Consider the following 57,671-nt stretch of genomic DNA (forward strand, 5'->3'; position numbering starts at 1 on the left):
TTAGTGTCTCCCCACTCGAAGATTTCATCGATTTCTTTGCTTTCATTGAGCGAAATGAAAATTGTGGAGTAGGATTTGGCGTGAACACTTTCCATAAAGAGGATATTGTTCAAGACTGCTTCTTCGTGCTGGGTCCGAACGTGGTCACGCATCACGTTAGCCCCTTCTTCAGATTGTAGAGTATCCAACATGGTTAAGCCGACAAAAGCCTTGTTAACCACGTCGCGTTCTTCTGGACTTAACTGCCGCCAGTCCTTCAAGTCGTTGGATACTGGAATCCGGGTGTCTAGCCAAAATTGGCTGGTCAGTTTTTCCCAAGTTTGTTTGTCGATGGCATCTTCCACTCGGTTCCAATCCACCGCCTTGTAATAGCCGACTTCTTTGTCAGTTGCTTCGCCGTGTAAAATTTGATTGAAATAATCTTTCTCAGTCATAGTAACCTCCTTCTAATCTTCACTCTCTATTCTAACATACTTCTAACAAAGGGTTTGTCTTTCTCAATTTCCTATCAACTAATACACAAGCAAAAAGGCGAAAGCTTGCCAAAATAACTGACCATTTCACAAAGAAATTTTTCATTATGAATTCCATTCTTCGACAAAATTATTGCAGGGTAAAACTTCTCCTTGTGTGTAGAAATGCTCTGTTGAACCTAACCTTTTTCAGGAAATTTTCCTGGGTAAATTAATTTCTGTTAACAAAAACATTCAACCGTTATTCGTTGTCGACTGTTGCGAAGTCTTCGCTAGTGTCTTGGTAGTTACTATATTCCACGGAGTCGAAGGTTTTCTGGATAAAAGCTTGTAAGGATTCAGGAGTGAGGACTTCGTCGCTGTCACAAGCAATAAAGTAAAGGTTCATGGGTTCCTTAATCACCACATGGTCCCTGACTGAGCCGTCACCTTGCTGCAAACTTAACTGCCAGCAGTCCAGATCACGATAATGCATAAAATAAGCATAATTTTTGCCCTGAATATAGCCAGAGCCTTGCATCCATTCTTCAACATCAAAGGAATAAGTGATTTGTTTAATGTATTTGATTCGCATGCCTTCTCCTCACTTTCTAAGCTTTACCCTCAATATACCATATTCAAACACTGAGAAATGTGAAATTTATGTAAAGCTTCCCAAGCTGATTAATGGACTTTCTCTCACTGCCCGAGCCTTTTTAGATATAAAAAAAGGAATAAGCAATAGGGGATCCCTAGTGATTATTCCTTAACATGCGATTATAAGTATGCTGGGTTTAGACGCGTTGTACCTTACCAGACTTAAGAGCCCGAGCTGAAACCCAAACACGTTTTGGTTTACCGTCAACCATGATACGCACTTTTTGTAAGTTAGCGCCGAAAGTACGTTTTGTTGCTTTCACTGAGTGTGAACGGTTGTTACCACTTTTTGCTTTACGTCCTGTGAAGTAGCATTGTTTAGCCATGTGTTTAACCTCCTCTTTAAAATTCATATACTAAATTAGTTTATCAGAACTTGCGCCTTGAGACAAGCTTTTTTTAATCTTTTGCTTGAATTACGGCTAGAATCCCCTCTTTGAATGAACCTGACATCTGTTCTTGGTCAGGAAGAAATTCGTTGGAAATTAAGGCTAGAGGATAATCCATATTCATACCATCTAGGGTGTAGACCACATGTTTCAATTTCAACTTCCGCACCGGTGTCATCGCCACGAAAGAAAGATACTTCATTCCTGCCAGCTGGTCGACAGTAAATTTACCTGGTCGCAGGAATGTCACTTGATTTTTGGGATTGACCAAGTGGATACGATCAAGGATATCTTGGTATTGCGGTTTGTAAGCAATCCACAAATTGGAAAGGGAGTGGTCTACCCGACCTCCCAAGGCCCCAAAAATATGGATATCTGCTTCAATCCCTTGGTCCAAGATATGATTTAGGGCCGCCTCCATATCCGTTTCGTCCTTCATCGGATTAAGCCGTGTCACTTGGTTGGTAGCTTGGACAATCTTGGCGTACACAGCAGCTGACACGGAGTCAAAATCACCAATCGCAAAGGTCATAGGAATGCCCATTTCCAAGAAGCGCTCTGCTCCTAAATCGACCCCCACGTAGGCAACATTGGCATCACTGGCCACATGGTGTTGGACATAGTCACGGAAGAAATCCGGGTCAAAGGGACCTGACCCAATCATAAATAATTGCATAAGTCCTCCTAACGCGCTTGGCGACGCATGGCTTGCATGGCTTGTTGCATATTATCCGCACCATAGAGATAGGAACCGGCCACAAAGACATCCACTCCTTGGTCAAGACATGCTTTGGTCGTTTCCTGCTTGATGCCACCATCGACTTCAATTTTAAACGCTAAATTATGGCTTTGGCGCCACTGATCTAGTTCAGCCATTTTATCTAGAGTGGATTCAATAAAACTTTGGCCGCCAAAACCAGGGTTAACGGTCATAACAAGGACCAGGTCAACATCAGCTAATAGCGGGCTAATTGCTGAAACAGGGGTGCCCGGATTGATGGCAAGACCCGCTTGCATTCCAGCAGCTTTAATGGATTGAATCAGACCATGGCTATGTTGGCTTGCCTCGGCATGGAAGGTCATGATATCTGCTCCTGCTTGGGCTAAGCTATTTACATAGTCTTCAGGATTAGCTACCATGAGATGGCAGTCTAGGCACAGTTTCGTATGAGGACGGATCGCATCCACCACATTGGCGCCAAAGGTAAGATTGGGTACAAAATGACCATCCATAATATCCACATGCAGCCAGTCTGCCCCGGCTGACTCGGCCTTATGGACCTCTGCTTTCAAGTTAGCCATGTCTGCTGATAGGATTGATGGGGCAATAATCATAGTTTCCCTACTTTCTCTTGTTATATTGAGGTTTAGCACTAGCGATTTCTTGATACATTTGCACATAGGAGTCATAACGTTGCTGGCTGATCTGACCTGCTGCTAAGGCAGCTTTCACCGCACATTTAGGTTCGTGCTGGTGGGTGCATTCTCTAAATTTGCATTGACCTTTAAGGGCAAAAAATTCAGGCAGATAATTATCCAAATCTTCCTTGGGAATGTAATCAATCGAAATATTGGAAAAGCCTGGGGTATCTGCAAATTTACCTCCGAATACATCATGGAGTTCAGAATGTCGGGTGGTATGACGTCCCCGACCTAAACGCTTAGATATCTCAGCGGTTGCAATATCGCCAACAGGTAAAATTTCATTGAGAAAGGTGGACTTGCCCACACCCGACTGCCCTACTGCCACCACAACCTTGTCTTGAACTAGATCTTTGAGGGTTTGGCTTTGGCTCAGATCTTGCTCACTGGTAAAGACAGCATAACCAATCTCTTGGTAAAGGGCAATCAACTGATCGACGTCTTGAACTTGATTTTCAGTAAGCAAATCCAATTTGGACAAATAGAGAACGGGTTGGATGCCCAAGCTTTCAATGTAAACCAGGTAACGGTCAATAAGCTTAGGCGAAATGGTAGGATCAGTCACTGAGGCCACCAAAAAGGCTAAATCGACATTAGCCACAGGTGGTCGAATCATGGCGTTCTTGCGCTCAGCAATAGCTGTCACCAAGCCTTCTTGGTCATTGTCTGCGACAAATTCTACCCAGTCCCCAACCAAAGGCGACTGATCTTTTTGCCGGAAGTTCCCCCGCCCTCGGGTTTGATAGATCTGGCCAGTTTGATTTTCTTCTATATAATAGAAACCTGATAAGGCCTTGATAATCTGGCCTCGGTAGTGTTTTTGCTTGTCATTTTGCTTTTGTCCGTTGTTTTCAAGCATTATTCACTCACCTGGGTTTCTTGGATGACTTCGCCATCACGAACAATCTTATAGCGAGCGGAGTCGCCTTTACGCACCGTGAAATTCAAGGTGTACTTGCGGTCTTTAGAAATAGTAAAGGTGTCCACTGGTGTCGAATAGTCGTTGACCTCGTCTTGGATATAGACTTCGATTTCATTAGGCGTTTGCCGTGACCGTGACGATTCTCGTGAGGAAGAGGAGTCTTCATCACTGTTCTCATCCCCATCTCCCTCATCACTGGATGACGATGAGGCTTCCGATTTATTTTCCTCATAAGGAATGGTGATTTCCTTATCAAAACTTGTCGTCGCTGGTCCGGTTGACATCACCACTGATAGGCTATCGCCCATAACAAAGCTATCCCCCGGAGCAATGCTTTGGCTAATAGCAGTGCCAGCAGGTGCGGAATCAGAGGATTCTTCGCTAAAGCTGACTTGAACGCCATAAGAGTCAGCCCATTGTTGGACCCCTGACCGGTTCATCCCTCGTAAGTCAGGCATAGTAAACTGTTGGACGCCTTCGCTCACTGTCAAAGTAATAGTCGTATCCTTAGCCACCACTTCTTCACCGGCAGCAATGTCCTGGCTAATAATATGACCAGCAGCAATGTTATCCGAGTAATCTCTGCTTTGTTCCACGGTAAAACCTGCATCCCGTAAGCTTTTCTCTACATCAGCATAGGCCTGATTGGTATAGTCTTCCACCTTGAAGAGTTCAGGTCCCTTGGATACTTCTAAATCAATTTTAGATTCTTTGCGAACAGAGTGGTTGGCTTCCGGATTAGTTCCCACCACGAAACCAGCACCCACGTCTTCAGAGAAGACCTCTTCCACTTCACCTAGGGTCAAATCTTCTTCTTGGAGGACACGTTCTGCTTCTTTGACTGTCATGCCAGCCAAATCAGGCACGTCAATTTGTTGGCCACGTCCGAAAACAACAGCTGAAACAATGGCCAACAATAAAAATATTGGCAATAAAATCATCAATAAACGTTTCCGGCGTTGTTTCTTTTGAGCGGCAGTTGGCCCTACCTTAACGCCCTTGTGACTGGCTTGTTCAACCTTATCTTCAGGACTTTGGTCATTGTCAGCAGCCGCCACAACTGGGATTGGAGTGGTTTGAGTGGCCACTGAATCGGCATCCTCTAGATTGTCACTAAGGTCATCATCCTTACCTGCTGCCATTGCCTGGTGTTCGTCAGTGTAACGCATCTTCTGTTCAATTTGGTCTTTGGCGACAACAATGGTATCAGATTGGGCCCCCATTGGAACAAAGTCTGGTTCACTTTGCCGGTCTTCAGCAAAAATCGTCGCCAAGTCATCGTACATTTCTTGACAGGATTCATAACGGTCGCTGGCTTCCTTGGCGGTCGCTCTTTTGACGACGTTCATTAAGGGTTGGTTGACATCTTCTCGGTATTGTTCCATATCGGGTAAAGGATCTTGGAAATGCTTCAGAGCAATAGATACCGCTGATTCCGCATCGAATGGTACCCGGCCAGTAATCATTTCAAAGAGCACAATCCCTAGCGAATAAATATCTGATTGACTGGTTGCTAAACTCCCCCGAGCTTGTTCAGGAGATAGATAATGGACACTTCCAATAATCGTATTGGTTTGGGTGATGGAGGTTTCAGTCGATACCACTGCAATCCCAAAATCCATGATAATTACTGTGCCATCATCCTTGATCATAATATTCTGCGGTTTCAAGTCCCGGTGAATAATATTTAATTCATGGGCCGACTGCATACCGGAGACGATTTGCAGCATGATGTTTTGGATTTTATGAAGGGGAATAGGATGATTTTCGCGGATGTATTCCTTTAAATCGACCCCATCCACATATTCCATCACGATAAATTTGCCGTGAGTATCTTCTCCAATATCATAAACTGCTACAATATTGGGATCATTCAACTCAGAAATCGATAGGGCTTCACGTTCGAAACGACGTACGGCATCCGATTGGTTGTTGTCTCCTAAGCGTAAAAACTTAATGGCCACATCCCGTTCCAAAATTGGGTCATAAGCCAGATAAACATTGGCCATCCCACCAGAACCAATTAAACGGATAATTTCATAACGCTCGTCTATAATTTGTCCTGATTTCACGGCATGTCACCTCCCTCGATTCGAGCTAAGATCACAGAAATATTGTCCTTGCCTCCAGAGGCATTAGCCGATTCCACCAAGGCTTGCGCCGCTTGATCGATTGAAGTATCTTGACTTAAAATTTCAATCACTTGAGCTTGAGTCAGCATATCAGACAAGCCATCTGAGCAAAGCAGTAAAATATCATCCGCCGCTAAGTCGATTACTTGAACATCAACAGTCAAATCTGCTTCGGTCCCAATGGCTCGAGTAACGATATTTCTCTGAGGATGGGTAGCTGCTTCTTCTTCCGAAATCACGGCATTATCCACTAATTCTTGGACAAAGGAATGGTCCTTGGTGACTTGGTTAATTGTATCCTGGTTAAAACGGTAGACCCGAGAATCCCCCACATGGGCAATAATGGCTTGTCCTTGATAAATAGTCAGGGCTATTAGGGTCGTCCCCATGCCTTCTAAGCCCATAAATTGTTGAGCCTTCTCACGGACACGGTTGTTGGCTTCTTTGATAGCAGTATCGAGCCAAGTTTTGATTTGGTCTTGGCTTTGGATACTTCCCTCTTCTTCCCATTGGTGGCCCACTTGAAAAAGAGCCATTTCTGAAGCCACATCGCCTGCATTATGGCCACCCATGCCATCGCAAAGGAGTAGCAATTTTTGGCCAGTTTGGTTGGCGAAGATTCCCACTTGATCTTGGTTACTTTGTCGTTTCAAACCGACATCGGTTATTTGTGCCAATTCCATCTTGTCACTTCCTAACTTTCTTTGTGTAAACGGGCAATGAAGAACCCATCTGATGCAAATGCATCCGGTAAAATTTCAATACTGCCTTGGTCTGTGATAGCAGTTTCTAAACCATTAGTCGTCTTATGCTGGTTGTTGTCCATACCTGGTTTGCTTGAATCTTTTTGATTACTTAGCACCTGCTCAGCATTTTGATCGTCTTGTTCGCTAACTGAAAAATCAGCGACTGATAAGGGACGAATGCTCATGTCAGGGTGGTCAGCTAGAAATTGCATCACCACTTGAGTATTTTCTTCATTAGTAATGGTACAAGTAGAGTATACCAGTTCTCCACCCTTTTTCAGAACCTTATAGGCGGAATTTAAAATTTCCAATTGAATGTTTTGTAAGGCCGCTAGATCTTGTAAGGACTTGTGGTATTTGGTATCCGGTTTGCGACGAAAAAGTCCCAATCCCGAACATGGGGCATCCACTAAAATCCGGTCAAAAGATTCCAAGTCATACTTAGCCTCCAAAGCACTAGCATCATGTTGATTAACTGTAACCTGTGAGGCGACTCCCATCCGATCAAGGTTGGCCTGAATCTTAGGAAGCTTATTGGCTTGCAGGTCTCCTGCCACCACTTGTCCTTGGGGACCGACCATTTCAGCAAGTTGGACTGTCTTGCCACCAGGCGCGGCGCAGGCATCTAAGACCTTGTCGCCAGCTTGCACACCTAGAGCCCAAGCTGCTAGTTGAGCCGAGGCATCTTGGATAGTGATATCGCCTTGCAAGAAGGCTTGGCTACGAGCAGGACTGCCCTTACTTAATTGGTAGGCATAAGGCGTAATAGGTGAAGGGGTCAGCTGTAAACCATGGTTCTCTAAATTATTGACAATATCCAGTTGACGCTCAGCAGCGAGTGGACTAATACGAATCGTGATGGGTGCTTTTTCCAATAATGAAGCGGCAATCTGTTCCGTGCGGTCTAAACCAAAACGTTGACTTAGATAGTCGACCCATACTTGAGGCAAGGAATAAGTGAGCGCCAATTTTTCCTGGGCACTGACAAATTGTTGTTGGTCTAGAAAAGCACTGATAGAAGACTCTTGACGGAAAATATTACGTAAAACTCCGTTAGCAAAGCGACCCAAAGCAGGGTTGCCCCGCTTCTTAGCCACTCGCACCGCCTCGTCTACCAAGGCATAATCCGGAATAGAATCTAAATAATAATGTTGGTAGAGTGAAATTAATAGCAAAGCCCGCAACCATTTTTTGACACGGTTAACTTTTTTAACATAGACAGCCAACAAGCTTTCTAAGGTTAAGGCATGTTGGATGGTGCCATAAACCAACTCGGTAAACAAATGACGATCAGCTGGCTCCCAATTCGATTGATCGAGACTTTGACTCACCAAGTCATGGCTAAAGGCTTGGTCGTAGAGAACCTTTTCCACTACATCCATGGCCTGCCAACGTGGACTAGCTTTTAAAGGGGCATTGTTTTGGCCATGATTGGAAGTTTTAGATTGACCTGTTAACTGGTCTCGCTTAGTCGATTTATTTTGACGCGCTGACTGGCTTTGTTTACTGGCTTTGTTTAGGGGGGCGGATTTACTCTGTTTAGCTTTTTTTCTTTGACCTACTGGCTGGCCTTGCTTAGTTGTTGTCTGGGATTTAGTTTTTGACTGAGCTTTTATTTGGCCCTTTTTAGTCTGACTGGTCTTAGTCTGCTTGGAATTGGTCGCCGACATCTAATCCCCCACTTCCTCCATTAATAAAACTGGCAATAGGCATCCGCTTTTTGCCAGCGGGTTGAATTTCTTCAAGGGCCAGGACAGTGTCCTCGCCAGCAGCCACCCAAAATTGTGCGGGTTTCTTTTGAATTTTGATAATAGTGCCTGGTGCTTGGTCAGTGCTCTGGTCAGCGGGAACACTGGATTTCCATAGTTTCCACCGCTGCCCTCCCATCAAAGTATGCGCAACTGGCCAAGAATTCATGGCCCGAATTTGGTTGTGAATGGCTTGAGCAGTTTGCTCCCACTCTACCCTTTCTTGGTCACGAGTAATATTAGGCGAATAGCTAGCCTTGGCTTCATCTTGGGGCACTTCTTCTAAGTCGCCAGTCCAAAATGCTGGTAAAGTTGCTATTAATAGGTCGCGACCTAATAGGCTAAGCGTATTGAAGAGTTCTTCCACGGTGTCATCCGGTCCGATGGCTTGCGTGGCTTGAGCCAAGACAGGGCCTGCATCCATGGCTTTAACCATGCGCATGATCGATACCCCTGTTTCAGTCTCACCTTGCCATATTGCATAATGCACTGGCGCCCCTCCACGATATTTAGGTAAGGCACTAGCATGGACGTTAAGTGCGCCTAATTTAGGCAAGTCTAATAATTTGGTAGGAAGAAATTGCCCATAAGCCGCTGTAATAATGACATCGATGTCAGCAGCCAACAAGTCATAAACCTTTTGATCACTAGCGATGCGTTCCGGTTGATAAACTGGCAAATCAGCTTCCAAGGCCGCTTGCTTGACGGGACTGGCTTGGAGTTTCTTCTTCCGTCCTACTGGTCGATCTGGCTGGGTCACAACGCCTACCACTTCATAGTCTGCTTCCTCATTTAGCGCTTGCAAAATTGGCACCGAAAATTCAGGTGTTCCCATAAATACTATTCGCTTCAACTGGCATGCTCCTTTTTCTTGCTTGTCACTTGTTTCAATTTTCGTTGCATTCACTGAGACTCGGCTAGTAACCGAGTATATACTTACTTCTATTATAACCTTTATTCCTCTAAGTTTCCCTTAAGTTGGTTAAGTTTAAGAGGAAATCTAGCTAACAATTACATTTGTTGGTCCTCTTGTCGGTAAAGATATAACGTGTGTAGCGCTTTTGCTATTCTTATCGCCACTGATATGACGCGTATTGCTCTCTTACTCTTCTTATCGCTACAAATATGACGCGTAAAGCTACCTTGCTATTCATATCACTACCGATATGACGCGTATACTGCTCTTACTCTTCTTATCGCCACTGATATGACGCGTATAACCACTTTACTCTTCTTATCGCTACAAATATAACGCGTATAGCCACTTTTCTCTTCTTATCGCCACAAATATAACGCGTAAATCTACCTTTCTCTTCTTATCCTCACAAATATGACACGAAAGCCTAATCCCTAACTCTTACTTCATTCAACAAAATTAACTAACTGTATGCATTTTTGCCAACCCCCACCAAGTTCCTTTAAATAAAGGTCATTGGATCTAAATCGATGCCTACGTGGATATGGTCCCGGTCCCATTCTTGGGCACGGTCTTTGATCTGGTCAAAGACTGGTTGAATACTTTGCCAGTCGCGGTATTGGTAAAGTATTTGGAAGTAGTAATTATTTTTCAACCGCGTCAGTGCAGACTGGCTAGGTCCGATAATACGTGTACCAGGCACTTGGGCTTGGTCGAGTTGTTGACGAATCTCATTAGCTACCCGCAAGGCAGTCTTTTCGTCGAAGTTAGCAACCGTGATGCGCACACTATAGTAATAAGGAGAGTAGTGGTTGACTTTTCGATAAGTCATTTCCCAGCGATAAAAACCTTCGTAATCATGGTTTTGGGCGAATTGCAAAGCATAATGATCTGGATTAAAAGTTTGGATAATTACCTGGCCGGTTAAGTCACCACGCCCCGCACGTCCAGCCACCTGGGTCAGGAGTTGGAAGGTACGCTCAGAAGCGCGAAAGTCGGGCAGGTACAATGAAGTATCAGCGTTGATAACCCCTACTAGGGTGATATTGGGAAAATCCAAGCCCTTAGCAATCATTTGTGTACCCAACAAAATGTCGGCTTCTTGGTTAGCGACTTGATCAAGAATTTTTTGGTGGCTCCCTTTGCGCCGGGTGGTATCATTATCCATCCGTACCAAGGTGCGCCCAGGAAAGAGGTCATAAATTTCCTGTTCGACCTTTTCCGTACCAGACCCAAAAGATCGTAAATGCTTACCCCGACACTTGGGACAGCTTTGTGGGAGGGACTGGCTATAAGAACAGTAGTGGCATTGTAGACTTTGGCTATCATAATGGTGGGTTAGGGATACGTCACAATTAGGGCATTGGAAAACGTGTCCACAATCTTGGCATTGCATATAATTGGCAAAGCCACGCCGATTCAGCATAAGTGCCACCTGTTCACCCCGATCTAAAGTCGCATTGATGGCATCACGGAGTTGGCGGGAAAATTGATAATAATTTTTATGCTGAAATTCTTCACGCATATCCACGATATCAATTTGAGGGAGGCTTTGTTGGTTGGTCCGCTCTGGCATAAGTAAACGTTGGTAGAGACCATTTTGTGCCCGGGCCCGGCTTTCCAAGGAAGGGGTGGCAGAACCCAAAACAACAGGGCAATTATGATAAGCCCCACGCCACTTCGCCACCTGACGGGCATGGTAGCGTGGATTGGTATTTTGTTTATAGGTGGTTTCGTGCTCCTCATCCAAGATAATCACACCCAATTTATCTAAGGGGGCAAAAATCGAAGAGCGCGCTCCCACAGCAATCTTAGCCTGGCCTTTTTTCAGCTTGGTCCATTCATCAAAGTGCTCTCCCCGACTGAGTTGACTATGGAGAACTGCCACTTGATCAGCAAAGCGCCCCTTTAATTGCGTCACCATTTGTGGGGTTAAGGCAATTTCAGGAACCAAGAGGATGGCTGTTTTGCCTTGGTCTAAGGCATGTTGAATCAACTGTAGGTAAACTTCCGTCTTTCCAGAGCCTGTCACTCCTTGCAAAAGCAAGGTTTGGGCTTGTTGGGCATCCATGGCCTGGGCCACAGCTTGGTAGGCCGCTTCTTGCTGCGGATAAAGAGATTTAGCCTGGCTTTTTTCCGTCTCTAAGTCAGCATAAGGATTACGATCAATCTCTTGTTCAAAAACAGTCAACCAGCCCTTCTTTTCCCCGGCACGAATCGTCGGCATTTTTAAATCAAATTCCTGTCGCAAATAAGAGCAAGCAATGGCCTGACCATCTAAGTCCATTAAAACTGCCAAGAGATCTTGTTGCTTGGGAGCATGGCGAGTCATGTCACGACTAATTTGTGCTAAAACATCATAATCTAGTAAAGGTTGTAACCACTTTTCTGTTTTTCTCTGTTTACGGTCAGCCATCCGATAGTCGACCCAAACTTGGTCGTCCTTCTGCAAAGCAATTAAATCAGACAAACTGCCTTGTTTCTCGGCTTCCTGCCAAGCAATTTCATGTTCATCAGCAAAGTAATTTTGGCGATTTTCAAAAGTTAGGCTAGCAGTGGGCAAAAAATATTTGGCATAGTCGACTTTAAGCAAACTAGGTAGCATAGCTTGATAGCACAAGACTTGGAAGGTGAAAAGACGCCGAGACATGTCATTACCCAAAGCAATCAGCTCTGGTGTTAAAACCGGGGCCTCATCCATCAACTTAGCTAAGGGCTTTACTTCACCAGCAAAATCGGTCTGATCACTGAAGCCAACCACATAAGCTAAGACCTGACGCACACCAAAAGGCACTTGGACACGCATACCTACAGTAATAATGTCTTGCCACTCCTTTGGCACTGCATAGTCAAAATGATGGTTGACCTGCAATGATGGGACATCGACAATGACTTGTGCATATTTTTTGCTTGCATCCATCCTTTCGCCCTCCTTTTTTCTGTAACTATTTTATTAAACTTTTTCCGGGATGTAAATTATTGGCAGTTTTCTGGCCAAAAGTTATTATTAAGGCAACGTTCAAGACAATAAATGGGACCCCACTAGTAGATAAGTAGTAGGATCCCATAGTTATGATATTTTATAAAGAGGTAAGTGAGCCTTACCCACCATCGTTAACAAGCTCTAATCCTTGAAGCGTTCGATAGGGACGCCCTCTTCATTATAAGTAAAGGAACGTGCCAATTGAATGTCTCCCATGGCTCGAATCAAACGATCACGGTAGGGTTCCCCTAACTCATCGAATAGGTAAGAATGATCATCCAGATTAAGCTGGGCACGTTGACTCTCCACCTCACCTGGTTTTTTCAAACGATAAGTCTTCTTGGGGAGAGGCTGGTCCGTTTCATGACTTTCAATCCGATAGAAATAATTATCATCAATATAGGCAATTTCTAAAGCACCTGTGTTCGTCCGATAGATGTCTGTCTTATAAGACTCGCCTTTTAACTCCCACCATACTTTGATGGCCTCTAAAGCATCCTCTTCGCTAGCGTAAGTCCCATGTTCTTTGCGGACACCATCACGCTTGCTAATCCAGTAGTTGGTGTAGACAGTTTGTGTCATTTTATCGCCACCTTTCTTATCCTCTAGTATACCTTGAATAAGAAACCCTTTTCAAATTTTTGCCCTTATCAATTTAAAAGTAGACTTAGAAAAATAATCATAGGCTAAATCAAGCTTTATGCTACTAATAAAAACTTATTAACTAAGCTTATAAAGATGCCTCCTAATCCTTTTTTCAGTAATGAAAAAAACCTGCACCAGCAGGTTTTTCGTCTTAATGATTATGTTAGTGATTCAGGGTCGATGACTAGGTCGCTTGAGGCGATTTCTTCTAAGGCTTTACCAACTTCTTTTGGTGAGTGGTAGTCAGACAGGATGTAGTTGTCTTCTTCACGCATTTCTTTGGCACGTTTGGCTGAGATGGTGCACAAAGAATATTTAGAGTCGACTTTTTCTAATAACTTGTCAATTGATGGGTAGATAATCATAAATTAATCTTCTCCTTCTTGTAAATAGCTCTCTACTATATTATCAATAAATCGATCTGTTTTCAGGTGTTCTGCATTTAAAATTGTTTGAATGCGTTTAACTGCCTTTTCAACACTATCATTTTCTACAACATAGTCATACTGGGTCATGAGCTGCAATTCTTCGCGGGCTTGTTGCATGCGTTTGGCAATCACTTCTTCAGAATCAGTTCCACGGTTGACGATGCGTGACTCGAGTTCACTAAGGTTAGGTGGAGCCAAGAAGATGAATACACCATCTGGCATACGTCGTTTCACTTGGAGTGCGCCTTGAACTTCAATCTCTAAGAAAACATCCTTACCTTTTTCCGTCATTTCTTCAACGTATTCAAGGGGTGTTCCATAATAGTTACCAACGTATTCAGCATATTCAAGGAGTTTTTCATCTTCAATCATTTGTTCAAACTGCGACCGTTTAACAAAGAAATAATCTTTTCCGTCGACTTCACCAGGCCGAGGTTGGCGAGTGGTGGCGGAAACAGAATATAAGAATTGATTTTTATCGTGGTCAGTGGCAAATAAAGCCTGACGAACTGTTCCTTTTCCAACGCCGGATGGGCCGGATAGAACCACTAGTAATCCTTTCGATTTCATAGAACACCTTTCATCCTTCATAAATTTATAGCTATTATAGTACCATAAAAAACCATTAAATGGGGGCAAAAGTCGGGGTAATTTTTATTAAAATTTTATGAGTAAATGCTTAAAAAATATTATTCGAAAAACTAGAACAAATGTTCGCAAAACACTTGCTTTTCGAACGCGCGTTCGCTATAATAAAAACATAAAGACGAACACTTGTTTGAGGCAACAGGTGCTCATCAATAAGGAGGTCAAAGACATGCAAAATCCCATCTCGTTTCATTCCATCCGTAGTTTATTTACACCCCAAGAAGTATCTTATACTAGTCAACCACGTCCCATGCGTGTTGTGGCAGATAAACCACGGAAGTTTAACGTCTTGGCTACCATCATGCCCCTAGAGCAGGTTGGTCGTGACGTTGACTATTCTTATTATGAGCAAACACCTATCTACCTCACCGTTGCCAGACAGAATGCCAATTTGAACACTAAGGATGTTCTATTTGGAATCTTTCAAGGCCCTTTTGCTGATAATAAGCGACTCGTTTTTAAAGATGTCACTAATGATATCGTGCGTCTCCTTGATGCAGATGAAATATTAGCTACTCGTCTCCCTGAATTAAACAAGTAGTTAGCATGAAAACGCGACTGGAATTCATCCAATCGCGTTTTTTTGTTTCTAAAAATCAGTACTGACATACCTTTCCCTAAATCCTACAATATCTTAGCGATAACTTCAGATTTTGGTCCAAGACTTCAGCATTAAACAATTTTTGTCATTCCCTCTTTTGATTACAAGATAGGAGACAATAATCGAGAAAAAGCTTGGCGGAATTTCTTCCAGCGACTTTGATTGGCAAAGTATTCCTCGTCTACTTGGGTTGATTCAGCAATATCATCATAGAAGGCTGTCTCTAGGTCGGCAACTATCGTACGATCGTATAGGAAGGCATTAACCTCAAAGTTGAGGGCAAAACTTCGCATATCCATATTAGCTGTCCCTACACTTGCAAACTTTCCATCAACCATAACCGTTTTAGCATGAAGAAAACCTTTATCATAAGTATAGATTTTGGCTCCGGCAGCCAAGATTTCCTTGGCATAATATTCTGTGGCACGGTAAACAAAAGGATGGTCAGGTTTACAAGGGATCATAATACGAACATCTACCCCTGATAAGGCAGCAATTTCAATCGTTTCAAAAACGGATTCATCAGGAATAAAATAAGGGCTTTGGATGTAGACATGGTCTTGAGCGAGAGAAATCATCTTAATATAACCCATCTTGATTTGGTCCATATCTTCATCAGGACCACTAGAAACAATTTGCATGGCTGTGTCACCTTTGACTTTAGGCTCAGGAAAGTATTCGCGGTCAAAGTTTTTAGGTTTTTCCTTCTCAGAAGCATACCAGTCCATCAAGAAGCGTGATTCTAGTGTTTTTACGGCATTACCACGTAAGCGCAAATGGGTATCACGCCAGTAACCCAAAGGCCCCTTGCCAATATATTCCTTGGCCACATTAAAGCCACCAACGTATCCTACTTGTCCATCGATCACCACAATCTTGCGGTGGTTACGGAAATTCAAACGGAAGTTAATTATCCAGAATGGTGATTTAGAGAAGAAGGAAGAGACTTGACCGCCTGCGTCGCGTAAGGCATTCAAATCTTTGGGACGTAGAGACCGACTACCCACTGCATCATAGAGTAAACGGACTTCTACCCCTTCCCTAGCCTTACGTTCCAGGATATCTAAGATTGGTCCTCCAACTTCATCATCAGTAAAAATATAGTATTGGATATGGATAAAGTCTTGGGCCGCTTCTAAATCAGCCACCAAGGCCGCGAATTTATCATCGCCATCGACATAGAGATCAACCTGATTATGATGGGTAAGAATAGAGAAGTCACTGCGGAATAGTAGTGTCATCATTTCTTGAATCAGGGGTGGGAATTGGTCAAGATTTTTTTGTTTACGGTTACTATCAGTATGGGAAGCGATTAAATCTTGCATCCCATGAACCTCTTGGGTTTGCAAATGGAAGATATTGGATTGTGAAATCTTCCGCCCCACAAAATAATAAATAATAAAGCCAATTCCTGGAATTAGATTAAGCACTAACAGCCAGGCCCAGATAGAAGTGACCGGTCGTGGCTCTTTGAAAACAGTAATAACGGCTAAAATCGTATTCACCAACAGGAAAATACCAATTCCCATTAGGATATAATCTTGCATAGAAGTCCTCCTCATAACAAAAGAGTCTGGAGTATTGCCAACCAGACTCCTTAAATATCTTGTACTGTCTTTGAGACTAAGCGTTATCTACTAAATTAATCATTCAATAAGCGTGAACGTTCTTTACGACTAATATAAGGCGTATTTTTAGGGATGAAATACTTCGATTGAATATTCAATAAGAGAATTAAAATCACTAAACTTAGCACTAAATTAAAGGCAAAGCCTACAGCTGTTACCCGTAGCTGTGTTGACAATGGTAGAGCATTCAAATCAAACAGCCAGCGGTTAATCACCAGCTCTCCTGCAAAATAAAGCAGTAGAGAAAGTACGGTACCTGTCACCAAATTGAGGTAAACAGATTTCATCCGTTTATTGTGTAAGGTTCGTTGTAGATTACGGGCAAAGAGACTAGCAACCCCTAAAGCGAGGCCAATTCCACCCATCGCTAAGATGATAGGCCAGCTGCCATACGATTCTGGCATAATCAACCAAGCATTTAATCCCCCAAAGATAAAGCCAGCAGCAAAACCAGCTAAGGGACCACGACGGAAAGCATAGAGCAACAATAAGGACAAGCCAACCCGCAGAGGAATTGCACGGGCTGTAATATCATCTGGAAAAACAGATTCAATTAGTAAGGCTAAAGAGACAAGTAATAAGCCTTCAACTATGGTTGAAAATCGTTGGGCACTTTTCACACAATCCCTCCTTATTTATTTTTCTTATTCTTATGCTTGGATGGTTGGTAGTTGGACGCTTCCATAATTACTGGTAGAATCATTGGCCGTCTTGAAGTCGCTTGGAAGAGTTTTTTACTTAATTGGTCGCGAATATCGCCTTTTAATTTAGCCCATTCGAAGTCCTTAGACTGAAGATTTTCATTAACGACGTCGACTACAGTTTGTTTGGACTCAGCCAAGAGGTCCTCACTGGCCTTCATATACACAAAACCACGGGAAATAATTTCTGGACCTGATAAAATCTTGCCTAGGCGGCGAGAAATAGTCAGCACGACCACAAAAATACCATCTTCTGACAAGATTCGACGATCACGTAAAACGATATTACCAATATCGCCCACGCCAGACCCATCAATCAAAACATTGCCAGCTGTCACCTTATTTGCAAGACGCATCTTGTTTTTCTCGTAGTGCAAGACGTCTCCCTTATCCAATAAGAAAATATTGTCAGGTGAGTAGCCCGTAGCAATAGCTAACTCCGCATGTGAGTGCATAAGTCGAAATTCGCCAGAAATTGGGATAAAGTATTGAGGTTTCAATAGTTGCAAGAGCAATTGTAAATCTTTTGGTGAGGCGTGACCAGAAGATTTGTATTCCTCGGTCAATTCGACCACCGTACCGCCTGCCTTGTAGACTTGGTTCTTAGTATCTGCCACTACTGTTTCCATATCGATGGTTGGTGAAGTGGCAATGATAACCCGGTCACCATCTTGGATAGAGACTGGGAAACGGTGGTTAGACGCCATTTTTTGTAGGGTAAATAGGGGTTCCCCTGTTTTACCCGTTTCCAAAATAACAATTTGATTATCATCGTATTGGTCGATGGTCTTCAACTTCTTGATTAAATTAGAGCTAGGAATATCTAACTTACCTAGACGAATCGCTACGTCGATAATTTCTTCTACTTCATCATTCATTAAGAAGACATGGCGATCTAAGGTTGCTGCGGCGTCTAAAATTTGTTGGAGTCGTTGCAAGTTGTTGGCTACACTAGCCACAATAACCCGGCCATCTGCCTTACGCATTTCCGAAATTAAGCCATTTGCTAAGACTACTTCAGGTTCATTTTCAGTTATGGCTTCAGCTTGACTAGAATCACTCAATAGGGCAAAAACACCATCTTTACCAATTTCAGTGATCCGTCCAAAATCAGTGGCATAGTCGGCCTTGACTGTCATATCAAATTTGAAGTCACCAGTATAGACAATGCTACCTTCCTTAGTTACTAGGTCAATTCCCACTGAATCAGGAACAGAGTGGGTAGTACGGAAGAATTTTACAACCACATCGCCAAAGTCAATCTCATTATCAGCGTCAATAATGTGGAAGTCCGGATAATTCTTTAAGCCGAGTTGGCGTGCTTGAATTTTAGCTAATTCGATGGTGAGCTCGGTACCAAATACTGGAACTTCTACTTCTTTGATTAAGTAACCTAAAGCACCAATGGCATCCGCATGTCCATGAGTCAAGAAAACACCCGCAATCCGGTCCGCGTTTTCAACTAAGTAAGAAAAATCAGGAATCATGATGTCAATTCCTAACATTTCATCTGGTGGGTAGACCAATCCACAATCTAATACATAAATACTATTGTCTACTTCAACTAGGTACATATTTTTTCCGGTTTCCCGAACACCACCTAGTGAAATAATTTTTATATCACTCATAAGAGCCTCCTTGTTATTATCAATCATTCCCTTATCATCATGTGCCCATGAGTTTAAGGGTGATGGAATATCCTATTTATTCATAATCTGCCATCTGGAAGCAATACTTCCTGATAATGGCTTCTATCTCATACCAGCAATTAAGCTTATCACTAATAAACTTAACTACTAAACTTGAAAATAACTACTATCATTTTATCAAAGAAAGCCACGCTTAACAATCTTTATAAACCTAGCTTAGTAGTAGAGATAAGTGCAAAAACGATTAGGCAATGATAAACACCCTAAAGCCATTTCACTTTAGGGTGTTTATCATCATATTTTTGACATGTTATCACTTAAGATTTTTGTCCTTCTGGGCCCACTAAGGTATGAATAATCATATAGAGGACGACCATTAGGGCAGCTAAAATCAAGTTTGGCAGTTGAAAACTTACTGCTAATACTAATAATACGAAGGTTGCGATTAATAATAAGGTACTTAATTTGTCAGTCATGCGATTATCCTCCTTCAATCACATAGCGACGAATAGCTTTTGAAGCTCCCTCTTCTTCGTTACTTGCAGTTTGTCCATCAGCAATTGTTTTTAGGTCTCTGGGCGCATTGCCCATCGCTATCCCAATACCTGCAGCTTCTACCATTGGAATATCGTTATAATTATCACCAATAGCAAAACACTCTGCTAGGGGAATACCATAATACTTGCTCACTTCAACTAAAGCTTGCCCTTTAGATACTTCCTGATTAGTTACCTCAATATAATTAGGTTTTGATTGGTAGAGCAATGTTTGATTGAGCTGACCGTAGTTAAAGTAATCTTGAACGGCAGTCACTTGATCAGGATCACCAATCAAGAGCAGTTTATGGATGGCGAAATCAGCTTGCTTAAATAAGCTAGAAAAGTCTTCAACAGTCGGTTGGATGCCAGTCCGCTTGATTTCCTGTTCTACTCCGGAATCAATTGTCTCTACAAACCAGTCTTGGCCGGAATATAGGTTGATGGATATAGCAGGAAATTCACTTTTTATATACTTACTAACTGCTTAGCTTCCTTTATGTCAAGACTCAAGGAATAAATTGCATCCGCAAAGTCGGCATCAAGATTAGGAAGAATCAAAGCCCCGTTGAAACAAGCAATGGGATTCTCGCTATTATCAATTTTATGTAATATTTTTGCCATGCCTTGAGGCGACCGGGCTGAGTTTAAAACCAAGGGAATATTTTGCTGACGTAATTTTTTCACAATATCAGCCAGACCCGGGTCAATTGCTAGGTCAGGTGTTAAGATGGTGCCATCAATATCACTCATCGCTAATTTAATTCTTGTCATAATTTTCACCTCTCATTCCCATAATACTGCTAAGGATTGGGAATAAGAAATCATACGATTAAAAATCTTGTCCACCCCATCCGTCACTAGTTTTAAGGGATACTGGGTGGAAAATTTCTCGCTCCATATTATCCCTCCGTTCACGCTTCTTCTCATCTACACCCTTACCATAACATAGATAAGCTAATGTTGAAAGCGTTCCCTCTTAATTGATATAAACTTTAGTGAAAAAGTGAGCTTTCAGAGTCAATCTAGCTTTTTTGTATTAAAAAAGCAACTGTTGGCTAATACCAACAGTTGCTTTTATTTATTATTTATTAGTGATAAATAGATTTCATATCTAGATAGTCTTCAATACCGTATTTACCACGTTCATGGCCGTAACCAGATTCTTTGTAGCCACCGAATGGCGCACCATGTGGTTGACTGGCACCATTAATGATGATGTTCCCTGTTCGTAATTGAAGAGCCACTTCTTCTGCTTGGTCATCAGGACCGACTACGGCTCCTGATAAACCATAAGTGGTATCGTTGGCCAATTCAATGGCTTCTTCGACACTATCATAAGTAATAATTGATAAGACTGGGCCGAAGATTTCTTCTTGGGCAATCGTCATATCATTGCTTACATTGGTGAAGACAGTTGGTGCAACAAAGTAGCCTTTACGATCAAGTTTTTCGCCACCGATTAAGACTTTAGCGCCTTCTGCTTTCCCTTTTTCAATATATTCTAAGACGGTTGCTTCTTGTTTTTTAGAAACAAGTGGTCCCATCCGTGTTTCAGGATCGTTAGGATCGCCAACTTGGACTTGTTTAATATAATCAATCGCCTTGGCCTCTACCTCTGCTAGTTTGTCAGCTGGCACTAAGAGTCGAGTTAAGGCTGTACAGACTTGACCGGAGTTATTGAGAATGGTGTCAATTGAAGACTCTACTGCGAGGTCTAAATCACCACCGTCGAGGTAAATCATGGCAGACTTACCACCCAGTTCGAGGACAAGTTTTTTCACTGTACCTTTGGCTTGATCATAGAGACCTTTACCAACTTCGGTTGATCCCGTAAAGGAGATTAAGCCAACATCGGGATGACCCGCTAATTGCGCCCCAAGACCTGATCCAGAGCCGGTAATTAGGTTGAAAACACCAGCTGGTAAATCAGCTTCTTGAACGATATCAGCCAGAATCATAGCCGTAATTGGTGTTTCCGAAGCGGGTTTCACCACAATAGTGTTCCCAGCTAAGAGAGCTGAAGTCATCTTCCGTTGAATTTGGTTGAGTGGGAAGTTCCATGGGTTGATAGCTGCAACCACCCCCACACCTTCTTTAACGATTTTGGCATTATCAATTTCTTCGGTGAATTCAACGTCATCTAGGGCTGCAATGCTAGCTTCCATTTCTTCTGGAGTCCGTTTGATTTGCATATATTCAGCAAATGAACGCGGTGCGCCTAATTCTGTCACTACAGCATCCAATAATTCATCAGCTCGCGCAGCAATGCCATCCGCTATTTTCTGTACATATTGGGCGCGCTCTTTAGGATCAAGGGCAGTCCATTCTGGAAACGCAGCCTTGGCAGCTGCTACTGCATCATTAACATCTTCTTGGTTTCCCATTTGAATTTGTGCAATTTCTTCTTCTGTCGCCGGATTAATGACGGCCTGATTCTCACCTGAGTGACTATCCACCCATTGACCATCAATAAATAATTGATATTGTTTCATCAGTGATCCGCTCCTTTTTTATATGGCTAAGTGTTTAGTTTAACCATAACAGAAGGCCTAGAAATAACCAAATGAAGCGCATGATATAAGGAATTTTATAAAAAAGACTGGACGCTTTTGTCCCAGCCTCTGCATATTATACAACTGTTTATCTCCTAGTCGGGCTCTGAAAAGCAGCCCCATCCGTATTCTGCGAATACTTCCTATTTTCAAATAAATTCTTTGGGAGTAAATGTTTTTCATCTCATCTTTCTTTATCTTGGTTGTCACTCTTAAAGCGGCTCAAAAAACCCTGAGAATCCTTTGATCGGTCTTCCTTGAATAGTTTGGGTCCAAGCGGTAGTGATGCCACCGTTAGAATAAAGACAAGTGTGGGGATTAAACGCTGATCTTTAAAAATAAAAGTCGTTAGTAAGTATAAAACAAACAATGTTAAGGTGAGAATATTCGCTTTTTTCATAGTAGCCCCCTCAATGCAATTATTGCCATCTTAGCATGACTCAATCGATTTTAAAAGCGTTAATCATTGAATTTGCCTACTCCTTTAATGATGATAGAACTTCAATTTTACACCTACTGCAATAAACAAAGAGAGGCTGAGACTTTGTCACACCCTGTTTAGTCGGGTTCTGAAAAGCAGGACTGACATGCGTTTCCCAAAAGTCATTGATAGCTAGTCGCTATCTTCAGCCTTTTGGTCCAACGATTCCGTCCTACCGCTTTTCATCGCACCCTGTTTAGTCAAAGTTTATTTTTTCTTCTGCTAAAATTTGGTCTGAGGCTATGCCGACTTGGATGGTGATGTCTCCTTGAGCGATAACGAAATCACCTTTACCAGTATCCCAAACTGAGAATGGGTGATGAGTATCGTCTGCAGAAATACTTAATTCCACAGTTTTATTTTGGCCTGCTTCTAGAGCGATTTTTTCAAAACCGATGAGACGTTTTGGTGGTTGATTGTCACCAGGAATGCCAGCGTAAACTTGGACCACTTGGGCACCATCACGGTCGCCTTGATTAGTAATATTGAAGCTTACCGTTACTGTGTTGTCGCTAGCTTTTTGCACTTGAATAGCATCCAAATCGAATTCAGTGTAAGACAAGCCGTGTCCAAAGGCGTAAAGTGGTTTAATGCCTTGGCTTTCAAACCAACGGTAGCCAACTTGGTGGCCTTCTGTGTATTTGATTTCTGGATAACCTGCTCCTTCTTCAACCCCAGGATGACGTTCGGGATGGTTATAGTACATCAAGTCTTCTTCATGGGCAGCATAGGTGGTTGGCACTTTACCTGATGGGTTCACACGACCGAAGACTAAGTCAGCAACAACGTGACCATCTTCTGTCCCTTGATTCCACACTTCTAGAATGCTTTTCGCTTCCTCATGCCATGGCAATAGCATTGGTGTGGAGTCTTTTAAGACCACAACGGCTTCAGAATCTTGAGCTAGGATTTGGCTAATCATTTGATTTTGTTGATTTGGTAGTTCCGGTTTTTCTAAATCAAAACCTTCTGAAGCAATGATACCAGCCATAATAATCACTTGGTCAGCTTGGGCAATTTTTTCTTGGGCCTGGTCGAGATTAGAAAGGTCATCTGCCACAATGAACGCTTCGACACGACTTTGGGCGCCTAATTCTGCTAAGACATCTTCCATTCCAGCTTTTGGTGCTACCGTATAGAGTGGGTCAACCTTAGATGAACCGCCACCACCAACACAGGCCTTTTCAGCAAATTTTTCTTGCCCAATAATCAAGATGTTGTCCAAATTATCTGCTTGTAAAGGTAGTTTTTGGTCGTCATTTTTCAGTAAGACAGCACCTTGTCCCCCTATTTCACGTGCCACTTGTCCATGAGCTTGGGCATCCACTTCTTGTGGGTCATATTCCTTACCAAATTGGTTGAAGCGGAACATTTGAGTAAAACGACGAATTAAGGCACGGTCGATAGTCTTTTCTTCTAAAGAGGTATCTTGAAGGGCAGATTTAATATTGTCTTCATTCAACCATTTAGCATCAGGCATTTCTAAATCTAAACCAGCATTAATGGCTGACGCCGCTGAGCGCGTGGACCAGAAGTCTGATTGGACATAGCCTTCAAATCCCCATTCATTACGGAGGATATCGGTTAAAGTATAGTGGTATTCAGTGCCGTAGACCCCACGAATTCGGTTATAGGATGACATAATTGAGGCAATGTCGCCATCTTTGACCAACATTTCGAATGGTAAAAGATAAATTTCTCGCATCACGTCTTCATCAACCGTGACATTATGACGGAAGCGCTCATCCTCTTGGTCATTAAGCACAAAATGTTTTCCCATAGCGATGACATCATGGTCTTGGATCGCCTTGGTCACTTCCACACCCATAACACCACTAAGGAAAGGATCTTCAGATAAGTATTCGAAATTCCGACCGCCAATTGGTGTCCGGTGAATGTTTACAGCCGGCCCTTCTAAAACGTGTTGGCCATAAGCAGCTGTTTCTGCACCAATAATATCACCATAACGATAAGCCAAGTCGCGGTCAAAGGAAGCCGCTAAACCGATAGTCATAGGTAAAGCAGTGGCTTTAGGGCTTGGATAGCCATCCCCCATACCTACACCGACTGGCCCATTGGTGACCCGCATGCGTGGAATGCCTAATGAATCAATTCCTTCCACATGACGCTCTACTCGTAGTTGAGTCATCATTTCATCATATTCTTCATCAGACAAATCTTGCATAGCCGACATATCAACATTATAGATATTAATTGTCTTCATACCACCATGTAATTGTGCAATCTTCTCTTCCAAAGTCATAGCAGAGACTAGTTCTTCCGCTCTTTGACGGTCAGATTTGCTAGCATCCATCCATGGCTTGCTTTCAGAATTGTTTGTCATCCTTTTTTGCCTCCTTAATTTTTGTATGCTTCTATTATAACAAAGATTGCAAAAAGCTGAAAAGGAATCCCTTACAAAATTAACAGATTGCAATCCTTCTACAAAAAGGTATGAATATAAAAAAAGAGGCTGGGGTGAAATGCCCAGCCTCTCCGTAGTATATGAAAATTTATCTCTTAGTCGAGCTCACAAAAGCAAGAGCTTCAGATATTTGTCCAATAGCCTAAAAGATTTAAGTTCATATCTTTTGTCTATTGGCTCAAATCTCTCGCTCTTATCGCTTTTGCTCACATCCTTTTAGTCGAGCTCTGAAATGCAACTCCTTCGACTGTTTCCTAAAGTCGTTTGGATAAGCTTCTCTTATCCATCACGCTTTAGTCCAACAGCTCGAAGCTCCCGCATTTCATCTCATCCTTCTAGTCGAGTTCTAAAAAACAGCCCCATCAGTATTTTCTGCAAATGAGTCAGTATTCTGCGAATACTTCTCATTTTCAGACAAATCCTTTGGGGCTAACCGTTTTTCATCTCATCCTATTTAGTCTTGGTTTTCTTCTAAGGCTTTCATAGATAGGTTGATTCGGCCTCGGTTGTCAATTTCTAAGACTTTAACTTTCACCTTGTCACCAATGGCTACCACATCTTCTACCTTATTAGTCCGTTGTTGTTGTAATTCGGAAATGTGGACTAATCCGTCTTTTCCTTTGGCGATATTAACAAAGGCACCAAATTTTTCAATTCGTTTAACAGTTCCTTCGTAAACTTGTCCAGCTTCGACTTCAAGAGTCAATTCTTCAATGATTTCGATGGCTCGTTGAATCGCGTCTGCATCGGAAGAAGCAATATTAACATGGCCGTCTTCATCAATGTCGATTTTAACACCTGTTTCTTCAATAATCTTATTGATGGTGTCACCACCCTTACCAATAACTACTTTGATTTGGTCAGGTTTGATAGTAATTTGTTGGATCTTAGGGGCATACTGACTCAATTCTGGACGGGTGTGGTCAATAGTTTGTGCCATATGATCTAAGAGTTGTAGGCGCGCCTTCTGTGCTTGTTCTAGGGCTTCCTTAAGAATTTCTTCGGTAATCCCTTGGATCTTAATATCCATTTGTAAGGCCGTGATACCTTCCCGGGTACCGGCAACCTTGAAGTCCATATCCCCTAGGTGGTCTTCTAAGCCTTGGATATCAGTTAAAACTGTATAGTTTTCTTCGGCTTCATCCATGATAAGTCCCATAGCAATACCAGCCACTGGGGCCTTGATTGGAACTCCACCATCCATTAAAGCTAGGGTACCCGCACAAATAGAAGCTTGCGATGAAGACCCGTTTGATTCTAAAACTTCCGCTACTAGACGAATGGCATATGGGAAGTCTTCTTCACTTGGTAAAACGCGGTCCAAGGCCCGATGTCCTAACGCACCATGACCAATTTCTCGCCGGCCAGGTGACCCATAACGACCAGTAGACCCCACTGAATATTGGGGGAAGTTGTAGTGGTGCATGAAACGACGCGTTTCTTCATCAGATAAACCATCTAAACGTTGTTCTTCAGAAATTGGCGCTAGGGTTAAGGCAGACAAGACTTGGGTTTGTCCCCGTGTGAAGAGTCCAGACCCATGAGCTCGTGGCAATAAGCCAACTTCTGATTCCAAAGGCCGAATTTCATCCACTTTACGCCCATCTGGTCGTACCTTATCTTCGGTAATCAAACGACGAACTTCTTTGTATTCCATTTGGTCAGCAATTTGTACCACTTGGTTATGGATAAAGATGAAATCTTCGTCTTCTGCATAAATACCATCAAAATGGTCAATCATTTCTGCTTTAACATCTTCGATAGCTGCTTCACGGTCTAATTTATCAAACACTTGGATAGCGGCCGACATTTTATCGTAAAACTTGCTGGTGGCAGCAGCTTCTAATTCTGGATCAACAACATCAAGATCCACTACCATTTTTTCTTGGCCTACTGCTTCCTTGATTTCATTTTGGAAGTAGCATAATTCTTTGATAGCAGTATGACCAAACATTAGAGCTTTCAACATATCTTCTTCAGAAAGTTCCGCTGCGGAAGATTCTACCATGTTGATTGCTCGGTCAGAACCAGCTACAGTGAGTTCCAAATCAGAGAGTTCCGCTTGTTCGCGATTTGGGTTGATAACAAATTCACCATTGACCCGACCTACATTGACTCCTGCAATTGGTCCTGCAAAAGGGATATCTGAAATAGTTAAGGCAATAGAAGAACCTAACATGGCTGCCATTTCGGGACTGCAGTCAGGGTCAACTGACATCACAGTGTTGATTACTTGGACTTCATTCTTGAAGCCTTCTGGGAACATGGGACGAATCGGACGGTCGATTAAACGTGCAGTTAGTGTAGCATGTTCACTAGGACGTCCTTCCCGTTTGATATAACCACCCGGAATTTTCCCTACTGCATACATTTTCTCTTCGTAATTCACTTGAAGTGGGAAGAAATCTTGGCCTTCCTTGGCTTCTTTTTCACCGACTGCAGCTGTTAAAACGACAGTATCTCCATAGCGAACTAAGACTGCAGCAGAGGCTTGCTTAGCGACTTGACCGACTTCGACTTGGAGCGGACGACCCGCCCAGTTCATCTTAAATACTTGTTTTTCCATAGTAACTCCTTCTAGCAACCGACCGCTACTAAACAAAGTTTTACCTAGAATCGCTTCTGGGCACAAGTTTGGTTAGTAGACCTTAGCCTGGTTGCTGATTTTTATTGAGAAAAAGCGAGATCCACCACTATGAATCTCGCTTTTACCGACAACTTGGTCCAGAATCCTCTAAATTAAGATTCCTAGAACAAAGTTATGTTTATATATTAACGACGTAAGCCTAAGCTCTTGATTAATTCACGGTAACGTTGTACGTCTTTGTTACGTAAGTAAGCTAACAAGTTACGACGGTGACCAACTTTTTTCATCAAACCACGGTAAGAGTGGTGGTCTTTTTTATGCGTACGAGCATGTTCGTTTAGTGCGTTGATATCAGCAGTCAGTAATGCGATTTGCACTTCTGGACTACCAGTATCTCCTTCATGCCGTGCGTATTGATTGATGATTTCTTGTTTCTTTTCGTTTGAAATTGCCATTTGACAACACCTCTTTCTATAAATTTGCCTCATACCGCGTAGGACGTTGGTGATTCGTCAAACGAAGTAGGAGGTATGGTGTGAATTCACACATCAATTATTATAACGACAATTGCTAGTAATTGCAAGGTGTTTCACCAGTAACTTTATTCTTTAGAATTTTTTACTGGACTTTCACTCTAGGATTCAGGATAATAGAGGGATATTATTTATCAAAGGAGTTTCCTATGACTGATTATTATGCCGCACCTTTCAGTAAATATTTTCGGCAAGCTGCGATTGCTGTTTTACCTTTTATCATTATTGTTACTCTAGCAATTGCTATTCCTGACCGCCTACAAAGTTTTGACGAAAACTTGCTATTAACCATTTATAATTCTGGTGGCCCCCTACTCGACCAAATCGTGACCACCTATACAGACTTGGCCGGTCCACAAACGATTACAGTGTTGACTATCTTATTATGGCTGACTTACCGTTATTATCTGAAAAAACCTCGCGTCGCTAACTGGTTTGTCGTGACGGTGGTCATTGCTTTTGGTATTCTCAATTCTATGGTCAAATATATTGTGATGCGACCACGCCCAAGTGTCGTTCCGCATTTAATTGAACAAGGTGGCTTTTCATTCCCTAGTGGCCATTCTTGTGGGTCAATGATTTTCTATGGTGCCTTGGCAGTGTTACTTTTCGAACGTTACAAGGACAAAAAATGGGGACGGCGACTAGCTGGCTTTGTGCTTACCTTCTTCCCTATCACTATTGCCCTAAGTCGCTTATACTTAGGGGTCCATTATCCTAGCGATACTGTCGCTGGTCTATCTCTAGGGGCAACTACCCTAATTATTGCTACTGCCTATCTGCGTAATGTGATTTTGATTGAAGAAGAAAATGATTTGAATCTGCATAGTGACTAAACTATAGTTTAAACAAAAGAACGACCCTAGCAATGCTAAAAAACATTGCTAGGGTCTTTTTATTTAGCCTAATGCTTATCTGTAGATTGAATGATATTTCTTCAAGACTCTTTACTGCTGGAAAAATATCTCTTTGTCTTGATTGCACACAAACTATCTGTAGGCCTTGTGCGCAAAATAGCAAATTGTGTAAACTATCGACATAACATTGTGCGTGAAAAGGCAGATTATAAGCCCTACTTCACACTTTTCATCTCACCCTTACTTTATCTTAAACTCCGCTTTGAGTTCCATAACGATATCGCGTAGTTCAGCGGCTTTTTCGAAGTTGAGGTCTTTGGCAGCTTGACGCATTTCCATTTCGACATTATGGATGGCTTCTTCTTTGTCATCTCGTTTCAATTCACGAATGGATTCCGCTAGTGAAGCAGATTCGTCAGCTGTATTGACATCGTGGGTGATACGAATAAGTTCTTGGATATCTTTCTTAATAGTTTGCGGAACGATATTATGTTTTTCATTATAAGCCTCTTGGATTTCCCGGCGCCGTTGGGTTTCATCAATAGCTTTTTGCATGGATTGGGTAATGTCATCAGCATACATGAGCACATGACCGTTACTATTCCGGGCGGCCCGACCGATCGTTTGGATGAGAGATCGTTCATTACGGAGGAACCCATCTTTATCAGCGTCCAAAATAGCCACTAAGGAGACTTCTGGGACATCAATCCCTTCACGAAGCAAATTAATCCCAATCAAGACATCAAAAACACCTAAACGGAGGTCGCGAATAATCTCTGACCGTTCCAAGGTTTTGATATCTGAATGAAGATATTTGACTTTAATGCCAACTTCTTCTAAGTAATCAGTTAGGTCTTCAGACATACGCTTGGTTAGGGTGGTGATAAAGACCCGTTCCTCGCGTTCAACTCGCTCATTGATTTCTGAAATGAGGTCATCGATTTGTCCTTCAATAGGCCGTACTTCAACCTTAGGATCTAGTAGACCTGTTGGACGAATGATTTGTTCGGTGACTTCCCCATCTGTCTTAGCCATTTCATAATCACCAGGAGTGGCAGACACGTAGAGGGCTTGGTTGAGTCGGTCTTCAAATTCTTCTAATTTCAACGGCCGGTTATCTAGGGCAGAGGGCAAACGGAAGCCATGGTCAATCAAGACTTGTTTTCGGGCCCGGTCCCCATTGTACATCCCACGTACTTGGGGCATGGTCATATGAGACTCGTCTACCATTAATAACCAATCATCTGGGAAGAAGTCTAATAAAGTATAAGGAGCCTGTCCAGGGGCACGACCATCCATATGTCGAGAATAGTTCTCAATCCCATTACAGTAGCCCATTTCTAACAACATTTCCATATCATAACGGGTCCGTTGTTCTAAACGTTGGGCTTCTAGTAATTTGCCTTCTTCATTGAATTTCTTTAACTGTTCTTCCAGTTCCGCTTCAATGCTTTTAACTGCGGCGGTAATTTGGTCATTATTAGCAACAAAGTGGGTAGCTGGGAAGATAGGATAGTGTTCTACATCATTCTTGACCTCACCCGTAACTACGTCAACTTCACGAATCCGGTCAATTTCATCCCCAAAAAATTCCACCCGAATAGCTGAAGAGTCCCGTGAGGCTAAAAAGACTTCCACAGAATCGCCACGTACACGGAAGGTTCCCCGTCTGAAGTCGATGTCATTACGCTCAAACTGCATGTCTAGAAGGCGGCGCATGAAGTCATCTCGTTCCATTTCTTGGCCTTCGCGAATAGATAAAACATGTTCGGCATAGTTTTCTGGGTTGACCAAACCGTAGATACAGGAAACTGATGCCACGATTATCACATCGGAGCGCTCTAATAAGGCAGAGGTAGCAGAATGGCGCAATTTATCGATCTCGTCATTAACGCTGGCGGATTTTTCAATATAAGAGTCACTAGATGGCACATAGGCTTCCGGTTGATAATAGTCATAATAGGAGACAAAATATTCCACAGCATTATTAGGGAAAAATTCCTTCAACTCTCCATAGAGTTGACCGGCTAGGGTCTTGTTGTGGGCCAAAACCAAGGTAGGACGGTTGGTTTCCTTGATCACATTGGCCATGGTGAAGGTCTTCCCGGTCCCAGTTCCCCCTAATAGGACTTGGGATTGGTTACCAGCTTTGATTTTAGCTACGAGTTCTTTAATGGCTTGGGGTTGGTCCCCATTAGGTTGGTATTTGGATACTAGGTCAAACTTGTTGTGGGCAACTTTAAAGTCCAAGTTCATCACTCCATTCCCAACTATTGTACCACGCCCCCTTGGCTAAGCAAGGCAAAGACTCCGAGTATAGAGCTCAATTAATTAACGGTTCAAGTTATTAGTGATCACTAGCTAATTTCTTTAAAAGTGACCGTCCGAAAACTTGTAAAATAACATAGCCCATAATGGCTCCAATAGTCGCTGATGGGAGGAAGAAAGGCACGAAATACCAAGCATTAGGAAGGTCTAGGCCAAAAATACCTGCCATGGGGAAATAATAGACAATAGCCGAGATAATCCCGGACCCAATCATTTCCGTAATAGCTGTCCAAAACTTGCTTTGGGTATGCTTATAAATGAGACCTGACAATAACGCACCAATCCAGCCTGACGTCGCAATAAAACTGCGACCACTTAACACCATCCGTAGGCCACCAGAAGCAAAAGCTGAAAAGGCATTATAATAAGGACCTAAAAAGACTGCCCCCAAAACGTTCATCAAATGTTGAATAGGCGCCATATTAGGAAACACAATCACTGAGGATAGGACAAAAGATAAGGCGATAAACACCCCGGTAAATACTAATTTTTTAAGCTTCATGGTTATCTTCCTTTCTCAATAAGTAGCCATGATCAAGCGGTCCTGACCCTTGACCTAGGTCTAGTTGAGCACCGATTATGGCAGTGAGATAATCTTTTCCGGCTTGAATAGAAGTCAGCAGGTCATTGTCCTGTGCCAAATAGGAGGCAATAGCGGATGATAAACTACAACCGGTGCCATGGGTATTGGGATTTGCAATGCGTTGACCTCTAAACCAATGAATACCTTCACTCCAAACTAAGACATCATCCGCTTGGCCAGCCATATGGCCTCCTTTAATGAGACAGGGGCATCCGTATTGGTCAAAAATAGCTTGACCAGCTACTTCCATAGCTTCTTCATTAGTAATTTTACAATCCAGAATGGTTTCAGCTTCACTGATATTGGGCGTCAATAAATCTGCTAGCGGAAATAGCGTCTGGGTTAAGGCGGCTAATTCTTCTGGATTAAAGAGGGCTGACCCCGATGTGGCTACCATGACCGGATCTAGGACAATATTCTTAGCTTGATAATGTTGTAAACTTTCCGCTACTGTATGGATAGATTCTGTATTCCCAATCATACCGATTTTCACCACATCCGGACGAATATCATCAAAAACCGCAGCAATCTGTGCGCGTAACAGATCAGCAGATAGGATTTCTGATGTAGTAAGGCCTTGTGTATTTTGAGCAGTAATGGCGGTAATGGCGGACATACCATAGACACCTGTTGCTAAAAAGGTTTTTAAATCGGCTTGGATGCCGGCGCCTCCTGATGAGTCGGAACCAGCGATAGTTAATACTTTAAACATGGCTATCTTCTCCTTTACTAGCGGCTTGCCAAGTTGTGACTAAATCGTGACTGGCTTGACCAGGGTCTTGAGCCCCGGCAATGGCAGAAACTACAAAATACCCTGCCACTCCTGTAGCTACCAAGTCAGTTAAATCAGCGACCGTCACCCCACCGCCAACCACAATCGGAATCGGTGTAGCGGCAGCCAAGGTCTTAATTTCTGCTAAGGAATGCAAATGAATCTTATCATCGTCACCATAATAGCCCGCATCTGCCTTGGTAGCAGTAGGATGAAGGGGCCCTACCCCTAAATAATCAATAGGTGCCAAGTCTAAATTCTGAACATAAGTCAACATCTCCTTGGTCGCAGCCGAAAATCCAATAACAGCATCGGGGCCAAGATAATGCCGGCAGACCTCAACTGGAACATCTGATTGACCGACATGGACCCCATCAACCTTAATCCCTAAATCCCGACAGGCTAGGGCCACATCTAAACGATCATTAATCAACAAACACACTTGATCACTCAAATGACGTTGGGCAATGGTTTGGGCCATCCCTTTAGCCAAGGTAATGATTTCTTGGGCAGATGACTCTTTGGCACGAATTTGCACGCAGCGAATACCAGCTGTAATCGCTTGGTCAACGATGGCTACAGGATCACGTCCTAGAGTATTTTCTGGACCAATCACTAAGTAATGGCTAATATTTAAATTTTCACGCATAGACATCTAATCCTCCTCTCCTTGTTCAATCACGGGAATCTGGCTCACTTCACGGGCTGAATTTTGATAAAGACGATCAATAAATTGCGTTTGGAAAGAGGCTGGTCCCTTTGCCCCATCCGCCTGTTTACCGGCCAGGTTAAAGGCATTAATCGCTGTTAAAGCCGCAATAAAAGGGTCTTGGGCTACAGCAGCATAAACTGCCATCACCCCACCTAAGATACAACCAGCTCCGGTAATTTTTTCCATCCAATCTGATCCTCCGAGCGAATAAAGCATTCGATTTCCATCAGTCACTAAATCACTCTGCCCGGTCACTACGACCACACCACCACTATGACGAGCTAGAGCTAGTGCAGCTGCTTGTGCTTGATTGACTTCATGTCGACTATCGACCCCTACATAATTTTGTTCTGTTTCTTGGGAAATCAATCCCCAAGTCTGTGCCAAGGTCATAATTTCCGACGCATTGGCCTTGATAATAGTAGCCGGATGGTCCTTGATATAAGCAATTAAGGCATTATGGTCAGCCCCCTTACCCAAACCTACTGGGTCTAAAACCCAAGCTTTGTGGCTAGCCTGTAAGCTAGCAATGGTTTCTTGGACGGCTTCCCGGTGACTTGGAAAGAGTGTCCCCAAATTAATATAGAAACTATCGCAGGCTTGGACCATATTGATTCCTTCATCCGCCAAGTAAAGCATGGCTGGCCGACCACCCACAGCGATTTGAGCATTTGCCACTAAATTCACCGTCACCACATTAGTAATGGAAGGCGTAAAAGGCATTTTGTCCCTAACCGCTTGGGAGCATGCTGCGATTTCTGCTTGATAATTAGGCATATAAAAAGCACCCCATTCTAATTGGGGTGCTGGTGACTGACTAACCATTAGTCTGACAAAAATCTAACACGTTAACACTCACACCATTCACTTAATCCATAAGATGTGATTTCTTGTGTTCCACTTATTCTCCCTGCGCGAGTCCTAACTCTATCAGGTTCAATGAGTATAATCTCAGCCGCTTGCGGCACCCCAATATGTATTTTTCTTTATTCATCATAACGAAAATCAACTCAATGGTCAACGCTTACATTCATATAGGATTTTTTGTCTTTCTCAAAATAATTCGCTTGCGATTTTACTGGAAATTCAGTATAATATTTCTGTTAGTGACTTTTTCACTAGATTACATGCGAAGAAAGTGGGTGTATTACACATGGCAAACATTAAATCTGCAATCAAACGTGCACGGCAAACAGATGCGCGTAACGCACATAACTCTAAATTAGTTAGCGAAATGCGTACTGCTAAGAAACGTTTTGAAAGTGCTGTTGAGAACGGAACTGACAACCAAGAAGCTCTATTCCAAGAAGCGTCTAAATTAATTGACCAAGCAGCTAACAAAAACTTAATCCACGACAACAAAGCTGCCCGTGATAAATCACGTTTGGCACAAAAATTAAATAAATAAGTTTCATAAAACACCGCCTAGAGTCAGCAGATTCTAGGCGGTGTTTTTTTCTATCTTTAACTTGCTTGGCCACAGAAATCGAGAATAAACCATTCCATACCGAGATTTTCATCAATTCGACCAGTTTTTATGGCATCATCTAATTCAACTAAGCGCATATAGCCTTGCATCAAACGGGCGGGTGGATAGGCTTGCATTTGTCGGCTGGTAATTTTTACACGGTAAGGGTGGACTTTGAGGCTTTTAGCTATAGAACCCTGATCATAACCTAAACGTTGCAATTGAGCAATTTGTGTATAGAGTCGGAAATTAGATTCCAACAAGGCCAGCATAGCAATGGGCTGCTTTTTCTGGGCAATTAAATTCCGGTAAAGAGTCAAGGCAGCTTCTGTTTTCCTGGTGATGACGTAATCGGTTAAATGGAATACTTCATCATCTAGAGTGGGACTCACTACTTTTTCTACATTTTCCTTAGTGATGTTGTTGTAGTCGCCAGTAAATAGGAGCAATTTTTCCAAATCATTGACCGATTGTGTAAGTTGGTAATTAGTCCGTTTAAGGAACTCTGCCAAAGCTTGGGGTGCAATTTCTTTGTGGGCATCTTTAATTAGGGCTTGGATATAATTTTTGACTTGCCCTTCCTGCATTTCTGTGGCATCCACCACTTGAGCATGGTCTTGTAGTTTTTTGACTACTTTTTTCCGTTTATCAAGTTTCTCATAATTTGCCACAACTACTAAAACTACATCAGGGGCTGGTGCCTTGGCATAATCTAAGAGAGTATCCGTTTGGTGGTCAATTCCTGTCCGCTTATTAGTGGCCGTCAAGAAATACGGCTGCCGTACCATTATAAGTCGCTTCTCATTAAAGAAGGACAGGGTATTAGCTTCCATAATCGCATCTTGGATAGGAACAGCCTCCATATCAAAGGAAATATAATTAAAGTCATTCTTCTCCCCAGCCAGATAATCCTGAATTAAAGTGTCCTCCAAACGGTCAATCAAATAGTTTTCTTGACCTTGGATAAAATAGACTGGTGCAATTTTTCCTTGTTTTATGTTTTGGATAGCTGTCTGAAGGTCCATACTTATCTCCTCTCCCATTCTTAGGCTGTTAGCTTTATTTTAGCGGAATTTTGGGTGAAATGATAGTAGACACCACCCATTTGATCAGTTCGCATGATTCTCGTCCCCGTTTCTTGTAAGTCAGCCAATACCCGGTCAGCTGGATGACCATAGCGATTATTGGCCCCTACAGAAATCCAAGCATAGTTAGGATCAACAGCTGTAATATAAGCTGCTGATGTCGAATGATCTGAACCGTGGTGGGCCACCTTGAGAATATCAACATCAAGATCTAAGCGTTCAAGTTCTGTCATGGTTTGGCTTTCTCCTTTTCCATCAGCGTCGCCTGTCAGAAGAATCGAATGGGGACCAAATTTTCCCCACATGACTAAGGAATCTTCATTATTACCGGACCCTAAGTCATTAGGAGCCAAGACCTGTAAATAAGTCGTTGGGCCTAACTCCCAATGGTCACCCGTTTTAACCCAAGTAATTTGACTATGAGCAGAGTTATTCTGAGCAATTTGTTTAATACTAGTAAGCTTATCAGTGGCTTGGGCCATCCCAATAGGCAAATAAATGCGGTCAATTGGATATTCAGCAGCTAATTCTTCCAACCCCCCCATATGATCATAATCACCATGAGTAATAAAAATGCCATCGATATGTCTCACCCCCAAGGCCTTCAAGGAAGGTAGAACATGCCGGCTAACTGTGCTAGCAGTGTCCTTCTTCTGCCAGTCCTCTTGGTCAAAAACCATGCGTTCTCCCACATCAATCAAATAAACTGCCCGCTGGTGTGGCTAAGACACTAACAAACAGTCTCCTTGGCCAATATCTATCATTTGCACGATCCCCCAAGGATTTAGATAGGGAGAAATATAAACAAGAAGTAGGCTTAGGGTTAAAAATAAACTGGCAATTTTGATATAACGACGACCTTCCAAAGCTAGACAAAAACATAAAATACTCGTTAAAAGTATGGCTAGTAAATATAAGGGAGGTTGCCCCGTAATCCAATGAAAAAAAGACCAGGATTGAGCCCATAAACTAAAATTCTCTACACCTTGAATCAGCCAGTTTAAGACCCACAATAAGGGTCGTGAGACAAGCTGCCAATCTAACAAATGAAGCCCCATAGCCAAAAGCAAACCGGGGAAGAGAAAATTGGCAAAAATAAAGGAATAAAGCCCGTTCAAAAGTAAATTCAACCAAGAAAATTCATGGAAATTAATCATTAAAATAGGCATAATAAGTAGACTACATAAGAAGTTTAGCAGTAAGCCCCTTAGCCAGAACGCTCCTTGCCACTTGGCCAAAGCCCTTCCCATCAGAATAATAGTAAAGGCCAGCAAATAAGAGAGTTGAAAACTTAAAGATAACACCGCACTAGGTTTTAAAAAAAGTGTGGCGAGCATGACTCCCGCTGTACCAACAAAAGTTGAAGGCTCCCGGTTATGGCGTATTTGCCAACTATTATATAAATAAGCCCCACTAGCCCGTAATAAGCCATGAGGAAAGGCTAGAGCGGCAGTATAAACAAGCAAAAAAGCTAAGGCCAAATAATCAAAAGCCTCAACACTAAGACCTAAGCGAAGAAATATGTTCTTCATTTGTTTGAGCAAGAAATTAACATGGAAACCTGATATAGCAAAAAGGTGAATCAAGCCCAATTTCTGATAGGCTTGGTAAACAGGCTGACTGATTGCGTCTGATTGGTTAAAAAATAAGGACAGGCTGTAATCCCTCACCAGGGTTGGAGTCATATCAGAAAACTTATTAATAAAACGATAAACCCCTTGTGCCCAGCGTCCACTAAGTGACTGGTCGGGACCAAAGATGGTAACAGTATCGATTACTAGAATATAATAAATATTTTTCTGCTTTAAGTAACGGCGATAATTAAAAAGCTGACGATTACGGTTTTCCTTGGGTAATTCCAAGTGTCCCTCAACCTCTAAGACGACACTCTCATCTAAGGCTAACCAATCCGCTTTTTCCGATTCAGACCCTAAACGGTAATAGCATTGGACGTATTTTTGCAAGTGATCGGAGTCTACCACTTGTCCCTTAAAAGCGACTTGGTCGCCATCAACACTAAGCTGATTTATGGGCATTCTTACAGTGAAGCTTGCCTGGTTGTCAGTAACTGCTGGCGCTAAACGAGGACGCTGGCAATAAGCTGAGATGACAACTAAAACCAGTATTATTACATAACTATAGAAGATCCGTCCATCTCTTAAGCAATAGACTCTGATACTTAGATAAAGTAAGACAAGACCCCACCAAGCTGAATGAAAGGTCATCAAGGCTAGAGAAGCTGCGGCCAAGCTAGGAAAAATTAGCCACTCCCTCATTGAACCGTCACTTCTGTACGTAGTCGTTCCAAAGTTTTAGCCCCAATGCCATTAACATTTTCTAAATCATCCACTGACTTAAAAGGACCCTGATCTTCTCGGTAACGAATAATTTCTTCAGCTTTTTTGGCTCCAATGCCACTAATTTCTTCTAACTGGCTAACATCAGCTGTATTGATATTAATCAGGTCCGAATCCTTAGCAGTGTTTGATGATTGGTCGTCAGAATTCGTTTCAGACGCTGCCATGGTCAAAGTCGCAGGCACACTTTCACCCTCCTTGGGAATATAAACGACCATCTGATCACTTACACGTTGTGCTAAATTGACTTGACTTTGGTCGGCTTGGTCAGTTAAGCCACCTGCTAAATCAATGACATCATAAACTCGCATTTCCCCCTCAATGGGATAGATAGAAGGATTTTTCACGGCCCCTTTAATATCCACATAGCCACGACTCTGAACTTGTTCTTGTTGGTTATTGGCTTGGCTAGACTGATCAATCGAGCTTGAGTCTAAAGCTGAACTACTTGACTTTAACTCTTGATCAAGAGGTGTCTCCTCCTGGCTTGCGACTAAGGCAGTCTCTTCTTCCATCAATAAGTCTTCTGTCTGATTAGGCTCTATTACTTGACGCGGATAAAAATGGTCATAAAGCACAATCGCTCCTAGTAGCGCAAGGACAAAGCTTAAACCGATGACAATAAATTTCTTTCTCCCCTGCCAGCTAGTAAGGCTTTCATCAAAATTAAAGTGACTTTCCACCCATTCCCGTATATCCATCAAAAAACCTCCCCTATTTAAAAGTTCATCACTTATAAATACGGGAGATTTTGTTATTTTATTCCACTTTTTCTGAAAATTTAATTATTTTTTGTCGCTAATTTTTCAGCGATGGCTTGGGCAACCACATCCGGTACCAAGGAAGAGATATCGCCCCCAAATTGGGCCACTTCCTTGATTAAAGAAGAAGATACGAAACGATAACGTTCATCTGACAATAGAAAAAGCGTTTCGACATCAGCATTTTGTAATTTATTCATCATGGCAATAGACGTTTCATATTCAAAATCCTTGGTATTACGTAAACCACGAATTAAAACCTGGGCTCCGAGTTCCTGAGCAAAATCAACAGTTAAGCCTGATTTTAATTCTAAGACGGTCACATTACTTAGCTGGTCTAAAGCTGCCTTGGCTAGGTCAAGCTTTTCTTGCCCTGTAAATAATGACTTCTTACTGGTATTAATGGCTACTGCCACATAGACATGGTCAAACATTCTTGCCGCGCGCTGAATCATATCCACATGCCCCAGTGTCAAGGGATCAAAACTACCTGCATATAGTGCTTTTCTTTCCATCTAATCCTCCTCTGGCCACTGGTAGAAGACTAAGCGCGTGATTCCATAGACTTGGTCACGGGTCTTTTCTAAACCAGCAATTGTCTCTGGCATAGTGTCATGCTTGTCCATTTCACACACCAAGAGCACGTGGTCACTCAACCAAGCGTCAGCAACCAATGCTTGGATGGTTTCCACTAACTTTTGTTGCTTATAAGGCGGGTCAAGAAAAACTAAATCAAAAGACAGATTCCTATCTTTTTGGCGTAAGTCACTTAAGGTTTTACGATTATCACCCGTTAAGAGGGATACCTGGTCTTGGATCCCTAGATCATTAATATTTTCCTTAATCGTTGTTATAGCTGCCCGATGTCTTTCACAGGCGACTAATTGGCCTGCTCCTCGGGAGAGAGCTTCGATACCCAGAGCGCCTGAACCTGCATAGAGATCCAAAACTCGCGTCTCTTCAGAAAAATAAGGGCCAATAATATTAAACAAAGATTCCTTAATTTTATCTGTCGTTGGTCGGGTATTCTTACCAGGAACCGCTTTTAGACGGCGTTTTCCATATTGGCCAGCGATTATACGCATGCTGACCCACCTCCTCTAATAGTCTTTATCTATCCTAGCAGACTTACTAGTCAAAAGCCAAACAAAAAACAGGCCTAGACCACTATGGATTTAAACAGCCATAATAGTCTAAGCCTGGTCACCTATTTATATTTAAAGTTTATTCCAGAAAGGTCGCACAGAAAGGAAGTAAAAGATTCCCATAAACAAGATGATGGCAAAGCCATAAAGCGATGACAAGACTAGCGGCGCAACCGGTGCTAAATAAGAAAGGCTAATCGCTAAAATAAGTAAGAATAATCCTAGTATTACAACGATTTGCTTAATTACCATACCTAGTTTACCGTGTCTAAACATCAAGTCTTCTAAGTTCGACCAGTCTAGTTTCAAGTCACGGTAGTCGCCCTTTAAGTTAACAAAGGCCACAAAAGCCACACCCAAAATAACACCTAGGATACTAACTAAGATAAGTAATGGTGGCACTAGCATGATAGCCATCAAGATCACCACTAAAAAGATAGCAATAACAAAGTCAATCAGAAAACCGGTTTTAAATTTATTGAGGAGATAGTCCTTACGCGTAATAGGCAAACTTGCCATAAAATTATAATTTTCCTTGTCTACAGAAATAATAACTCTAGAGAAAGACAGGTAGACTTGCATAATCATAGGGAGAAAGAAGCCTATGATCAGAAATAGGCCGAAATACTCCCAGGTCATATCCGCAAATAAACGTTCCTGTCTAGCTATAGGAACCAAGGAAAAAGACCCAATCACTACAACGAGCACTTCATTCAACAAAATTTGTCCTGCCAAGGAAGGATCCTTTATTTGTTTGAAATTATATTTGAAGAGTAAATGATTAATATCTCTTCCAGTTCCAATTTCAGCTGTTTTCACTACTGAATTTTCTTGATTGCCTGATTCTTGGTTCAAATTTTGACCGAAATGACCGGAAACATAAATCAAGCTAGCAATTGTAAAAGCCAGAACCGCTAAAATAACTAACCAGTGGCCAATTGCTTGAGGAGTCACCAACACATGGTAGAAAGAAACCGAAATTGGTAAAGTTGGCATATCTGGTACCACAACACCCATACCAATATGGCGAGAGTTCCAAAGAATCAACCGCATATACAAGGCGAACCAAGCAATGCCCCCTACCGCATAAAAACCAATCATAACTGCCTTACGATGTTGTTGTACAAAAGGAATTTTAAACAGAAAATTTAAAATCAATAATAAGAGCGCGGAAATAAAGAGGATAAAAATAGTCGATAAAAGAAAACCAACTAGTAGACCATAAATAAGATTGTCCCCTAGAAATACCATGGTAGCCCAAATCGCAATTTGAAAGGGAATAATCACCATAACCATAGATAACAGCTTAGAGGTAAATATTTCCTGCTGGGTAAAGGGTAAGGGAAAATATTCTTCACGATCATTGGCATCCAGCACTAAATTAGAAAAGCTTTGGGCGATACTGACAAACATAAATAACGCCATAACAACCATAAAGTTAGAATATAGGCCGGGATACCCCTTTAATTGGCCAGCTTGAGTTGCCATCAAAAAAGCCAAAAATAAACTAGCAATTATAGTGATAAGCTGAGAAAACCACACATTTTTCATCACTGGAATATACTTATCTGTCGTTTTTTTGACATTTTTCTTACGCGTATTAGAGAGGTGTTGAGCATAGGCATCATACATATTAACCTTAAATAGTTCATAAACTGCTGACCAGCGCATTACTGATCACCTGCTTCGCTAGTAGCTGTTTGGGTATCTGCCTGATCATACTGTTTAATCATATCCAGGTAGATTTTTTCTAAGCTCGCATTATCATGGTCGCGTTTCAATTGCTCTACCGTGCCATCATACTTAACTTGACCCTGCCGTAAAATGACAATGTGGTCACACAACTCTTCAGCCGTATTTAAATCATGACTGGAAAACAGTACAATGTTGCCAGCTTGAGCATGGTCAGTGATCCTTTGTTTAAGGTCAAAGATGGCCTGAGGATCAAGACCCGTCATCGGCTCATCCATTACCCAAATTTTAGGGTTAACCAGTAAGGCTCCAATTAGGAAAACTTTTTGGCGCATTCCGTGAGAAAAGGATTTAATCAAATGGTTCTGTTTGCCTTCTAAAGCAAATAAATACGTAAATTCCTCTATTTTAGCTTGAGCATCTTGTACAGAAATACCATAAGCTACCCGCATTAATTCCCAATATTCACCTGCCGCTAGATTTAAAAACATATTAGGTGAATCTGGCACATAGGCAATCTTGGCCTTAGTTTCAAGGTCATCCTTAGTCAATGTTTTCCCGTCAACCTGAATTTCGCCTTGGCTAGGTTCAATGATACTCACTAAATTCTTAATAGTAGTCGATTTACCTGCCCCATTATGACCAATTAAACCAAAAACTTCACCATCAGCAATGGTAAGTGACACCCGGTCCATAGCCAGGGTGGTGTCATACTTTTTACTGACTTCCTTAAATTCAATCATGGAAAAGGCCTCCTAAACTTATTTTTATGGTCCAAGCTTAACATAAAAAGCGCTCACCTACAATAAAAAATACTATTACGATTTATAGATATTCACAAGCAACTTACTAATTACAAGCTTATTAAGCTATCAAATTCACAAGCAATATTAGACTAATTTTGAATTAAGCTTGGTCACTTCCATGTCGACTACTCTAGGCAAAGCCAATCTAAATAAAAACAGACGTGATGGTTAAATCACGTCTGTTTGATTGGTATTATCAAGTCTCCACTTGCTTGTGCACTGACTTATTCACTTTTACTTATTTCTTGGTTCATTTTACTTTCAAGGTAAGGCAGTACTTGGTCAAAATCCATTGATAATCGCTGGCGTGGAGACACTTCCACTGAGCGAACAAATCGCAATTTGCTAATACGATCTTGGCTCGCCTCAGCTTGGTCTGCGCTAGTGTACAAGATAGCATACTTCATTTTGCGCGATACAAAATAAAGGAAGCCGTGTTTTTTTAGTTGTTTAACCTTTTTCGTGGAATATAACCAAACAATAAGTTCTTGGCGGCTAGTTAAATCAAAATTTTCATTCCGTGATTCTGACATAGCCGGCACCTCACTTTCTTATTTTTCCATTTCAATTAAGAGGTCACCAGATTCAATTTGATCACCCGCACCGACGAGGATGTCCTTGATGGTACCAGCACTAGGTGCCTTGATAGTAGTTTCCATCTTCATGGCTTCTGAGACCACAATCACTTGGCCTGCTTTTACCTGGTCGCCAACTGCTACTGGAACATCTAAGATGCTGCCTGGCATGGTTGCGCCGATATGATTAGGATTAGACTTATCTGCTTTACGCCGACTTGCTACCTTATGCATGTAACTTGCATCAGCTACTACAATTTCTCGACGTTGACCATTCAATTCAAAGAACATAATACGGTTACCGTTGTGGTCCACTTCACCAATCTGAATCAAGCGGATAAAGAGCACCTTACCCTTTTCAATTTCGATATTTACCGATTCACCCGGTTTCATACCGTAAAAGAAGGTTGGTGTATCAATTAAAGAAAGGTCGGAATATTTATCTAACTTGTGACGGTAATCAATGAAAACGTCTGGATACATGAGGTATGACAAAACATCTTGGTCATCCACATCGTCCTCACCTAACTTAGCAATAATTTCTTGTCGGGTGGCTTCAAAATCAACATCTGCTAACAAGGCACCAGGGCGTTCAGTGCTAGCAGGGCCACCTTTAAGGATAATATTCTTCACGTCCTCTGGGAAACCACCAGCCGGTTGGCCTAATTTACCCGAGAAGAAATCAATGACAGATTGTGGGAAGTCAATATGTGAACCCTGTTCATAGAAATCAGCAATGCTGAGGTCATTTTGCACCATGAATAAGGCCATATCACCCACAACCTTGGATGAAGGTGTTACCTTAACAATATCCCCAAACAAGAGGTTAACATCATGATACATGGCTTTAACTTCATTCCAACGGTCACCTAAGTTAACGGCTTGCGCTTGTTGTTGGAGGTTAGTGTATTGGCCACCTGGCATTTCTGTGCGATAAATTTCAGTTTCAGGCACTTTTAAGCCAGAATTAAAGGCTTCATAATAATGACGAACGCCTGACCAATATTGGTTCAATAATTGACTATTGCGAGGGTCTAGTTTAGGCACTCGTTCAGAATGCTCCATCGCATAGTAGAGGGAAGTCATTGCTGGTTGACTGGTAGTGGAAGAAAAAGCTGCTGTTGCCACATCAACCACATCCACTCCTGCTTCAGCAGCCTTGACATAGGTCATGATACCATTACCTGCTGTGTCATGAGTATGCAAGTGGATAGGTAGGTCAATTTGGCTCTTCAATTCTGAAACTAAAGCATAAGCAGCTTGAGGTTTCAACAAACCAGCCATATCTTTAATCGCTAATATATCAGCCCCTAATTTTTCCAATTCTTTGGCGAGGTCAACATAGTATTTTAAATTGTATTTACCAGGATTAGCTGCCAAGATGTCTCCTGTGTAGCACATGGTCGCTTCTGCGATTTTTCCGGTGTCTTTCACATATTGGATTGAATTTTCCATTTGTTTGGTCCAATTTAAACTATCGAAAATCCGGAAGACATCGATACCTGATTGGGCTGATTGTTGGATGAATTCTTTTAAGACATTGTCAGGATAGGAGGTATAACCCACTGCGTTGGCCCCTCTAAAGAGCATCTGCAAGAGCGTATTAGGCATGGCAGCCCGCAAAGCTTCCAAGCGTTGCCATGGATCTTCAGTAAGAAAACGCAAAGCAGAGTCAAAGGTCGCCCCACCCCAAACTTCCATAGAGAACATGTCAGGATTAACTGCTTCTTGGACCTTAGCTGCTTTTAGCATATCACGAGTTCGCATTCGGGTTGCAATTAGACTTTGGTGGGCATCACGCATAGTCGTATCTGTTAATAAGAGGTCAGAAGAATTTTTGACATAGTCTTTAACAGCTTCTACCCCCTGATGGTCTAGAATTTGCTTGGCAGTCGGCCCATCAGCTTCTTTTTTAGCGAATTCTGGAATCTCTGCCTTAGCAAAATAAGGCTTATCTTGCTTGGCTAAACCTGGAAAACCATTGATAGTGGTGTCTCCTATATATTGTAAGGTCTTATTTCCACGGTCACGGTTACGACTCTTAGGAAAATCAAACAATTCTGGTGTATTATCGATAAAGGTCGTAGTGGCTTGTCCTGATTTGAAGACTTCATGATTGATGACATTACGTACGAAAGGCAAATTGGTTTCTACCCCACGAATCCGGTATTCCCGTAAGGACCGGTTCATTTTAGCAACGGTATCTTCAAAACTTGTGGCCTTGACAATTAACTTAGTGAGCATTGAGTCAAAATAAGGGGTAATGACAGTATTTTGGAAGCCATTACCCGCATCCAAACGTACTCCAAAGCCACCTGGTGACCGGTAAGTATTCACCTTACCAGTGGCAGGGAAGAAGTCATTGTTAGGGTCTTCGGTTGTCACCCGGCATTGGATAGCATAGCCATTAAGCGGTAGAGCAGCTTGGTCTGGTAGTCCCGCTTGGGATAAGCTTTGCCCATCTGCAATGCGAATTTGGGTTTGTACAATATCAACCCCAGTGATTTCTTCAGTGATGGTGTGTTCCACTTGAACTCGAGGGTTCACTTCAATAAAATAGAAGTCTTCTCCATCAAGTAAGAATTCCACTGTTCCGGCATTGGTATAACCCACACTAGCTAAGAAATCACGAGCTGTGTTACAAATAGCATGGCGAACATCCATAGTCATTGATACAGTTGGTGCCACTTCGACCACTTTTTGGTGGCGACGTTGCACTGAGCAATCCCGTTCCCATAAATGCATTGTATTACCGTCTTGATCAGCAATCACTTGGACCTCAATATGCTTAGGGTTTTCAATGTATTTTTCAACATACATTTCTCCTGATCCAAAAGCTTTCTCAGCTTCTGATTGCGCGGTTTGATATTTTTCTGCTAATTCTTCTCGCGAATGAACTACTCGCATTCCCCGGCCACCACCACCGAGAGCGGCTTTGACCATGATAGGATAACCTACCTGGTCAGCAAAATCATAAACCTCTTCTACTCCTGAAACAGGACCATCAGATCCTGGTATCAAAGGAATTTCAGCATCCAAGGCTGCTTGCCGTGCTTTCACCTTGTCCCCGAACATATCCAATGTGGTTGAACTTGGTCCAATAAAAATAATGCCCTCTTCTTCACAACGACGGGCAAAGTGGACATTTTCAGATAAGAAACCATAACCAGGGTGGATGGCATCCGCACCAGTATCCTTGGCAATGGCAATAATCCCTTCAATATCTAAATAAGCTTCCACAGGTTTCTTTCCCGCACCTACTAAGTAAGACTCATCAGCCTTAAAACGGTGAACAGAGGCTTCATCTTCCTTGGCATAGATTGCTACGGTTTCAATACCCAATTCAAAACATGCTCGAAACACACGGATAGCAATCTCGCCTCGGTTAGCGACTAATACTTTCTTAATCATTATTTACATCCTTTCAGGGGCAAGACTTGCCATTTTCAGCTCAGCTTATACTGGTTAACTATTAGGCTAATCCTTAGCACCCTTTATATCTATCGTTATTATTTTAGCACACATTGCTAGCAAATATGAACAATGGACTTACCCTCAAGAATTGAATGTAATAAAAAACGACCGAGTTATGACTCAGTCGTTTCAATTTCTAGTTGGCTGTTTTTTTATATCCTACACACTTCGATCCAAGGAATCGGAGTTACCGCGATTAACTCACACCCTTTTATTGATAGTCTTTGATATTAGTAGGTTCTTGGCGTTCACGTTGGTCACGTCGGATGGCAGCAAGGGCAAGTCCAATCATAATAGAAGAGGCGAGCACCGATGATCCTCCATAACTTAGGAAGGGAAGAGTTACCCCGGTGATAGGAATAAGACCGAGAACCCCACCAAGGTTGATAAAGATTTGAACAAAGAAGTAACCCGCTACACCAACTAAAATCAATTGCAAGAAAATTGTTCTCATCTTAGTTGACTTCATTAACAGATAAATAATTAAAGCGAAGTAAATAGCAATAATTAACAAGGTAACAAAGAAGCCAAATTCTTCACCAATTATCGCCATAATAAAGTCATTATGGGCTTCAGGAATATAACCTGTTTTTTGGATTGAATTCCCTGGCCCTTGACCCATTAATCCTCCTAAGGCAAAGGCATAATAAGAGTTAACTAATTGCAACCCATCCCCCTGAGCATAAGCGAAAGGATTGGCAAAGGCTGTAAACCGGCGAATTTGATAATTATCAATGTGAGAAAAGTCAAAGAAATGTAAAATTATTAGCATGATAACATAGCCTACACCAACTCCTAATAAGCTACGTTTAAACCACTTGGCAGGGGCACCACTTGCTAAGATCATCAAAGCAATAATAGAAGCAACAATGGCCATCCCACCAAAGTCAGGTAAAAAGAAGGTAATGCCTAATATCAAAACTAAGGCAATGCTAACCTTGGATTCTGATTTGATGACACTCCATAAATTACCGGACACCAATTCTTCTTGGTGAAGGCCTAAGAGATTGGCTAATACAACAACAACGATAGGCTTGGCAAACTCGATTGGCTGAATGGAAAAACTACCAATTCGTAGCCAACCCTTGGCCCCGTTAATAGTTGGTCCAATCGTCCACACTAAAGCCATAGCTAAAACCATAGCCAATAGCAAACCATACATCCATTTTTTCCGTCTAAAAATGGCAATATTCATTTGCCCAAGAAAGAAGATAAGTCCGAGGCCAATAACAACAAAGACAAGCTGACGAAACATATAAGCAGTAGCTGCGTCTCCTTCACTGATGGCCTTGTATGAACTAGCAGTATAAACCATCAAAATCCCAATCATCATCAATAAATGACTGAGAATATAGATAGGTTTATCGACTTCTTTATAGAAAATTTTTATTCGGTTTAGGAGCCACTTGCCTAAGCGAACTCCCACATTTTGTCTTGCCATAATGACCTCCGATAAGTCTATATAATCATGGTCTCTATTATAGCATAAGGAAATTTTATCCGAAAAAGGAATCACAATTAAAAAGAAATCTTAAAAGCTAGTAGCAAGATGTGCCACACTTACTTCACTTGACTTAACTATATAATATTAAACTATTTAGAAAACTCTTTTGATTTTCTTACCATATTCTATAAACGTTATAATAAAAAACGACCACTGCGAATTGCTGTGGTCGTTTTTATTTTATCCTATTTGCTATTTTTACGTTTGTTAGCTTTGGCACGTTCAGCTTTATTTAAAATCTGTTTACGTAAGCGAATATTTTCAGGAGTAACTTCGCAGTATTCATCATCACCCATGAATTCTAATGATTCTTCCAAGTTTAACACTCGTGGCGCCTTGATGACTGAGGTTTGGTCTTTGGTTGCGGAACGAACGTTGGTTAAGTTTTTAGCCTTAACGATATTTACAGCAAGGTCTTCTTGACGAGAGTTTTCTCCAACAATCATTCCTTCATAAACTTCGGTACCTGGTTCGATAAAGATTGTTCCCCGGTCTTCTAAGTTCATAATGGAATAAGTGGTTGCTTTACCATTTTCCATAGACACAAGGGCACCGCGAGGACGAGAACCAATTTGCTCGTTGATATATGGTTGGTAAGAATCAAAGGTGTGGTTGATAATTCCGTAACCACGAGTCATAGACATGAATTCTGTGGTGTAACCAATCATTCCTCGGGCAGGCACTAGGTATTCTAAACGCGTCATGCCACGACCAGAGTTGATCATGTTTTGCATTTGTCCCTTACGTTCGTTAAGCGATTCAATGATTGAGCCTTGGTATTCTTCTGGAGTATCCACTTGGACATATTCAAAAGGTTCAGATTTTACCCCGTCAATTTCACGAACAATAACTTCAGGTCGAGACACTTGTAATTCATAGCCTTCCCGACGCATGTTTTCAATCAAGATAGACAAGTGTAATTCGCCCCGTCCAGAAACAACCCAAGCATCAGGCGATTCAGTGTCTTCTACTCGTAATGAAACATCAGTATGTAATTCATATTTCAAGCGTTCTTCCAATTTACGTGAAGTAACGTGATCTCCTTCTTGCCCAGCAAAAGGCGAGTTGTTGGTTAAGAAAGTCATCTGTAGGGTTGGTTCGTCTATACGTAGTGGTTCAAGAGGTTCTTGCACTTGTGTGTCAGTAATGGTTTCTCCCACGAAGATATCTTCCATACCAGAAACAGCAATTAGGTCGCCTGCTTGGGCTTCATCAATTTCGACCCGGTCTAAACCAAGGAATCCAAATAATTTGCTGACACGGAAGTTTTTGCTAGTACCGTCTAATTTGTTAAGGGCGACTTGGTCCCCTACTTTAATGGAGCCACGGAAGATACGCCCAATACCAATTCGACCCACATAGTCGTTATAATCTAACATAGAAATTTGGAATTGAAGGGCTTGGTCACTGTTATCTTCTGGTGCAGGAATATATTCCAAAATCGATTCGAAAACAGGAGCCATAGTTTCTTCTTGTTTACTTGGATCAGGAGCATAGCTAGATGTCCCGTTCAAGGCAGAAGCGTAGACCACTGGGAATTCTAACTGATCTTCATCCCCACCTAATTCGATAATTAAATCAATGACTTCATCAACTACTTCAAGAGGACGAGCAGATGGTTTATCGATTTTATTAACAACAACAATAGGTACTACACCCGCATCTAAGGCTTTTTTCAGAACGAAACGGGTTTGTGGCATGGTTCCTTCATAGGCATCCACTACTAATAAGACACCGTCTACCATAGACATAATCCGTTCAACCTCACCACCGAAGTCCGCGTGTCCTGGGGTATCTAAGATATTGATATGTTTGCCTTGATAGTTAACTGCCGTATTTTTTGAAAGAATCGTAATGCCACGTTCTTTCTCAATGGCATTTGAATCCATTGCGCGTTCATCAAGCTTAGCACGTTCGTCTAGGGTATCAGATTGTTGTAATAATTGATCCACTAGGGTAGTTTTACCGTGGTCAACGTGCGCGATGATTGCAATGTTACGAATGTCGTCTCTTGTTGCCATTCTGTGAATTCCTCCATTTTACTTTGTCTTTTCATTAAACTGTGTCTTAAAACAACACAAACTGCCGTTTTATTTTACCACTATAGGGGGCTTATGGCTAGTTTTATTTGTTTGAATCGTAGTGGTGGCGAATTTTTTGGTGGCTTTTTGGATAAGCGAGAATAATTGGATTAGCGGCTAGATAATCAATGGCTGAACCATCAAACTGGGAAAGCTTGATACCCAACTCTTCACAGATTACTGCACCAGCAGCAATGTCCCATGGCTTAAGATTGGGACTGATATAAGCCAACAGTTCACCCTTGGCTACCGCTAAGAATTCTAAGCCTGCTGAACCATAAATACGTAGACCCATAGCTTGGTCAATGAGCTCTTGAACTTGCCAACGATTTGCCATTAACAAAGACCCATTCACTGCCAGCAGGCCTTGGTCAAGCGGCTTATCTGTAAACGGGGGCTGCCATGTATGGCCATTCCATGTGACACCTTGACCCTTAATGCCGACAAATAATTCATCAGCCATGACATCATAAATGACACCAATTTGTCCAAGGCCATCCTCATAAAAAGCAATCATAATAGCGAAATGGTTGTGTTGAAGAACAAAATTTGCTGTGCCATCAATAGGATCGATAATCCATACTGGTCCAGTTAAGTTTTCAACCGTCTCACCCATTCCTTCCTCTCCCAATATGCCTTCACCAGGGAAATAGTGGTTTATTTGTTTTCTAAAAAAAGTTTCTGTGGCTTTATCCAGTTTAGTGACCAGGTCTTTACGGTTGGACTTACTTTCCACTTCTAAGTCATTAGACATTTGCGTTTTGATTTCTTGGGCAGCAGTCTCCACCCAGTCAATAATTAAATCCCGACGCATCAATACATCCATAACATTTCCTCCTTATTTGGCTGACATATGAATTGTTTTTTTGTCACTTTCTTGAGCAAGTTTTACAGTGGGATAAATTTCATAGGCAGAGACTTTCGCAAATTCACGCCCAATTTGTTTTTCTTCCATTTTACTCGGGATAACCCTTTTAAAAGCCTTATAATTTGTGAGAATTTTATCCTTGGCAACCCCAGTTTCATAGGCTGCTTCGATGGTATTTAGGAAACGAATGACAGTATCCATTTCAGTAACTGACCAAGACGGGTCAATGGGATAAGCATAATTAGCCATTATTATCCCCTCCTTTCGTGTCTCTGTGCTATTATAACAAAAAATTACCAATTCCGTGACTTACTTCATTTGCCTCGCAATCGATGAACGTTTGAAGGACTTAACGCTTAAAAACAATAGAAAAACTCCTAGAAAATCGCTTCTAGGAGCAAAACTAATGATTATAAATCCTATTTATTTTTCCTATATCAATCTTTTGCTGAATTTACTTCATTGTCAGATTTGTCATCCTCAAGGTGAATTATGGATCTTGTCAACAAACGCATGGTTTCTCCCTTGATATTTGTGACTAAATCAATTTGTTTGAAAGCTAATTTCTCATATAAACCTTTATGTTTAGTCACAATATACGCACGATTATAACCTTCTAGGTGTGCAATCGTCATTAAGTGGTCTGTGATCTTTAAACTATAACCTTGGCCACGATAGTCGGGGTGCACGTAAATTGCAGCAATAAAAGGAGAAAGATTAAGTCCTTTCACAATGTCTTCTTGTAATAAAGCGCCATGCCCTATTAATTGCGGCCGAGATGTGTTGTCATCAATTAGTAAGAGAATATGTTCAGAAGCTAGTAAATTTTGCTTGTTGATTTTTTGGGCAAGCATTTGCGACCCACCCCAGTCCAAGCCCTCAAATTGTTTACTAGCAAAATTCTGATGCTGAGAAAGTGTCTCAATAGTAATATCAAGAAAGCGCATAATAATAAATCCTTCCTATTAGAAATTAAAAAATTATTATAGTTCAATAGAAGGCATAATAAAAATAATTGATGCTGTATTTAAAGACAATTATTCTTCTTATAATATTCCTGATAACTGACTAAAAAATAACCCCCAACAGATGATATTCTGTCGGGGGTTATCGCTAAATTACATATGGATTGGCATGCCGAGGATGGCTTCTGCAGTATCCATTACTGATTCAGATAAAGTTGGATGACCATGAATAGTCAAGGCAATATCTTCAGCATTCATACCTGCTTCAATCGCTAAGCCAAGTTCAGCCATTACATCAGAAGCGTTGACACCTACCATTTGGGCACCAACAATAACTTCGTCTCCCTTAGTAGCAACTAAACGAACGAATCCTTCTTTTTGGTCAAGAGATAGAGCACGTCCATTACCAGCTAATGGGAATTTAGCGGAGTGAACATCTAGACCTTGCTCTTTAGCTTGTTTTTCAGTCAAGCCATAAGAAGCCAATTCAGGATCAGTGTAAGCCACTGAAGGCATTACTTTGTAGTCAACCGCTGCAGGTTCACCAGCGATAGCTTCAGCAGCAATCTTACCTTCGTAAGATGCTTTATGAGCTAGGGCTGCGCCAGGAACGATATCTCCGATAGCGAAGATATTCTTAACACTGGTACGTCCTTGGTTATCAACTTCAACTAGGCCACGGTCAGACATCTTCACACCTAGGCCTTCTAGACCGATTTCTTCAGTGTTAGGACGACGACCAACAGAAACAAGGACATAGTCAGCAGTAATTTCTTTTGCTTCACCGTTTACTTCATATTTAACAGTGACTGAATCACCATTATCCACTGCTTCTTGAGCCATCGCATTCGTTTGAGTTTCGATGCCACGTTCTTTCATTTTCTTCTCAACAACTTTTACCATATCTTTTTCAAATGTTGGTAATAATTGCGGAGAACCTTCAAGAATAGTGACTTCAGAACCTAGGTTTGAGTATGCCATACCTAGTTCAGAACCGATCACTCCACCACCGATAACAACTAATTTTTCAGGTACTTCTTCAAGATTCAAAGCACCAGTTGAATCGATGACACGACCACCAAATTTGAATCCTGGAATTTGGATTGGTGTTGATCCAGTAGCGATGATGGCATGGTTGAATGAATACAATTGATGGTCATCACCTTCACCCATAACCGTCAATTCTTTGTCATTATTGAAGTAAGCTTCACCACGGATAATTTCCACTTTATTTTTCTTCAAGAGCATTTCAATTCCTGAAGTTAGGGTATTAACTACTTCATTGTTTTTCCATTCTTGAGTGCGTTTAAAGTCAAGTTCAACGCCAGATGACTTAACTCCAAATACCTCATTACCAGCTTGGGCATTGTGGTAAGCATGTCCAGCTGAAATTAAAGCTTTAGAAGGGATACATCCAACATTCAAGCAGACACCACCGATATTTTCACGTTCAATGATGGCCACTTTTTGACCTAATTGCGCCGCCCGGATGGCAGCCACATAGCCACCAGGTCCGGAACCGACAACAACAGTATCTAATTCAATTGCAAAAGCTCCAACTACCATTCTTTTATCATCCTTCCATTAATAACAATTCTGGGTCGTTTAATAGACGAGCAATTTCATTTAAGGCTTTTTGACCAGTTGCCCCGTCAACGATACGGTGGTCAAATGTTAATGAAAGTTTCAATACTCGACCTACGCTAACTTCACCTTCATCGTTAACGATTGGTTGTTGTACAATCGCACCAAAACCTAAAATCGCAACTTCAGGGTAGTTCAAGATTGGAGTGAAGAATTCCCCACCAACAGAACCAATATTAGAAATTGATACTGTACCATCAGCCATTTCTTTGGCAGATAGTTTACCGGCATGAGCACGGCCAGCCTTGTCATTAATTTCATCAGCAATGTCAAACATTGATTTGGTGTTAGCATCTTTCACGTTTGGCACGTAAAGTCCAGCATCAGTATCAGTTGCAATACCAAGATTGTAGTAATTCTTGTAAATGAATTCTTGATTGTCATCATCTACTGAAGCATTCAATTGTGGGTATTTCTTAACAGCTGCAATTAAAGCTTTTACTGCATATGGTAGGAAAGTTAACTTGGTTTCACGTTCTGCAGCGATTGCCTTGAATTTCTTACGGTGATCCCAAAGTTTAGACACTTCAACATCCTTGAATAAGGTGACTTGCGGTGCAGTATACTTAGATGTTGCCATTGATTTAGAAATTGCTTTCCGCATTGGTGTCATCTTAACGTGTTCAACTCTGCCGTCTTCATTAGCAGATTGATCAGCACTTGCTTGCTTATCTGCTTGTGCAGAAGCACTTGCTGATTGACTAGCAGAAGCTGTTTCAGTGCTTGTTTGTGCCGCTTGACCGTCAAAGTTATCAATATCTTCACGCAAGATACGACCATTTTTACCAGAACCAGATACCGCTGAAATATCAACGCCTTTTTCGCGAGCATATTTACGCACTGAAGGCATAGCTAATACTTGTTTATTAGGATCCGAAATCTCTGGAACATTGCCTTGGCTAGAGCCTTGAGCAGGAGCTTGGCTTTCTTGCGCTGCATCGTTAGCTTTTGCTTCATTAGCTGGAGATTCTGGTGTTGAAGTTGCACCTGTTGCTTGACCATTGTTGTCAGGTGAATCGATTTCTGCTAACACATCACCAACATTGGCTACTGTTCCTGCTTCAACTAAGATATGTTTAATGACACCAGATACTGGAGAAGCAACTTCTTCAACTGATTTGTCATTTTGAATTTCAACGAGTGAATCTTCTTCAGAAATTTCGTCGCCTTCAGCAACTAACCATGAAACGATTTCACCTTCTGCCATTCCTTCACCAACATCAGGTAGAGTGAATTGATAGAAACTTCCACCTTGTTCTTGGGCAGGCGCTTGTTTTTCAGCAGGAGCGCTTGTTCCTTCTTGAGCTGCTGCCCCAGCGTCGTCACCTTCACCAGCAAATGTGATTAAAGGTGTTCCTACTGTTGCAACATCCCCTTCATCATAATGGAGTTCTTGAACAGTACCAGAAACTGGTGAAAAGATTTCTTCAACGGATTTATCATTTTGAATTTCAACGATTGGATCTTCTTCAGCAACTTCGTCTCCTACAGCAACTAACCATGAGACAATTTCGCCTTCTGCCATACCTTCGCCGACATCAGGTAAATTAAATACGTATGCCATTTATTTTTCATCCCTTCTTATATAAAAGCTTTAGTAAGTATCAAGAGTTAACGCTTATTTAATTTCGTTTACTGCTTCAACAATTTCTGCAGCGCCTGGAATCCAGTCATTTTCTGCTAAACCAAATGGGAAGACAGTATCAGGTGCAGCGACAACCTTGATTGGTTCTTCTAAGGATAAGATTGAACGTTGAGAGACTTCAGAAACGACCTTGTCAGCTACACCAGCTTGACGTTGTGCTTCTTGAACAACGACTAGACGGCCAGTCTTTTCAACTGAAGCAGTAATTGTTTCCATATCTAATGGAGAAACAGTACGTAGGTCAACGATTTCTGCAGATACGCCATCTTTAGCTAATTCATCAGCAGCTTTAATTGCTTCACGAACCATGTAGCCATAAGCAACGATGGTAACATCAGAACCTTCTTGAACAATATTGGCTTTTCCTAATTCAATTTCGTATTGTTCTTCAGAAACTTCTTCACGGAATGACCGGTATAATTTCATATGTTCTAGGAATAGAACGGGGTCGTTGTCGCGAATTGCAGCAGTTAATAATCCCTTGGCGTCTGATGGGTTGGAAGGAATAACCACTTTAATACCAGGTGTTTGTGCCATAAGACCTTCTAAGGAGTCCGCATGCATTTCTGGTGTATGCACTCCACCACCAAATGGTGAACGTACAGTGATTGGTAGGTTACGAGTTGCTCCCATACGGTAACGTGTACGGTTCATTTGACCAGCAAGAGAGTCCATTACTTCGAATAAGAAACCGAAGAATTGAATTTCCATGACTGGACGGAATCCATGCAAGGCCATACCAATTGCCATACCACCGATAGCAGATTCTGATAGAGGTGTGTCAGAAATCCGTTCTTCGCCGTATTTATCGTAAAGACCTTTTGTTGCACGGAAAACACCACCGTTTTTACCAACGTCTTCACCAAAAATTACAACTTTTTCATCACGAGCGAGTTCTTGGTCTAGCGCTTCTGTGATTGCTTGGATCATGGTTAAATTCGCCATGCTTATTCACTCTCCTTCGCACTGTAAAATTCAATTTGTTCTTGTACGTTTTGTCCAGGATTTTCAAACATGTTTTCTAAGAATTCAGAAATCTTTTGTTTTGGTGCAGCGTCAGCTTGTTTAGCTGCTTCTTTGATTTCTTCTTTCACTTCTTCAACATAGTTTGTTTCAATTTCTTCAGACCATAGACCTTTACCTTCTAGGAAGACACGCATACGAATCAATGGATCACGTTTAGTCCATTCATCGATATCTTCTTGTGTACGGTAAATCTTAGGATCGTCACCAGAAGTTGAGTGAGCACCCAAACGGTTAGTGATTGTTTCGATAAGAACTGGACCATTTCCTTCTAATGCCCATTCCCGTGCTTGTTTAGATACAGCATACACCGCTAAAGCATCGTTACCGTCAACTTGCACCCCTGGGATACCCACGGCAACTGCTTTTTGCGCTAAGCTATTAGCATTTGTTTGTTTGAAACGAGGGGTTGAGATGGCATAACCATTGTTTTGAATGTAGAAAACAACTGGTGCTTTATAACGAGAAGCATAGTTTAGTCCTTCATAAGTATCCCCTTGTGAAGAACCACCATCACCGGTGTAGGTAAATGTTACTGCTTTTTCATTATTTAATTTTTGAGCAACTCCTGATCCCATTGCTTGGATAATTTGCGCACCAATAATGATTTGTGGTGGCATAGCATGAAGATCTTCTGGGTAGTTGTTTCCTTCTACATGTCCACGAGACCATAAGAAGCCTTTGTAGATTGGTAAACCGTGTGCGATTAATTGTGGGACATCACGGTAACCAGGGAATAACCAGTCTTCTTTACTGAAGGCGTATGAAGAGGCCATTTGTGAGGCTTCTTGACCTAATGTTGGGGCATAGAAACCTAAACGTCCTTGTTTTGCTAAGGCCATTGACCGTTCATGCAAAGTACGGGAGAAGACCATCCGTTTCATCAATTCAACCAATTCATCATCAGATAAATCAGGCATAATGTCTTCATTAACGACATTTCCTTCTTCATCTAAGATTTGAACCATCTGAAATTGCTCATCAATTGCTTCCAATTGAGCAGCGTAATCAACTGGTAATTTCGCCATTTGTAACACTTTCCTCTCTGTTGTATGATTTTGACAGTGATAACTGTACTATATTTATAATCTCTACTGTTTTAATCTATCATTATTAGTCAAGATTTGCAAGCTTCCTACAAACTGAGTGGCATTTTTCTATTATAGTACAGATAGCCCTTACATTTTCTTCCCTTTTACATAGTGAACCTTTTCACTAAGCGGTTTTATAGAATTGGCACTGTTTTCATGTTTTAGGCGGCCCAACAAGGAATGAAAATACGTTTTCAATATTTGCGCTGTATTCATTAACAGCCAAAAACTGTTATAGTTTCTGTTAGTGCGGAAGCTTTGACAAGCGCTTTTCGACATGCGAAAATAAAGGGTAGAGTATTAAGAAGGAAGTGACAGAAATGATTACAATGGATGATATTATCCGTGAAGGTCATCCCACTTTGAGGAAACGCGCTGAGAAAGTTGAACTTCCTTTGAGTGAAGATGTTAAAAATTTAGGTCAAGAAATGTTGACCTTCTTAGCTAACAG

The 57,671-nt window shown here is 41.8% G+C and carries 51 protein-coding genes, 1 pseudogene and 1 riboswitch (2 of these 53 cut by a window edge); of the genes and pseudogenes, 4 read left to right on the top strand and 48 right to left on the bottom strand.

Annotated elements, in window-relative coordinates; translation table 11 throughout:
• From nrdF to gmk, 14 genes are all read right to left on the bottom strand, one after another.
• Positions 1-434 carry the start of a class 1b ribonucleoside-diphosphate reductase subunit beta gene (nrdF, locus tag OW157_RS02710; RefSeq protein WP_268751796.1) on the bottom strand. 577 nt of this gene lie to the left of the window's left edge, so only the first 434 of its 1,011 coding nucleotides appear in the window; the start codon lies at positions 432-434; its stop codon lies off the left edge, out of view.
• 280 nt (positions 435-714) lie between these two features.
• Positions 715-1,047: a hypothetical protein gene (locus tag OW157_RS02715; protein WP_268751797.1), complete on the bottom strand. Its 333-nt coding sequence runs from the start codon at positions 1,045-1,047 to the stop codon at positions 715-717.
• Between the two features lie 199 nt (positions 1,048-1,246).
• Positions 1,247-1,435: a 50S ribosomal protein L28 gene (gene rpmB, locus OW157_RS02720; RefSeq protein WP_268751798.1), complete on the bottom strand. Its 189-nt coding sequence runs from the start codon at positions 1,433-1,435 to the stop codon at positions 1,247-1,249.
• Between the two features lie 73 nt (positions 1,436-1,508).
• Positions 1,509-2,174 (bottom strand): thiamine diphosphokinase, encoded by a 666-nt coding sequence (locus OW157_RS02725; RefSeq protein ID WP_268751799.1) that lies wholly within the window; start codon positions 2,172-2,174, stop codon positions 1,509-1,511.
• Between the two features lie 8 nt (positions 2,175-2,182).
• Positions 2,183-2,833, bottom strand: coding sequence for a ribulose-phosphate 3-epimerase (rpe, locus tag OW157_RS02730; protein ID WP_268751800.1), 651 nt, complete (start codon positions 2,831-2,833; stop codon positions 2,183-2,185).
• Between the two features lie 7 nt (positions 2,834-2,840).
• On the bottom strand, positions 2,841-3,779 hold the full coding sequence (gene rsgA, locus OW157_RS02735) for a ribosome small subunit-dependent GTPase A (protein WP_268751801.1): 939 nt from the start codon (positions 3,777-3,779) through the stop codon (positions 2,841-2,843).
• Positions 3,779-5,914, bottom strand: a complete 2,136-nt coding sequence (pknB, locus tag OW157_RS02740; protein ID WP_268751802.1) for a Stk1 family PASTA domain-containing Ser/Thr kinase — start codon at positions 5,912-5,914, stop codon at positions 3,779-3,781. Before pknB ends, rsgA begins: the two co-directional genes overlap by 1 nt.
• Positions 5,911-6,657: a Stp1/IreP family PP2C-type Ser/Thr phosphatase gene (locus tag OW157_RS02745; protein WP_268751803.1), complete on the bottom strand. Its 747-nt coding sequence runs from the start codon at positions 6,655-6,657 to the stop codon at positions 5,911-5,913. Before OW157_RS02745 ends, pknB begins: the two co-directional genes overlap by 4 nt.
• Positions 6,658-6,668: 11 nt before the next feature.
• Positions 6,669-8,390 (bottom strand): 16S rRNA (cytosine(967)-C(5))-methyltransferase RsmB, encoded by a 1,722-nt coding sequence (rsmB, locus tag OW157_RS02750; protein WP_268751804.1) that lies wholly within the window; start codon positions 8,388-8,390, stop codon positions 6,669-6,671.
• Positions 8,362-9,321, bottom strand: a complete 960-nt coding sequence (gene fmt / locus OW157_RS02755; protein ID WP_268751805.1) for a methionyl-tRNA formyltransferase — start codon at positions 9,319-9,321, stop codon at positions 8,362-8,364. The genes rsmB and fmt overlap by 29 nt, the downstream gene beginning before the upstream one ends.
• Positions 9,322-9,886: 565 nt before the next feature.
• Complete coding sequence (gene priA, locus OW157_RS02760; RefSeq protein WP_268751806.1) at positions 9,887-12,304, bottom strand: primosomal protein N'; 2,418 nt, start codon at positions 12,302-12,304, stop codon at positions 9,887-9,889.
• Between the two features lie 204 nt (positions 12,305-12,508).
• On the bottom strand, positions 12,509-12,949 hold the full coding sequence (locus tag OW157_RS02765) for a hypothetical protein (protein ID WP_268751807.1): 441 nt from the start codon (positions 12,947-12,949) through the stop codon (positions 12,509-12,511).
• Between the two features lie 221 nt (positions 12,950-13,170).
• Complete coding sequence (gene rpoZ, locus OW157_RS02770) at positions 13,171-13,377, bottom strand: DNA-directed RNA polymerase subunit omega (RefSeq protein WP_268751808.1); 207 nt, start codon at positions 13,375-13,377, stop codon at positions 13,171-13,173.
• Positions 13,378-13,380: 3 nt separating this feature from the next.
• Positions 13,381-14,010 (bottom strand): guanylate kinase, encoded by a 630-nt coding sequence (gene gmk, locus OW157_RS02775; RefSeq protein ID WP_268751809.1) that lies wholly within the window; start codon positions 14,008-14,010, stop codon positions 13,381-13,383.
• Positions 14,011-14,257: 247 nt separating this feature from the next.
• Between gmk and OW157_RS02780 the strand changes: the two genes are divergently transcribed.
• Positions 14,258-14,629: a hypothetical protein gene (locus OW157_RS02780; protein WP_268751810.1), complete on the top strand. Its 372-nt coding sequence runs from the start codon at positions 14,258-14,260 to the stop codon at positions 14,627-14,629.
• Between the two features lie 161 nt (positions 14,630-14,790).
• On the opposite strand, the gene cls is transcribed toward OW157_RS02780, so the two are convergent.
• The 10 genes and pseudogenes from cls to rpsO form a co-directional block, all read right to left on the bottom strand.
• Positions 14,791-16,236 (bottom strand): cardiolipin synthase, encoded by a 1,446-nt coding sequence (cls, locus tag OW157_RS02785; RefSeq protein ID WP_268751811.1) that lies wholly within the window; start codon positions 16,234-16,236, stop codon positions 14,791-14,793.
• A 95-nt stretch (positions 16,237-16,331) separates the two neighbouring features.
• Positions 16,332-16,937, bottom strand: coding sequence for an energy-coupled thiamine transporter ThiT (locus OW157_RS02790; protein WP_268751812.1), 606 nt, complete (start codon positions 16,935-16,937; stop codon positions 16,332-16,334).
• A gap of 11 nt (positions 16,938-16,948) precedes the next feature.
• Positions 16,949-18,646 (bottom strand): ribonuclease J, encoded by a 1,698-nt coding sequence (locus tag OW157_RS02795; protein WP_268751813.1) that lies wholly within the window; start codon positions 18,644-18,646, stop codon positions 16,949-16,951.
• A gap of 338 nt (positions 18,647-18,984) precedes the next feature.
• Complete coding sequence (locus OW157_RS02800; protein WP_268751814.1) at positions 18,985-19,143, bottom strand: hypothetical protein; 159 nt, start codon at positions 19,141-19,143, stop codon at positions 18,985-18,987.
• A gap of 4 nt (positions 19,144-19,147) precedes the next feature.
• Positions 19,148-19,977: pseudogene (locus tag OW157_RS02805) on the bottom strand (HAD family hydrolase).
• A gap of 317 nt (positions 19,978-20,294) precedes the next feature.
• Complete coding sequence (locus tag OW157_RS02810; RefSeq protein ID WP_268751815.1) at positions 20,295-21,698, bottom strand: aldehyde dehydrogenase family protein; 1,404 nt, start codon at positions 21,696-21,698, stop codon at positions 20,295-20,297.
• A 244-nt stretch (positions 21,699-21,942) separates the two neighbouring features.
• The gene (locus OW157_RS02815; protein ID WP_268751816.1) at positions 21,943-22,158 is read right to left on the bottom strand and encodes a hypothetical protein; all 216 of its coding nucleotides are present in this window, start codon (positions 22,156-22,158) and stop codon (positions 21,943-21,945) included.
• Between the two features lie 277 nt (positions 22,159-22,435).
• Positions 22,436-24,583, bottom strand: coding sequence for a beta-glucosidase family protein (locus OW157_RS02820; protein ID WP_268751817.1), 2,148 nt, complete (start codon positions 24,581-24,583; stop codon positions 22,436-22,438).
• A gap of 535 nt (positions 24,584-25,118) precedes the next feature.
• Complete coding sequence (gene pnp / locus OW157_RS02825) at positions 25,119-27,230, bottom strand: polyribonucleotide nucleotidyltransferase (protein WP_268751818.1); 2,112 nt, start codon at positions 27,228-27,230, stop codon at positions 25,119-25,121.
• Between the two features lie 206 nt (positions 27,231-27,436).
• Positions 27,437-27,706, bottom strand: coding sequence for a 30S ribosomal protein S15 (rpsO, locus tag OW157_RS02830; protein WP_268751819.1), 270 nt, complete (start codon positions 27,704-27,706; stop codon positions 27,437-27,439).
• Between the two features lie 227 nt (positions 27,707-27,933).
• Here rpsO and OW157_RS02835 point away from each other — a divergent pair, with 227 nt between their 5' ends.
• Positions 27,934-28,620 (top strand): phosphatase PAP2 family protein, encoded by a 687-nt coding sequence (locus tag OW157_RS02835; RefSeq protein ID WP_268751820.1) that lies wholly within the window; start codon positions 27,934-27,936, stop codon positions 28,618-28,620.
• A 261-nt stretch (positions 28,621-28,881) separates the two neighbouring features.
• Here the strand turns inward: OW157_RS02835 and uvrB are convergent, their stop codons facing one another.
• The 5 genes from uvrB to thiM form a co-directional block, all read right to left on the bottom strand.
• Positions 28,882-30,891: an excinuclease ABC subunit UvrB gene (uvrB, locus tag OW157_RS02840; RefSeq protein ID WP_268751821.1), complete on the bottom strand. Its 2,010-nt coding sequence runs from the start codon at positions 30,889-30,891 to the stop codon at positions 28,882-28,884.
• 97 nt (positions 30,892-30,988) lie between these two features.
• A complete protein-coding gene (thiW, locus tag OW157_RS02845) occupies positions 30,989-31,471 on the bottom strand; it encodes an energy coupling factor transporter S component ThiW (RefSeq protein ID WP_268751822.1) in 483 nt (160 codons plus the stop codon).
• Positions 31,461-32,264 carry a bifunctional hydroxymethylpyrimidine kinase/phosphomethylpyrimidine kinase gene (gene thiD / locus OW157_RS02850; RefSeq protein ID WP_268751823.1) on the bottom strand — a complete coding sequence of 268 codons (804 nt, stop codon included), beginning with the start codon at positions 32,262-32,264 and terminating at the stop codon, positions 31,461-31,463. Before thiD ends, thiW begins: the two co-directional genes overlap by 11 nt.
• Positions 32,257-32,979, bottom strand: coding sequence for a thiamine phosphate synthase (locus tag OW157_RS02855; protein ID WP_268751824.1), 723 nt, complete (start codon positions 32,977-32,979; stop codon positions 32,257-32,259). The genes thiD and OW157_RS02855 overlap by 8 nt, the downstream gene beginning before the upstream one ends.
• A complete protein-coding gene (gene thiM / locus OW157_RS02860) occupies positions 32,980-33,813 on the bottom strand; it encodes a hydroxyethylthiazole kinase (protein WP_268751825.1) in 834 nt (277 codons plus the stop codon).
• A 113-nt stretch (positions 33,814-33,926) separates the two neighbouring features.
• Positions 33,927-34,018, bottom strand: a riboswitch (TPP riboswitch).
• A 171-nt stretch (positions 34,019-34,189) separates the two neighbouring features.
• Here thiM and rpsT point away from each other — a divergent pair.
• The gene (gene rpsT, locus OW157_RS02865; protein WP_268751826.1) at positions 34,190-34,444 is read left to right on the top strand and encodes a 30S ribosomal protein S20; all 255 of its coding nucleotides are present in this window, start codon (positions 34,190-34,192) and stop codon (positions 34,442-34,444) included.
• Positions 34,445-34,500: 56 nt separating this feature from the next.
• On the opposite strand, the gene holA is transcribed toward rpsT, so the two are convergent.
• From holA to pdhA, 19 genes are all read right to left on the bottom strand, one after another.
• Positions 34,501-35,529, bottom strand: coding sequence for a DNA polymerase III subunit delta (holA, locus tag OW157_RS02870; RefSeq protein WP_268751827.1), 1,029 nt, complete (start codon positions 35,527-35,529; stop codon positions 34,501-34,503).
• Between the two features lie 20 nt (positions 35,530-35,549).
• A complete protein-coding gene (locus OW157_RS02875) occupies positions 35,550-36,290 on the bottom strand; it encodes a ComEC/Rec2 family competence protein (RefSeq protein ID WP_268751828.1) in 741 nt (246 codons plus the stop codon).
• 21 nt (positions 36,291-36,311) lie between these two features.
• Positions 36,312-37,865: a ComEC/Rec2 family competence protein gene (locus OW157_RS02880; protein ID WP_268751829.1), complete on the bottom strand. Its 1,554-nt coding sequence runs from the start codon at positions 37,863-37,865 to the stop codon at positions 36,312-36,314.
• Entirely contained in the window at positions 37,862-38,647 is a 786-nt protein-coding gene (locus tag OW157_RS02885; RefSeq protein WP_268751830.1) for a helix-hairpin-helix domain-containing protein, read from the bottom strand. Before OW157_RS02885 ends, OW157_RS02880 begins: the two co-directional genes overlap by 4 nt.
• A gap of 80 nt (positions 38,648-38,727) precedes the next feature.
• The gene (gene coaD, locus OW157_RS02890) at positions 38,728-39,222 is read right to left on the bottom strand and encodes a pantetheine-phosphate adenylyltransferase (RefSeq protein WP_268751831.1); all 495 of its coding nucleotides are present in this window, start codon (positions 39,220-39,222) and stop codon (positions 38,728-38,730) included.
• Positions 39,223-39,792, bottom strand: a complete 570-nt coding sequence (gene rsmD / locus OW157_RS02895; protein ID WP_268751832.1) for a 16S rRNA (guanine(966)-N(2))-methyltransferase RsmD — start codon at positions 39,790-39,792, stop codon at positions 39,223-39,225.
• Positions 39,793-39,924: 132 nt separating this feature from the next.
• Complete coding sequence (locus OW157_RS02900; protein WP_268751833.1) at positions 39,925-41,523, bottom strand: hypothetical protein; 1,599 nt, start codon at positions 41,521-41,523, stop codon at positions 39,925-39,927.
• On the bottom strand, positions 41,523-42,287 hold the full coding sequence (locus OW157_RS02905) for an ABC transporter ATP-binding protein (RefSeq protein WP_268751834.1): 765 nt from the start codon (positions 42,285-42,287) through the stop codon (positions 41,523-41,525). Before OW157_RS02905 ends, OW157_RS02900 begins: the two co-directional genes overlap by 1 nt.
• Positions 42,288-42,574: 287 nt before the next feature.
• A complete protein-coding gene (locus OW157_RS02910) occupies positions 42,575-42,883 on the bottom strand; it encodes a YlbG family protein (protein ID WP_268751835.1) in 309 nt (102 codons plus the stop codon).
• A gap of 18 nt (positions 42,884-42,901) precedes the next feature.
• Complete coding sequence (locus tag OW157_RS02915; protein ID WP_268752243.1) at positions 42,902-46,333, bottom strand: pyruvate carboxylase; 3,432 nt, start codon at positions 46,331-46,333, stop codon at positions 42,902-42,904.
• A gap of 277 nt (positions 46,334-46,610) precedes the next feature.
• Positions 46,611-47,840 carry an FtsW/RodA/SpoVE family cell cycle protein gene (locus OW157_RS02920; protein ID WP_268751836.1) on the bottom strand — a complete coding sequence of 410 codons (1,230 nt, stop codon included), beginning with the start codon at positions 47,838-47,840 and terminating at the stop codon, positions 46,611-46,613.
• Positions 47,841-48,088: 248 nt separating this feature from the next.
• Positions 48,089-49,924 (bottom strand): translational GTPase TypA, encoded by a 1,836-nt coding sequence (gene typA / locus OW157_RS02925; protein WP_268751837.1) that lies wholly within the window; start codon positions 49,922-49,924, stop codon positions 48,089-48,091.
• Positions 49,925-50,027: 103 nt separating this feature from the next.
• The gene (locus OW157_RS02930) at positions 50,028-50,810 is read right to left on the bottom strand and encodes an inositol monophosphatase family protein (RefSeq protein ID WP_268751838.1); all 783 of its coding nucleotides are present in this window, start codon (positions 50,808-50,810) and stop codon (positions 50,028-50,030) included.
• Positions 50,811-50,822: 12 nt separating this feature from the next.
• On the bottom strand, positions 50,823-51,101 hold the full coding sequence (locus OW157_RS02935; RefSeq protein ID WP_417882738.1) for a UPF0223 family protein: 279 nt from the start codon (positions 51,099-51,101) through the stop codon (positions 50,823-50,825).
• Between the two features lie 188 nt (positions 51,102-51,289).
• Positions 51,290-51,799 carry a GNAT family N-acetyltransferase gene (locus OW157_RS02940; RefSeq protein ID WP_268751839.1) on the bottom strand — a complete coding sequence of 170 codons (510 nt, stop codon included), beginning with the start codon at positions 51,797-51,799 and terminating at the stop codon, positions 51,290-51,292.
• 171 nt (positions 51,800-51,970) lie between these two features.
• Positions 51,971-53,383 carry a dihydrolipoyl dehydrogenase gene (gene lpdA / locus OW157_RS02945; RefSeq protein WP_268751840.1) on the bottom strand — a complete coding sequence of 471 codons (1,413 nt, stop codon included), beginning with the start codon at positions 53,381-53,383 and terminating at the stop codon, positions 51,971-51,973.
• A 7-nt stretch (positions 53,384-53,390) separates the two neighbouring features.
• Positions 53,391-55,025 carry a 2-oxo acid dehydrogenase subunit E2 gene (locus OW157_RS02950; protein ID WP_268752772.1) on the bottom strand — a complete coding sequence of 545 codons (1,635 nt, stop codon included), beginning with the start codon at positions 55,023-55,025 and terminating at the stop codon, positions 53,391-53,393.
• Between the two features lie 54 nt (positions 55,026-55,079).
• Positions 55,080-56,051, bottom strand: a complete 972-nt coding sequence (locus OW157_RS02955; RefSeq protein WP_268751842.1) for an alpha-ketoacid dehydrogenase subunit beta — start codon at positions 56,049-56,051, stop codon at positions 55,080-55,082.
• A gap of 2 nt (positions 56,052-56,053) precedes the next feature.
• Positions 56,054-57,157, bottom strand: coding sequence for a pyruvate dehydrogenase (acetyl-transferring) E1 component subunit alpha (gene pdhA / locus OW157_RS02960; RefSeq protein WP_268751843.1), 1,104 nt, complete (start codon positions 57,155-57,157; stop codon positions 56,054-56,056).
• A 383-nt stretch (positions 57,158-57,540) separates the two neighbouring features.
• Here pdhA and def point away from each other — a divergent pair, with 383 nt between their 5' ends.
• On the top strand, positions 57,541-57,671 hold the beginning of the coding sequence (gene def / locus OW157_RS02965) for a peptide deformylase (protein ID WP_268751844.1). The gene runs 436 nt beyond the window's last position; 131 of the gene's 567 nt are visible here — the first part of the coding sequence; it begins with the start codon at positions 57,541-57,543; the stop codon falls past the right edge of the window.

Source organism: Aerococcus kribbianus, from assembly GCF_026805545.1.
Classification (GTDB): Bacteria; Bacillota; Bacilli; order Lactobacillales; family Aerococcaceae; genus Aerococcus; species Aerococcus kribbianus.

Coding starts and splice junctions, on each gene's coding strand:
- priA (WP_268751806.1), bottom strand. CDS start 12,304: ATGGATGCAAGCAAAAAATATGCACAAGTCATTGTCGATGTCCCATCA.
- cls (WP_268751811.1), bottom strand. CDS start 16,236: ATGCAAGATTATATCCTAATGGGAATTGGTATTTTCCTGTTGGTGAAT.
- gmk (WP_268751809.1), bottom strand. CDS start 14,010: ATGAAATCGAAAGGATTACTAGTGGTTCTATCCGGCCCATCCGGCGTT.
- OW157_RS02815 (WP_268751816.1), bottom strand. CDS start 22,158: ATGAAAAAAGCGAATATTCTCACCTTAACATTGTTTGTTTTATACTTA.
- thiW (WP_268751822.1), bottom strand. CDS start 31,471: ATGAAGCTTAAAAAATTAGTATTTACCGGGGTGTTTATCGCCTTATCT.
- OW157_RS02800 (WP_268751814.1), bottom strand. CDS start 19,143: ATGACTGACAAATTAAGTACCTTATTATTAATCGCAACCTTCGTATTA.
- OW157_RS02780 (WP_268751810.1), top strand. CDS start 14,258: ATGCAAAATCCCATCTCGTTTCATTCCATCCGTAGTTTATTTACACCC.
- rsgA (WP_268751801.1), bottom strand. CDS start 3,779: ATGCTTGAAAACAACGGACAAAAGCAAAATGACAAGCAAAAACACTAC.
- rpe (WP_268751800.1), bottom strand. CDS start 2,833: ATGATTATTGCCCCATCAATCCTATCAGCAGACATGGCTAACTTGAAA.
- OW157_RS02880 (WP_268751829.1), bottom strand. CDS start 37,865: ATGAGGGAGTGGCTAATTTTTCCTAGCTTGGCCGCAGCTTCTCTAGCC.
- OW157_RS02885 (WP_268751830.1), bottom strand. CDS start 38,647: ATGGATATACGGGAATGGGTGGAAAGTCACTTTAATTTTGATGAAAGC.
- rpsO (WP_268751819.1), bottom strand. CDS start 27,706: ATGGCAATTTCAAACGAAAAGAAACAAGAAATCATCAATCAATACGCA.
- thiD (WP_268751823.1), bottom strand. CDS start 32,264: ATGTTTAAAGTATTAACTATCGCTGGTTCCGACTCATCAGGAGGCGCC.
- rsmD (WP_268751832.1), bottom strand. CDS start 39,792: ATGCGTATAATCGCTGGCCAATATGGAAAACGCCGTCTAAAAGCGGTT.
- lpdA (WP_268751840.1), bottom strand. CDS start 53,383: ATGGTAGTTGGAGCTTTTGCAATTGAATTAGATACTGTTGTTGTCGGT.
- OW157_RS02715 (WP_268751797.1), bottom strand. CDS start 1,047: ATGCGAATCAAATACATTAAACAAATCACTTATTCCTTTGATGTTGAA.
- holA (WP_268751827.1), bottom strand. CDS start 35,529: ATGGACCTTCAGACAGCTATCCAAAACATAAAACAAGGAAAAATTGCA.
- OW157_RS02955 (WP_268751842.1), bottom strand. CDS start 56,051: ATGGCGAATTTAACCATGATCCAAGCAATCACAGAAGCGCTAGACCAA.
- OW157_RS02820 (WP_268751817.1), bottom strand. CDS start 24,583: ATGACAAACAATTCTGAAAGCAAGCCATGGATGGATGCTAGCAAATCT.
- typA (WP_268751837.1), bottom strand. CDS start 49,924: ATGGCAACAAGAGACGACATTCGTAACATTGCAATCATCGCGCACGTT.
- OW157_RS02950 (WP_268752772.1), bottom strand. CDS start 55,025: ATGGCATACGTATTTAATTTACCTGATGTCGGCGAAGGTATGGCAGAA.
- OW157_RS02725 (WP_268751799.1), bottom strand. CDS start 2,174: ATGCAATTATTTATGATTGGGTCAGGTCCCTTTGACCCGGATTTCTTC.
- OW157_RS02930 (WP_268751838.1), bottom strand. CDS start 50,810: ATGGATGTATTGATGCGTCGGGATTTAATTATTGACTGGGTGGAGACT.
- OW157_RS02935 (WP_417882738.1), bottom strand. CDS start 51,101: ATGGCTAATTATGCTTATCCCATTGACCCGTCTTGGTCAGTTACTGAA.
- OW157_RS02900 (WP_268751833.1), bottom strand. CDS start 41,523: ATGCGCTGGTCAGCAGTTTATGAACTATTTAAGGTTAATATGTATGAT.
- OW157_RS02765 (WP_268751807.1), bottom strand. CDS start 12,949: ATGACACAAACTGTCTACACCAACTACTGGATTAGCAAGCGTGATGGT.
- pnp (WP_268751818.1), bottom strand. CDS start 27,230: ATGGAAAAACAAGTATTTAAGATGAACTGGGCGGGTCGTCCGCTCCAA.
- OW157_RS02855 (WP_268751824.1), bottom strand. CDS start 32,979: ATGTCTATGCGTGAAAATTTAAATATTAGCCATTACTTAGTGATTGGT.
- rpsT (WP_268751826.1), top strand. CDS start 34,190: ATGGCAAACATTAAATCTGCAATCAAACGTGCACGGCAAACAGATGCG.
- OW157_RS02745 (WP_268751803.1), bottom strand. CDS start 6,657: ATGGAATTGGCACAAATAACCGATGTCGGTTTGAAACGACAAAGTAAC.
- OW157_RS02910 (WP_268751835.1), bottom strand. CDS start 42,883: ATGTCAGAATCACGGAATGAAAATTTTGATTTAACTAGCCGCCAAGAA.
- OW157_RS02905 (WP_268751834.1), bottom strand. CDS start 42,287: ATGATTGAATTTAAGGAAGTCAGTAAAAAGTATGACACCACCCTGGCT.
- pdhA (WP_268751843.1), bottom strand. CDS start 57,157: ATGGCGAAATTACCAGTTGATTACGCTGCTCAATTGGAAGCAATTGAT.
- rpoZ (WP_268751808.1), bottom strand. CDS start 13,377: ATGATTATCTACCCATCAATTGACAAGTTATTAGAAAAAGTCGACTCT.
- OW157_RS02920 (WP_268751836.1), bottom strand. CDS start 47,840: ATGGCAAGACAAAATGTGGGAGTTCGCTTAGGCAAGTGGCTCCTAAAC.
- thiM (WP_268751825.1), bottom strand. CDS start 33,813: ATGCCTAATTATCAAGCAGAAATCGCAGCATGCTCCCAAGCGGTTAGG.
- OW157_RS02810 (WP_268751815.1), bottom strand. CDS start 21,698: ATGAAACAATATCAATTATTTATTGATGGTCAATGGGTGGATAGTCAC.
- rpmB (WP_268751798.1), bottom strand. CDS start 1,435: ATGGCTAAACAATGCTACTTCACAGGACGTAAAGCAAAAAGTGGTAAC.
- OW157_RS02835 (WP_268751820.1), top strand. CDS start 27,934: ATGACTGATTATTATGCCGCACCTTTCAGTAAATATTTTCGGCAAGCT.
- rsmB (WP_268751804.1), bottom strand. CDS start 8,390: ATGTCGGCGACCAATTCCAAGCAGACTAAGACCAGTCAGACTAAAAAG.
- coaD (WP_268751831.1), bottom strand. CDS start 39,222: ATGGAAAGAAAAGCACTATATGCAGGTAGTTTTGATCCCTTGACACTG.
- OW157_RS02940 (WP_268751839.1), bottom strand. CDS start 51,799: ATGCGCTTTCTTGATATTACTATTGAGACACTTTCTCAGCATCAGAAT.
- OW157_RS02795 (WP_268751813.1), bottom strand. CDS start 18,646: ATGAGTGATATAAAAATTATTTCACTAGGTGGTGTTCGGGAAACCGGA.